This is a genomic window from Rhizobium sp. P1_E1 (assembly GCF_056406015.1).
Genome location: NZ_JBFUAY010000001.1, coordinates 220,937 through 274,540, shown reverse-complemented (window position 1 = coordinate 274,540; position 53,604 = coordinate 220,937). Strand labels below are relative to the sequence as shown.

Annotated in this window: 56 protein-coding genes and 1 tRNA gene (1 of these 57 running past the window's edge); 24 read left to right on the top strand and 33 right to left on the bottom strand. The window is 61.5% G+C overall.

Going from position 1 to position 53,604, the window contains the following annotated elements; genetic code table 11:
- Nucleotides 1-14: 14 nt before the first annotated feature.
- Entirely contained in the window at nt 15-431 is a 417-nt protein-coding gene (locus AC1D1Z_RS01415) for a MarR family winged helix-turn-helix transcriptional regulator (RefSeq protein WP_003544385.1), read from the bottom strand.
- 545 nt (nt 432-976) lie between these two features.
- On the opposite strand from AC1D1Z_RS01415, the gene polA reads away from it, so the two are divergent.
- Nucleotides 977-3,976: a DNA polymerase I gene (gene polA, locus AC1D1Z_RS01410; RefSeq protein WP_131605395.1), complete on the top strand. Its 3,000-nt coding sequence runs from the start codon at nt 977-979 to the stop codon at nt 3,974-3,976.
- Between the two features lie 275 nt (nt 3,977-4,251).
- On the top strand, nt 4,252-6,594 hold the full coding sequence (locus AC1D1Z_RS01405) for a DNA translocase FtsK (protein ID WP_131605396.1): 2,343 nt from the start codon (nt 4,252-4,254) through the stop codon (nt 6,592-6,594).
- A 35-nt stretch (nt 6,595-6,629) separates the two neighbouring features.
- On the opposite strand, the gene AC1D1Z_RS01400 is transcribed toward AC1D1Z_RS01405, so the two are convergent.
- The 15 genes from AC1D1Z_RS01400 to phnG form a co-directional block, all read right to left on the bottom strand.
- Entirely contained in the window at nt 6,630-7,133 is a 504-nt protein-coding gene (locus AC1D1Z_RS01400; RefSeq protein ID WP_131605397.1) for a GrpB family protein, read from the bottom strand.
- Nucleotides 7,134-7,153: 20 nt separating this feature from the next.
- Entirely contained in the window at nt 7,154-7,750 is a 597-nt protein-coding gene (gene phnN, locus AC1D1Z_RS01395; RefSeq protein WP_018244296.1) for a phosphonate metabolism protein/1,5-bisphosphokinase (PRPP-forming) PhnN, read from the bottom strand.
- Nucleotides 7,747-8,886, bottom strand: coding sequence for an alpha-D-ribose 1-methylphosphonate 5-triphosphate diphosphatase (locus AC1D1Z_RS01390; protein WP_131605398.1), 1,140 nt, complete (start codon nt 8,884-8,886; stop codon nt 7,747-7,749). Before AC1D1Z_RS01390 ends, phnN begins: the two co-directional genes overlap by 4 nt.
- A 13-nt stretch (nt 8,887-8,899) precedes the next feature.
- Nucleotides 8,900-9,595: a DUF1045 domain-containing protein gene (locus AC1D1Z_RS01385; protein WP_131605399.1), complete on the bottom strand. Its 696-nt coding sequence runs from the start codon at nt 9,593-9,595 to the stop codon at nt 8,900-8,902.
- A gap of 140 nt (nt 9,596-9,735) precedes the next feature.
- Nucleotides 9,736-11,079, bottom strand: a complete 1,344-nt coding sequence (gene phnE / locus AC1D1Z_RS01380; RefSeq protein WP_131702075.1) for a phosphonate ABC transporter, permease protein PhnE — start codon at nt 11,077-11,079, stop codon at nt 9,736-9,738.
- A gap of 7 nt (nt 11,080-11,086) precedes the next feature.
- Complete coding sequence (gene phnE / locus AC1D1Z_RS01375) at nt 11,087-12,046, bottom strand: phosphonate ABC transporter, permease protein PhnE (protein WP_131605401.1); 960 nt, start codon at nt 12,044-12,046, stop codon at nt 11,087-11,089.
- Nucleotides 12,047-12,217: 171 nt separating this feature from the next.
- Nucleotides 12,218-13,123 (bottom strand): phosphonate ABC transporter substrate-binding protein, encoded by a 906-nt coding sequence (phnD, locus tag AC1D1Z_RS01370; RefSeq protein ID WP_131605402.1) that lies wholly within the window; start codon nt 13,121-13,123, stop codon nt 12,218-12,220.
- Between the two features lie 86 nt (nt 13,124-13,209).
- A complete protein-coding gene (gene phnC / locus AC1D1Z_RS01365) occupies nt 13,210-14,055 on the bottom strand; it encodes a phosphonate ABC transporter ATP-binding protein (RefSeq protein WP_131605403.1) in 846 nt (281 codons plus the stop codon).
- 117 nt (nt 14,056-14,172) lie between these two features.
- Complete coding sequence (locus AC1D1Z_RS01360) at nt 14,173-14,790, bottom strand: DapH/DapD/GlmU-related protein (RefSeq protein WP_065277018.1); 618 nt, start codon at nt 14,788-14,790, stop codon at nt 14,173-14,175.
- Complete coding sequence (gene phnL, locus AC1D1Z_RS01355; RefSeq protein WP_131647421.1) at nt 14,787-15,494, bottom strand: phosphonate C-P lyase system protein PhnL; 708 nt, start codon at nt 15,492-15,494, stop codon at nt 14,787-14,789. The genes AC1D1Z_RS01360 and phnL overlap by 4 nt, the downstream gene beginning before the upstream one ends.
- A gap of 26 nt (nt 15,495-15,520) precedes the next feature.
- Nucleotides 15,521-16,297 (bottom strand): phosphonate C-P lyase system protein PhnK, encoded by a 777-nt coding sequence (gene phnK / locus AC1D1Z_RS01350; RefSeq protein WP_003544413.1) that lies wholly within the window; start codon nt 16,295-16,297, stop codon nt 15,521-15,523.
- Nucleotides 16,294-17,169 (bottom strand): alpha-D-ribose 1-methylphosphonate 5-phosphate C-P-lyase PhnJ, encoded by an 876-nt coding sequence (locus AC1D1Z_RS01345; RefSeq protein ID WP_131605405.1) that lies wholly within the window; start codon nt 17,167-17,169, stop codon nt 16,294-16,296. Before AC1D1Z_RS01345 ends, phnK begins: the two co-directional genes overlap by 4 nt.
- The gene (locus tag AC1D1Z_RS01340) at nt 17,166-18,272 is read right to left on the bottom strand and encodes a carbon-phosphorus lyase complex subunit (protein ID WP_477849237.1); all 1,107 of its coding nucleotides are present in this window, start codon (nt 18,270-18,272) and stop codon (nt 17,166-17,168) included. Before AC1D1Z_RS01340 ends, AC1D1Z_RS01345 begins: the two co-directional genes overlap by 4 nt.
- A 4-nt stretch (nt 18,273-18,276) precedes the next feature.
- The gene (gene phnH, locus AC1D1Z_RS01335) at nt 18,277-18,885 is read right to left on the bottom strand and encodes a phosphonate C-P lyase system protein PhnH (protein WP_131605407.1); all 609 of its coding nucleotides are present in this window, start codon (nt 18,883-18,885) and stop codon (nt 18,277-18,279) included.
- Nucleotides 18,885-19,361 (bottom strand): phosphonate C-P lyase system protein PhnG, encoded by a 477-nt coding sequence (gene phnG / locus AC1D1Z_RS01330; protein WP_131605408.1) that lies wholly within the window; start codon nt 19,359-19,361, stop codon nt 18,885-18,887. The genes phnH and phnG overlap by 1 nt, the downstream gene beginning before the upstream one ends.
- A 224-nt stretch (nt 19,362-19,585) precedes the next feature.
- Here phnG and phnF point away from each other — a divergent pair, with 224 nt between their 5' ends.
- Complete coding sequence (phnF, locus tag AC1D1Z_RS01325; protein WP_131605507.1) at nt 19,586-20,323, top strand: phosphonate metabolism transcriptional regulator PhnF; 738 nt, start codon at nt 19,586-19,588, stop codon at nt 20,321-20,323.
- Nucleotides 20,324-20,362: 39 nt separating this feature from the next.
- Here the strand turns inward: phnF and AC1D1Z_RS01320 are convergent, their stop codons facing one another.
- The 6 genes from AC1D1Z_RS01320 to mepA form a co-directional block, all read right to left on the bottom strand.
- The gene (locus AC1D1Z_RS01320) at nt 20,363-20,998 is read right to left on the bottom strand and encodes a 2,3-bisphosphoglycerate-dependent phosphoglycerate mutase (protein ID WP_028731826.1); all 636 of its coding nucleotides are present in this window, start codon (nt 20,996-20,998) and stop codon (nt 20,363-20,365) included.
- A 21-nt stretch (nt 20,999-21,019) separates the two neighbouring features.
- The gene (gene dapB / locus AC1D1Z_RS01315; protein ID WP_018244311.1) at nt 21,020-21,844 is read right to left on the bottom strand and encodes a 4-hydroxy-tetrahydrodipicolinate reductase; all 825 of its coding nucleotides are present in this window, start codon (nt 21,842-21,844) and stop codon (nt 21,020-21,022) included.
- 15 nt (nt 21,845-21,859) lie between these two features.
- Nucleotides 21,860-23,647: an ABC transporter ATP-binding protein gene (locus AC1D1Z_RS01310; RefSeq protein ID WP_047617563.1), complete on the bottom strand. Its 1,788-nt coding sequence runs from the start codon at nt 23,645-23,647 to the stop codon at nt 21,860-21,862.
- Nucleotides 23,648-23,794: 147 nt separating this feature from the next.
- The gene (locus AC1D1Z_RS01305; protein ID WP_047617561.1) at nt 23,795-24,820 is read right to left on the bottom strand and encodes a glucokinase; all 1,026 of its coding nucleotides are present in this window, start codon (nt 24,818-24,820) and stop codon (nt 23,795-23,797) included.
- A 17-nt stretch (nt 24,821-24,837) separates the two neighbouring features.
- Nucleotides 24,838-25,218 (bottom strand): methylglyoxal synthase, encoded by a 381-nt coding sequence (locus AC1D1Z_RS01300; RefSeq protein ID WP_003583482.1) that lies wholly within the window; start codon nt 25,216-25,218, stop codon nt 24,838-24,840.
- Between the two features lie 88 nt (nt 25,219-25,306).
- Complete coding sequence (gene mepA, locus AC1D1Z_RS01295) at nt 25,307-26,383, bottom strand: penicillin-insensitive murein endopeptidase (protein ID WP_477849232.1); 1,077 nt, start codon at nt 26,381-26,383, stop codon at nt 25,307-25,309.
- 47 nt (nt 26,384-26,430) lie between these two features.
- On the opposite strand from mepA, the gene AC1D1Z_RS01290 reads away from it, so the two are divergent.
- The 8 genes from AC1D1Z_RS01290 (at nt 26,431) to pncB (ending at nt 35,395) form a co-directional block, all read left to right on the top strand.
- Nucleotides 26,431-26,646, top strand: a complete 216-nt coding sequence (locus AC1D1Z_RS01290; RefSeq protein WP_047617556.1) for a hypothetical protein — start codon at nt 26,431-26,433, stop codon at nt 26,644-26,646.
- The gene (locus AC1D1Z_RS01285) at nt 26,647-28,479 is read left to right on the top strand and encodes an extracellular solute-binding protein (RefSeq protein WP_477849229.1); all 1,833 of its coding nucleotides are present in this window, start codon (nt 26,647-26,649) and stop codon (nt 28,477-28,479) included.
- Nucleotides 28,480-28,629: 150 nt separating this feature from the next.
- The gene (locus AC1D1Z_RS01280) at nt 28,630-29,718 is read left to right on the top strand and encodes a microcin C ABC transporter permease YejB (RefSeq protein ID WP_018244316.1); all 1,089 of its coding nucleotides are present in this window, start codon (nt 28,630-28,632) and stop codon (nt 29,716-29,718) included.
- The gene (locus AC1D1Z_RS01275) at nt 29,718-30,866 is read left to right on the top strand and encodes an ABC transporter permease (RefSeq protein ID WP_018244317.1); all 1,149 of its coding nucleotides are present in this window, start codon (nt 29,718-29,720) and stop codon (nt 30,864-30,866) included. The genes AC1D1Z_RS01280 and AC1D1Z_RS01275 overlap by 1 nt, the downstream gene beginning before the upstream one ends.
- Complete coding sequence (locus AC1D1Z_RS01270) at nt 30,863-32,500, top strand: ABC transporter ATP-binding protein (protein WP_113541792.1); 1,638 nt, start codon at nt 30,863-30,865, stop codon at nt 32,498-32,500. Before AC1D1Z_RS01275 ends, AC1D1Z_RS01270 begins: the two co-directional genes overlap by 4 nt.
- Before the next feature lie 8 nt (nt 32,501-32,508).
- Nucleotides 32,509-33,468: a 2-hydroxyacid dehydrogenase gene (locus AC1D1Z_RS01265; RefSeq protein WP_131605409.1), complete on the top strand. Its 960-nt coding sequence runs from the start codon at nt 32,509-32,511 to the stop codon at nt 33,466-33,468.
- A gap of 87 nt (nt 33,469-33,555) precedes the next feature.
- Entirely contained in the window at nt 33,556-33,903 is a 348-nt protein-coding gene (locus AC1D1Z_RS01260) for a hypothetical protein (protein ID WP_026230918.1), read from the top strand.
- Between the two features lie 187 nt (nt 33,904-34,090).
- Entirely contained in the window at nt 34,091-35,395 is a 1,305-nt protein-coding gene (gene pncB, locus AC1D1Z_RS01255; RefSeq protein WP_011650004.1) for a nicotinate phosphoribosyltransferase, read from the top strand.
- On the opposite strand, the gene AC1D1Z_RS01250 is transcribed toward pncB, so the two are convergent.
- From AC1D1Z_RS01250 to AC1D1Z_RS01240, 3 genes are all read right to left on the bottom strand, one after another.
- A complete protein-coding gene (locus AC1D1Z_RS01250) occupies nt 35,377-35,616 on the bottom strand; it encodes a CrpP-related protein (RefSeq protein WP_018244322.1) in 240 nt (79 codons plus the stop codon). The two genes, pncB and AC1D1Z_RS01250, sit on opposite strands and share 19 nt — an antisense overlap.
- A 437-nt stretch (nt 35,617-36,053) precedes the next feature.
- Nucleotides 36,054-36,263, bottom strand: a complete 210-nt coding sequence (locus tag AC1D1Z_RS01245; protein WP_003589248.1) for a KTSC domain-containing protein — start codon at nt 36,261-36,263, stop codon at nt 36,054-36,056.
- A 245-nt stretch (nt 36,264-36,508) separates the two neighbouring features.
- Complete coding sequence (locus tag AC1D1Z_RS01240; protein ID WP_026230916.1) at nt 36,509-37,129, bottom strand: RBBP9/YdeN family alpha/beta hydrolase; 621 nt, start codon at nt 37,127-37,129, stop codon at nt 36,509-36,511.
- Nucleotides 37,130-37,170: 41 nt separating this feature from the next.
- Here AC1D1Z_RS01240 and AC1D1Z_RS01235 point away from each other — a divergent pair, with 41 nt between their 5' ends.
- Nucleotides 37,171-37,647, top strand: a complete 477-nt coding sequence (locus tag AC1D1Z_RS01235) for an Lrp/AsnC family transcriptional regulator (RefSeq protein ID WP_018447980.1) — start codon at nt 37,171-37,173, stop codon at nt 37,645-37,647.
- A 101-nt stretch (nt 37,648-37,748) separates the two neighbouring features.
- On the opposite strand, the gene AC1D1Z_RS01230 is transcribed toward AC1D1Z_RS01235, so the two are convergent.
- Nucleotides 37,749-37,838: transfer RNA gene (locus AC1D1Z_RS01230), tRNA-Ser, on the bottom strand.
- Between the two features lie 228 nt (nt 37,839-38,066).
- Between AC1D1Z_RS01230 and AC1D1Z_RS01225 the strand changes: the two genes are divergently transcribed.
- From AC1D1Z_RS01225 to deoA, 9 genes are all read left to right on the top strand, one after another.
- On the top strand, nt 38,067-38,384 hold the full coding sequence (locus tag AC1D1Z_RS01225) for a hypothetical protein (RefSeq protein WP_003544459.1): 318 nt from the start codon (nt 38,067-38,069) through the stop codon (nt 38,382-38,384).
- A gap of 317 nt (nt 38,385-38,701) precedes the next feature.
- Nucleotides 38,702-39,694, top strand: a complete 993-nt coding sequence (locus AC1D1Z_RS01220) for a BMP family lipoprotein (RefSeq protein WP_018070332.1) — start codon at nt 38,702-38,704, stop codon at nt 39,692-39,694.
- A gap of 88 nt (nt 39,695-39,782) precedes the next feature.
- A complete protein-coding gene (locus tag AC1D1Z_RS01215; RefSeq protein ID WP_020493415.1) occupies nt 39,783-41,294 on the top strand; it encodes an ABC transporter ATP-binding protein in 1,512 nt (503 codons plus the stop codon).
- Between the two features lie 7 nt (nt 41,295-41,301).
- Nucleotides 41,302-42,405 carry an ABC transporter permease gene (locus AC1D1Z_RS01210; RefSeq protein WP_131605410.1) on the top strand — a complete coding sequence of 368 codons (1,104 nt, stop codon included), beginning with the start codon at nt 41,302-41,304 and terminating at the stop codon, nt 42,403-42,405.
- Between the two features lie 10 nt (nt 42,406-42,415).
- Nucleotides 42,416-43,387, top strand: a complete 972-nt coding sequence (locus AC1D1Z_RS01205) for an ABC transporter permease (RefSeq protein ID WP_018244329.1) — start codon at nt 42,416-42,418, stop codon at nt 43,385-43,387.
- 1 nt (nt 43,388) lies between these two features.
- Nucleotides 43,389-43,778: a cytidine deaminase gene (locus AC1D1Z_RS01200; RefSeq protein WP_018244330.1), complete on the top strand. Its 390-nt coding sequence runs from the start codon at nt 43,389-43,391 to the stop codon at nt 43,776-43,778.
- Complete coding sequence (locus AC1D1Z_RS01195) at nt 43,775-44,575, top strand: purine-nucleoside phosphorylase (RefSeq protein WP_018244331.1); 801 nt, start codon at nt 43,775-43,777, stop codon at nt 44,573-44,575. Before AC1D1Z_RS01200 ends, AC1D1Z_RS01195 begins: the two co-directional genes overlap by 4 nt.
- Nucleotides 44,576-44,689: 114 nt before the next feature.
- A complete protein-coding gene (gene deoC, locus AC1D1Z_RS01190) occupies nt 44,690-45,466 on the top strand; it encodes a deoxyribose-phosphate aldolase (protein WP_018447978.1) in 777 nt (258 codons plus the stop codon).
- A 1-nt stretch (nt 45,467) separates the two neighbouring features.
- Nucleotides 45,468-46,775 carry a thymidine phosphorylase gene (deoA, locus tag AC1D1Z_RS01185; protein WP_047617534.1) on the top strand — a complete coding sequence of 436 codons (1,308 nt, stop codon included), beginning with the start codon at nt 45,468-45,470 and terminating at the stop codon, nt 46,773-46,775.
- 6 nt (nt 46,776-46,781) lie between these two features.
- Here deoA and AC1D1Z_RS01180 read toward each other — a convergent pair whose 3' ends face one another.
- The 7 genes from AC1D1Z_RS01180 to AC1D1Z_RS01150 all read right to left on the bottom strand — a co-directional run bounded on the left by AC1D1Z_RS01180 (nt 46,782) and on the right by AC1D1Z_RS01150 (nt 52,246).
- On the bottom strand, nt 46,782-47,351 hold the full coding sequence (locus AC1D1Z_RS01180) for a TIGR02281 family clan AA aspartic protease (protein ID WP_047617532.1): 570 nt from the start codon (nt 47,349-47,351) through the stop codon (nt 46,782-46,784).
- Between the two features lie 125 nt (nt 47,352-47,476).
- A complete protein-coding gene (upp, locus tag AC1D1Z_RS01175; protein ID WP_477849250.1) occupies nt 47,477-48,106 on the bottom strand; it encodes a uracil phosphoribosyltransferase in 630 nt (209 codons plus the stop codon).
- Nucleotides 48,107-48,208: 102 nt separating this feature from the next.
- Nucleotides 48,209-49,177, bottom strand: coding sequence for an adenosine deaminase (locus tag AC1D1Z_RS01170; RefSeq protein ID WP_131605411.1), 969 nt, complete (start codon nt 49,175-49,177; stop codon nt 48,209-48,211).
- Complete coding sequence (locus AC1D1Z_RS01165) at nt 49,174-50,394, bottom strand: phosphopentomutase (protein ID WP_047617527.1); 1,221 nt, start codon at nt 50,392-50,394, stop codon at nt 49,174-49,176. The genes AC1D1Z_RS01170 and AC1D1Z_RS01165 overlap by 4 nt, the downstream gene beginning before the upstream one ends.
- Nucleotides 50,395-50,503: 109 nt before the next feature.
- Nucleotides 50,504-51,085: a TadE/TadG family type IV pilus assembly protein gene (locus tag AC1D1Z_RS01160; protein ID WP_047617525.1), complete on the bottom strand. Its 582-nt coding sequence runs from the start codon at nt 51,083-51,085 to the stop codon at nt 50,504-50,506.
- Nucleotides 51,085-51,720, bottom strand: a complete 636-nt coding sequence (locus AC1D1Z_RS01155) for a TadE/TadG family type IV pilus assembly protein (RefSeq protein ID WP_047617523.1) — start codon at nt 51,718-51,720, stop codon at nt 51,085-51,087. The genes AC1D1Z_RS01160 and AC1D1Z_RS01155 overlap by 1 nt, the downstream gene beginning before the upstream one ends.
- 115 nt (nt 51,721-51,835) lie before the next feature.
- Entirely contained in the window at nt 51,836-52,246 is a 411-nt protein-coding gene (locus AC1D1Z_RS01150; RefSeq protein WP_027682168.1) for a pilus assembly protein N-terminal domain-containing protein, read from the bottom strand.
- A 380-nt stretch (nt 52,247-52,626) separates the two neighbouring features.
- Between AC1D1Z_RS01150 and AC1D1Z_RS01145 the strand changes: the two genes are divergently transcribed.
- The 3 genes from AC1D1Z_RS01145 to cpaB form a co-directional block, all read left to right on the top strand.
- A complete protein-coding gene (locus AC1D1Z_RS01145) occupies nt 52,627-52,815 on the top strand; it encodes a Flp family type IVb pilin (protein WP_003555874.1) in 189 nt (62 codons plus the stop codon).
- A 125-nt stretch (nt 52,816-52,940) separates the two neighbouring features.
- Nucleotides 52,941-53,453: an A24 family peptidase gene (locus AC1D1Z_RS01140; RefSeq protein ID WP_047617518.1), complete on the top strand. Its 513-nt coding sequence runs from the start codon at nt 52,941-52,943 to the stop codon at nt 53,451-53,453.
- Nucleotides 53,454-53,563: 110 nt separating this feature from the next.
- Nucleotides 53,564-53,604, top strand: the 5' end (the start) of a protein-coding gene (gene cpaB / locus AC1D1Z_RS01135; protein ID WP_047617516.1) for a Flp pilus assembly protein CpaB. The gene runs 775 nt beyond the window's last position; the window shows 41 of its 816 coding nt (coding positions 1-41); the start codon lies at nt 53,564-53,566; its stop codon lies beyond the right edge, outside the window.

Genomic DNA, 53,604 nt, shown 5'->3' with positions numbered 1-53,604 from the left:
GAATTATGCAGCGGTCAGAGCGCCTTGGCGTTTTCCAGCAGCCGGCGGATATATTCGAGCGTCAGCTCGCGCTCGAAAACCCGGAAACCTTTAAACAGCGCAAGGTCGGCCTCACGCGCGGTCTCGATCGCCTCGGCCTCCATGGCGCGCGCCCTCGGCGTCAGGAAGAGCAGTTGCGCCCGCTTGTCGGACGGATGCGGCCGGCGCTCGATCAGCCCGTCGCGGACCATGCGCGAAAGCGTATTGGCCATGGTCGCCTGCTCGATATCGACCCGCTCGAGAAGCTGTTTCTGGGTCAGCCCGTCCTCGGCCCAGAGTTCCAGCAGGATGGGGAACTGGCCCGGAGAAAAACCAAGCCCGACCGCGCGCTGGTGCAGCGAGCGGGCAAAACCCTTCGCCAGCTGGCTGGCAAGGTAGGCTCCCGAATCCATGCGGTTAAATCCCATGATTGCAAGTTAGGCTCAAAACCATGCCGGAGACAATGCAGCAAATCGCATACGATGCTCCTTAACATGCAAGCCGTGATGATAATTTCGAGTGCCTCGAAAAAACAAAAGTCGCCATGGCCTGGAGGTTGGCCATGGCGACTTTAAAGTGGGGACAAAGGCCCGGAGAGGGGGATAAGGCCTTTGTCCAAGCCTGACGCGGCGGGGGACAAGCCGGTAATCAGACCCGCGACGCAATCAAGCGCCGGTGACATGGATTTGTGGCTCAGAATGTGGTTTTTCAAGGGAGGGCGATCGTTACAAATCGGTAACAGTTTGGTGAGCTGGAATCGCTGCCGCACAATTCCTGAGATCGGAATCGATGGAAGGATAAAATTATGCAGCAACGCCAAGTGCTCAGCGTCCTTTGCGCGTCCGAAAAGACGCGCGGCGCTGTGTGACGCTCCGAACGCCATAATCCTTTTCGCGCGCCGAACTTTATGCCGAACTCTATATGGACCTCGTCCGATGCCCGCGCTATCCATGCACGCATGAAAAAAGGCGATCACCTCTTCCTAGTCGATGGTTCCGGATTCATCTTCCGGGCGTTTCATGCATTGCCGCCGCTGACCCGCAAGACCGACGGCCTGCCGATCGGCGCCGTGTCCGGTTTCTGCAACATGCTGTGGAAGCTGCTGAGGGATGCGCGCAATACCGATGTCGGTGTGACGCCGACACATCTTGCGGTCATCTTCGATTATTCCGCCAAGACGTTTCGCAAGGATCTCTACGACGCCTATAAGGCGAACCGCTCCGCCCCGCCGGAAGAGCTCATCCCGCAATTCGGCCTTATAAGAGAGGCGACCCGCGCCTTCAATCTGCCCTGCATCGAGACCGAAGGCTTCGAAGCCGACGACATTATCGCCACCTATGCCCGCCAGGCCGAGGCAACCGGCGCCGATGTCACCATCGTCTCCTCCGACAAGGATCTGATGCAGCTCGTCAGCCCCAATGTCCATATGTATGACAGCATGAAGGACAAGCAGATCGGCATTCCCGATGTCATCGAGAAATGGGGTGTGCCGCCGGAAAAGATGATCGACCTGCAGGCCATGACCGGTGATTCCGTCGACAACGTTCCGGGCATTCCGGGCATCGGCCCGAAAACCGCTGCCCAGTTGCTCGAAGAATACGGCGATCTCGACACGCTGCTCGAACGTGTCACCGAGATTAAGCAGGTCAAACGCCGCGAGACGATCCTCGCCAATATCGACATGGCCAGGCTCTCGCGCGACCTGGTGCGCTTGCGCACCGATGTGCCGCTCGATCTCGATCTCGACGCGCTGGTGTTGGAACCGCAGAACGGCCCGAAGCTGATCGGCTTCCTGAAGACGATGGAATTCACCACGCTGACGCGCCGCGTCGCCGAGGCCTGCGATTGCGATGCGAGCGCCATCGAACCGGCGACCGTCCGCATCGAATGGGGCGAGACGGCCCGCGGCCCGGATCTCGATGCCGCGGAGCCCGAGCCTGTTGCCGGCGGCATCCCCGATGTTTCGGGCGAATCCGTGCCGGTGACGCCGCGCGCGAAGGCGAAGAGCGCGGTCGAAGGCGCCTTTTCGCCCGCCGATCTTGCCAAGGCGCGGGCCGAGGCCTTTGCAACGCTGCCCTTCGATCATTCGGCCTATGTCACGATCCGCGACCTGGCGACGCTCGACCGATGGATTGCCGATGCGCGCGCTACCGGCCTCGTTGCTTTCGATACCGAGACCACGTCGCTGGATGCGATGCAGGCCGAACTTGTCGGCTTTTCGCTGGCGATCGCCGACAATACGGCCGATCCCACCGGTACGAAGATCCGCGCCGCCTATGTGCCGCTTGTCCATAAGAACGGCGTCGGCGATCTGCTCGGCGGCGGCCTTGCCGACAACCAGATCCCGATTGGCGATGCCCTGCCGCGGCTGAAGGCATTGCTGGAGGACGAATCGGTTCTCAAGGTCGCCCAGAACCTGAAATACGACTACCTGCTGTTGAAGCGCTACGGCATCGAGACCAGGAGTTTCGACGACACAATGCTGATCTCCTACGTGCTCGACGCCGGCACCGGCGCGCATGGCATGGATCCGCTGTCGGAAAAATTCCTCGGCCATACACCGATCCCGTACAAGGACGTGGCGGGCAGCGGCAAGGCGAATGTCACCTTCGATCTGGTCGACATCGACCGCGCCACCCACTATGCCGCCGAAGATGCCGACGTGACGCTGCGCCTCTGGCTGGTACTGAAGCCCCGGCTGGCGGCAGCAGGGCTGACCAGCGTCTATGAACGGCTGGAGCGGCCGCTATTGCCCGTGCTTGCGCGTATGGAAGCGCGCGGCATCACCGTCGACCGGCAGATCCTGTCGCGGCTCTCCGGCGAGCTGGCCCAGGGTGCAGCAAGGCTGGAGGACGAGATCTACGTGCTGGCCGGCGAACGTTTCAACATCGGCTCGCCGAAGCAGCTGGGCGATATCCTGTTCGGCAAGATGGGCCTTTCCGGCGGCAGCAAGACGAAGACAGGCCAATGGTCCACCTCCGCGCAGGTGCTCGAGGATCTGGCCGCCGCCGGTTTCGAACTGCCGCGCAAGATCGTCGACTGGCGCCAGGTCACCAAGCTGAAATCCACCTATACCGACGCGCTTCCCGGCTATGTCCATCCGGAGACCAAGCGGGTCCACACCTCCTATTCGCTGGCATCGACGACCACGGGGCGTCTGTCCTCCTCCGAGCCGAACCTGCAGAATATTCCGGTGCGCACCGCAGAAGGCCGCAAGATCCGCACCGCCTTCATCTCGACGCCTGGCCACAAGCTGATCTCCGCCGACTACAGCCAGATCGAACTGCGCGTGCTTGCCCATGTGGCCGAGATCCCGCAGCTGACCAAGGCGTTCGAAGATGGCGTCGACATCCACGCCATGACGGCTTCGGAAATGTTCGGCGTGCCGGTGGAAGGCATGCCGGGCGAGGTGCGCCGCCGCGCCAAGGCAATCAATTTCGGCATCATCTACGGCATTTCGGCCTTCGGGCTTGCCAATCAGCTTTCGATCGAGCGTTCGGAAGCCGGCGACTATATCAAGAAATATTTCGAGCGTTTCCCCGGCATCCGCGACTATATGGAAAGCCGAAAGGCCATGGCGCGCGACAAGGGTTATGTCGAAACGATCTTCGGTCGCCGCATCAACTATCCCGACATCCGCTCGTCCAATCCATCCGTGCGCGCCTTCAACGAGCGTGCGGCGATCAATGCGCCGATCCAGGGTTCGGCTGCCGACGTCATCCGCCGGGCGATGATCAAGATAGAGCCGGCGCTTGTTGAAGTCGGCCTTGCCGATCGCGTCCGCATGCTGCTGCAGGTGCACGACGAACTCATCTTCGAGGTTGAGGACGAGGATGTCGAAAGGGCGATGCCGGTCATCGTCTCGGTGATGGAAAACGCCACCATGCCGGCGCTGGAAATGCGTGTGCCGCTGAGGGTCGATGCACGCGCCGCCACCAATTGGGACGAGGCGCACTAAGGCATGTCGCGCAAAACTGTGCAGCGGTTTTGCGACAACGACATGCGTGGAAATAAAGCCTAAAGCGCCAGGAGCGAATCCAAAAGATTGCGACGCGCTTTAGAGCGGCTCCCCAAAATTGGCAAAGATTTTTCTCACTGCCAGAACTCATTGAAAGTGCAGCGATTTATCCCAGGGGATCGTATCGGAACGATACGGCAGGAAGGAACTTATTAACCTTCCTTTTCTATCCCGGTAGGGTCGTAATTTGCAAAGCATGAGTGAGTAGCGGACGCATGCGTTTTCCCAGAACCAATTTGACGGATGCCGGAGATTTTTCCAGCGAGATTGAAACGGACCTTCCGGCGGAAAACCCAGGGGAGAAGCCGGCGGCACCCATCTGGCAGAGTAACTTTTCCCTCGCGCCGAATGTCCGTTTCACCCGTACGCCGGAAACGCTGATCAGCAGGCGGCGCGCGCCGAATGAGCCCGTTCGCGATGATTCGCAGATTGGACAGCAGGCGATACGGATAGAGCCGGTAGCCGTCGACGTGCCCTTCGATATCTATCTGCCGGGGCCGGACGAAATTTCCGCAGCACCGCACAGGGTCGAACTGCAGCAGTCACCGCTCGCTGACGAGACCATCGTGCCGGCCTTCCGTGCCACAGCCGAGCTTTCCTCCATTTCCGATTTCGCCTTCTGGGAAGTCATGGCCTTCGAAGAGGTGCCGGTTCGCGCGCCCGCCTTGGTGTTGTTCCCGAAGACCGAGACCTCGCCCGAGTCGATCACGTCGCTGTTCCGGGTCATGGAATGGCGTCCTGGCCGGTCGGCCCCTGCTCCCGTCACCTCCCGCCCGCTCCCGCAGCCCGCTGCGATCTCCGCAAAGGTCGCCGTGCGCCCTCCGGCCGCCCCGTCCCTGGAAAGGCCCAGCCGCATCGCTGTCGAGGCACCGGTCGCGCCCGTACCTCAGGCGGCGCCAACCTCTCAGGTCGCGCCAGCCCCTCAAATCGCATCAGCCCCTCAGGCAGCACCAGCGCCGCAGCGCACGCCGCCTGTCGCCGCGGTCCTGCCGTCGCCGCGCCTGGCCGCGCGGCCCGAAAGGATCGACGCATCCGGCTATCAATTCCCGCCGCGTGCCCTGCTGCAGGAACCGCCGGAACGCCTCGGCGAGATCATGTCGCAGGAGACGCTGGAACAGAATGCCGGGCTTCTGGAAAGCGTGCTGGAAGATTTCGGCATCAAGGGCGAAATCATCCATGTTCGTCCCGGTCCTGTCGTCACCCTCTATGAATTCGAGCCGGCGCCGGGCGTGAAATCGTCGCGGGTCATCGGCCTTGCCGATGATATCGCCCGCTCGATGTCGGCGCTTTCGGCCCGCGTGGCCGTCGTCCCCGGCCGCAACGTCATCGGCATCGAATTGCCGAATGTGACACGTGAAACCGTCTATTTCCGCGAGATGATCGAGAGCCAGGATTTCGAGAAGAGCGGTTACAAGCTGGCGCTCGGCCTCGGCAAAACCATCGGCGGCGAGCCTGTCATCGCCGAGCTCGCCAAGATGCCGCATCTGCTCGTGGCCGGCACCACCGGCTCCGGCAAGTCGGTCGCCATCAACACGATGATCCTGTCGCTGCTCTACCGCATGACGCCGGAACAGTGCCGCCTGATCATGGTCGACCCGAAGATGCTCGAACTGTCAGTCTATGACGGCATCCCGCATCTGCTGACGCCCGTCGTCACCGATCCGAAGAAGGCGGTCATGGCGCTGAAATGGGCCGTGCGCGAAATGGAGGAGCGCTATCGCAAGATGTCGCGCCTCGGCGTGCGCAATATCGATGGCTATAACGACCGCATGGCACAGGCCCGCGAAAAGGGCGAGACCATCCATGTCATGGTCCAGGTCGGCTTCGATAAGGGCACCGGTGTTCCGATCGAGGAAAGCCAGGCGCTGGACCTGACGCCGATGCCCTATATCGTCGTCATCGTCGACGAGATGGCCGACCTGATGATGGTCGCCGGCAAGGACATCGAAGGGGCAATCCAGCGCCTCGCCCAGATGGCCCGCGCCGCCGGCATCCATTTGATCATGGCGACACAGCGTCCGTCGGTCGACGTCATCACCGGCACGATCAAGGCAAACTTCCCGACCCGTATCTCCTTCCAGGTGACCTCGAAGATCGACAGCCGCACCATTCTCGGCGAACAGGGCGCCGAGCAGCTGCTCGGTCAGGGAGATATGCTGCATATGCAGGGCGGCGGGCGGATTTCCCGCGTCCACGGTCCTTTCGTCTCGGATGTCGAAGTGGAAAAGGTTGTCGCCCATCTGAAGACCCAGGGCCGCCCGGAATATCTCGACACCGTCACCGCCGACGAGGAGGAAGAGACGGAAGAGGAAGAAGCCGGCGCCGTCTTCGACAAGAGCGCCATGGCCTCGGAAGATGGCAACGAACTCTACGAGCAGGCGGTCAAGGTCGTCATGCGCGACAAGAAGTGCTCGACGTCCTACATCCAACGCCGCCTCGGCATCGGCTACAACCGCGCCGCCTCACTGGTGGAGCGCATGGAAAAGGAAGGTCTCGTCGGCCCGGCCAACCATGTCGGCAAGCGCGAGATCGTCTCGGGACGGGGTGACGGCGATTAATCGGCAATGGCATGGAGTGCACTGCGCACTCCATTTCATGTCCTCAAGGCAGCCAGCCGAAGCGTCTCGCTGACAAATGCGGTCTTTCCGCCGGTGTAAAAATCCCAATCGCCGCCTGCCTCTGCGGCCAACCGGCGTTTCAGATCGGCATAGGCCGTGGCTCTCTCGGGGTGATCCCTGAGATAATCGCGAAACAGAATGCGCTCCCGATGTCCGCGATTGTCGGGTCCGCAAAGGTAGAGCTTGAAGCCGTAAGCTTTATGATCGCGGGTGAAAGCCCATCGTTGCTCTCCGGTATCGCCGTGGAAGACGAAATCGGCAGCGCGCACCACCTCGATCGCCGTCGGCAGGAACTCGTCGGATATCATCACGGCATTAAGGTCGATCTTCGGCTTGGCTGCCAGCCCAGGCACTGATGTGCTGCCGATATGATCGATGGAAAGCAGGCGGTCACCGAGCAAGGCGGAAACCTCCGCGCTGATCTCGTCAAACAGCAGTGGCCAAGAGGGATCGTAGTCGGCCACTTTGATGGCGCGCATGCCTTTTCCCTCGAGCCTGGTCAATGCGCCTTGGTCAGCAATCCGTCCAGGATCTCGATCATCTTCTGCTCGGCCTCTTCGAGCGAGCCGCTATTGTCGAGCTCCACCACGTCATATTCGCCGCGCACCGTCAGCGGTCCGCGGGCGAGCCGGGCCATGATATCTTCATGCGTCTCGCGTCCGCGAGCCTCCAGCCGGCCGGCAAGCACTTCGGGGCGGGCGGTGACGTTGATGACCTTCAGCCGCGGGAAGGCCGCCTGGAAGCGGTGAAGCGCCGAGCGCGAGCCGTTGGCGACAACGACATGGCCTCTGGACAGCGCCACCGAGACCTCGGCGGGAATACCGTATTTCAGGCCGTGCGCTTCCCACCAGACGGCGAAGGAGCCTGATTGCTCCATGGCGGCAAACCCTTGGAGGGAGACGGAAAGATGGTCCTCGCCGCCGGCATCGCGGTGGCGGGTGATGACGCGGCGGACGAAATGCACGTTCTCACGGCCGGCAAAACGCCGGGCGGCGAGGTTCATCAGCGTGTCCTTGCCAGCACCGCTCGGACCGACGACAACGACCATGATGCCGCGCTCGGCACCGGCTCCTGCGTGGGGTTCGTGCGGCATCATGCGACACGGCGTCCCTGGCGCCAGACGGAGCGTGTCACCGGCACGCCGTGCGAACGATGGACGCGGACAAGATCGGCGCGCAGCCCGGTTGCGATCCGGCCGCGATCGTCGAGGCTGACGGTGCGGGCGGGCGTCGACGTCACCATGGCGATCGCCTTCGGCAGGCTGATGCTCTCCACCTCATCGGCGAGAATGAAGGGCGCATGCAGCAGGCTGAGCGGCACGTAGTCGGAGGAAAGCACGTCGAGCACGCCCATCTCGGCAAGGTCGCGGGCGGCGATGTTGCCGGAATGGGATTTGCCGCGCACGATGTTCGGCGCGCCCATCAGCACGCTCATGCCGTGCTCGTGCGACGCCCGGGCGGCGTCGAAACTGGTCGGGAACTCGGCCAGGCGCACACCGTTGTCGATCGCCTCGTCGACATGCGAGAGCGTCGCGTCATCGTGGCTAGCCACGGTGATGCCGCGCTCGGCGCAGACCTTGGCGATGGCATTGCGATGCGGCGTCGAATTGCGCGCCGATTCTGCCTGACGCTTGGCAACGAAACGGGCGAAAGCCTCGTCGCTCAGGCCCCGCTTCTTCTGGTAGTAGAAGATATATTGGTCCATCGTCTGGAACTGACGCTGGCCGGGCGCATGATCCATCAGCGAGACGAGCCGCACATGCCGGTCGTTTTCGAAATCGCCGAAGTGTTCGAGCACGTTGTCGGCCGAGACCTCGCAGCGAAGGTGGATGAGGTGCTCGGCGCGCAGCCTGCCTTCCTTCTCCGCCGATTGGATGGCGTCCGCCATCTCGCGCATCTCGCCATGTTCGAAGCCGCCGTCCTCGTCCGCACCCATGCGCAGGCAGTCGAACACCGTCGTGATGCCTGACGTGACGATCTGGGCGTCATGCGCTTGAACTGCGGCGGTCTTGTTCCAGCGAATGCCGGGACGCGGTTGATAATGGCCTTCGAGATGATCGGTGTGCAGCTCGACAAGGCCTGGAATGACGTAGTCGCCTTCGAAATCTTCGCCGGCTACCGAGTTGCCCTCGGAGATGTCGGCAATCTTCCCGTCGCGGATGAGGATCGAGCCTAAGAGGATGTCATCCTCGAGAACGATGCGGGCGTTGGAAAACACGGTCTCTTTGCTCATGTCGTCAGGTCTTTCAGCTTTTGGCGCCGGCAAGCGGCAGCCAGGAATGAACTTTGAACGGGGCATCGCGCGTCTCCTCGATGAAGACGGCAAGGCCGGAAATCGAAAGCGGCCGGCCGATGAAATCGGCAAAACGCTCTGTCAGGATCGCTTTCATCACCTGAGCACGTGTCTCGGGCACTTGGCCGCTCAGCGTCATGTGAAAGCCGAAATCCTCCATGACGTAAGGATAACCCCAGCGCTGCAGATGGGCGCGCTGGCTGTCGCTGAGCTTCTCCGGATTGCGCCGCGCCATATCGGCCTCGGAAAGCGCTGCCCGGAACGGTTCGAAGGACCTTACCACCTTCGCGGCGAAATCCTGAAGAGGTTGATGAAGTGAACCGGGAACGAGGGCAAAAAAACGGCCGAGCTGGCCGAGCACGAGCTCAGGAATCTCGAAGGCTTGCGTGCGCTGGGCAAAATCCTCGGCAACGGTCATGAGATCCTCCTCGGTGACCGAGGAGGCGAGGGAAAAGGGCGCCTTGATCGTGGCGTGAAAGCCGTAACGGCGCGGGTCGGCGGTCAGCTCGAACTGTTCTGCCGCCCCCAGTTGCTCATATTCCGGTGCAGGGTAGGTCTCGCCGGTGAAAGCATGGCGGCCGAGCCAGAGCGAGGCCGCGCCGGTCAGGGGATCATCCTTCGGCGGCGAGAAATAGAGAGCGTAGCGCAAGGCTTTTATCCTGGAGATCGTCCAAACGGGGAGGGCACTGTGCAGTGATTTGGCGGCGAACCGCAAGCAGGCTCCCGGCTAAAAGATTTCCGTGACAGAATGATGATGGCGGCAGCGGCGCCACTGCTTTGATGGATGGATCAGTGGGCTTTCGTGCCCATCAGCCGGTGGCGCAACGCGTTCGAGGCGGCGTCGAAAATGAAGACGACAATCAGGATCAGAATGACCATGTAGGCGACGTTTTCCCAGTTGGCGTTGGTGCGCATGGCCTCCCACAGCTTGAGGCCGATGCCGCCGGCGCCGACAGCGCCGATAATGGTCGCGCCGCGCACGTTCGATTCCCATTGGTAGAGCGTCTGGCTGACGAAGACGGGAACGATCTGCGGCATAATGCCATAACGATGAACGAGCACGGTCTGAGCGCCTGTTGATTTGATGCCTTCCCGCGGCTTGTTGTCGATATTCTCGAGGCCTTCGGAATAGAGCTTGCCGAGCGTGCCGGTCTCGGTGAGGAAGATCGCACCGCTGCCGGCGAGCGGGCCGGGCCCGAAGGCGCGCGTCAGGAACAGCGCCCAGATCAGCATATCGACCGAGCGCAGGAAATCGAAGAAGCGCTTCAGGACCTGGTTCAGCAAGCGGTTCGGCGTGATATTGCGCGCTGCCAGGAAGGCGAGCGGAAAGGCGGTAAGCGAGCCGAGCAGCGTTCCGAGGAACGCCATGACGATCGTCTGGAAAAGCTTGGTCCAGACGTCGCCGTGCTGCCATTCGCTGTTGTTCCAGATATCGTCGAAGGCGAGCGACAGGTTGGATTGGTCGGGCTTGATGCGCGGACCGGAGACGATGAGGCCGACGACCTCGCCGACCGGCTTGTCGAAGAAGGATGATTGCGTGTCGAAGATGAAATTCGCCCAGCCGATGAAACGTTTGCGGATCTTCACCCGGTCGACTGAGATGCTGACATTGCCGGCAAAGCCGAGATCCGCCAGCACGTTGTCATCATAGACTGTCATCCAGCCGGGTACCGGTCCGACGACTTTCGGCGCGCCGCTCGAAACTTCCACCGGGACGCTGACGCCATGCGCGGTGACGATAGTCTCGCTCTTCGAAACGGTGACGCTGCCGCCGGTGCCGCTGATCGAAACGGTGATGCTGCCGTCGGGATTGTTGACCAGCCAGTCCGGGTGCGGATTGTCGCCGAGCGGCGAGAAACGCGGATAACGGATGTCGATCGAGCCGTCATCCCCAATGCGGAATTCCGGCTGAACGTCGTAGCTCACCCATTGGCTGAGATAGATGCCGACGCGCTCCCAATGGGCTTCGGCAAAAAGCTTGGGCAGGTCGAAGAACCAGACGGCATAGAGGCTGTAGAGCAGCGTTGCGATGAGGATCATCAGCCCGCCGAAACGCTGGCGGAACGACCGGTGGAAATATTCCGGATAGCGCGTTTCTATCTCATGCATGCGGTTTGCGTCGATCACCGTCATGGCGGCCTCAATGTTGCAGGAGGAAGGCGTGCTCGCCGACGAGGCGGCGGCGCAGCCATGCGGAGAACTGGTCGACGGCGACGATCGTCACGAACAGCAGCAGAACGAGCGCTACCGTCTTGGCGCCGAAGCCGCGCGAAATCGAGAGCTTCAGTTCCTCGCCGATCCCGCCACCGCCGACGGCGCCGATGATGGTCGAGGCGCGCACGTTGATCTCAAGGCGCAGCAGCGCATAGGAGGTGAAATTCGGCAGCACTTGCGGCAGGGCGGCAAAGCGCACGCGTTCCCACCAGTTGGCGCCGACGGCTTTCATACCCTCGTGAGGCTTCATGTCGATATTTTCGGCCACTTCGTAGAAGAGCTTGCCGAGCGCGCCGATCGTGTGCAGGGTGATGGCGATGATGGCGGCGACCGGCCCGATCGACAGGATCGCCGAAAACAGCCCGGCAATGACGATTTCAGGGAAGGCCCGCAGGAACTCCATCAGCCGCTTGGTGAAGATGCGCAACGGCCATGAATTCGTCAGGTTGCGCGCAGCAAAGAAGCTCAATGGGACGGCAAAGACGAAGGCGACGATCGTCGAGATCAGCGCGACGTTGATGGTGACGATCATCAGCTCGAAATATTCGGGAATGTAGAAGGCGCCCCAGACGTAGACACGGCCCCTGTCGAAGTTGAATTCCTCGCCGCCCTTGTCGTTGACGCTCGCTATGTCAAACAGCGCGCGCCAGACGTCGTGCCAATCCCTGGGGATGAGCCAGCTCAGAAAGTCGAAGAGATGCGGCAGACGGTCGAAGAAATGGCCGGCATTGCTCTCGTCGGCGAAGCGGACGGAGCTGACGAAAGCCGCAATCAGGATAACCAGGCCGAGGACGGTATAGAAGCGGCGCTTGGCGACCATCCGGTCCCAGGCGGTGCCGATCTCCTTGGTGCTCTGCATGTGCGGGTGTGTATCGGCAATAGTCATCAACGCCTCGCCTACTTCATAATTCTATCCCCAAATCGGAATCGATTTGAGGATAGAATTATGCAGCAATTCGAAGTGCTACGGCGTCCTTTGCGCGTCTAAGACGCGCGGCGCCGTAGACAAAAGATAGAGGGCGGCCGTCGCCGGCCGCCCCCATTCGAAACGGCTCGATCAGCCGCCGATGGCAGCTTTACGGACGTCGACGACGGCATTGTAGAAGTCGTGCTTGACAGGCGCGTAGCCCTTGTAATCGCCGCCTTCGACAGCGGCGAAGCACTTGTGATCCTTCTCCGGCAGAGCCGTGAAGAAGGCTGCAAGCTTCGTCTGCCACTCTTCGCCGAGAGCGTTGCGAACGACGAGCGGGCCGTTCGGGATCAGCGGCGAACGCCATACTTCGACCAGCTTGTTCGGATCGACGGCGCCCTTGTCGACTTCCTTGCGGAAGGTACCGGAGGTGTAGCCGTCCTTGAAGTCGCCGATGCCCGAGCTATCGTCGACGGCAATGTCGACCTTGCCGTCATAGGCAGCGAGAAGGTTGTTCTCGTGACCGCCGTTGAACTGGGTCGAGGCGAAGAACTTGTCGTTCGGCATGCCCGTGTCCTTCGGGATCTGCGTCAGCGGAACGAGGTAGCCGGAGGTGGAATCCGGATCGGCGTAGCCGAGCTTCTTGCCCTTGGCGTCCTTGATGGACTTGATGCCGGAGGACTTCAGAGCAAGGCCGATCGAGTAATAACCCGTCGAGCCGTCCTTCTGCTGCGTCGTCAGGATCGGCGTGACAGCCTTCGAATCCTTGATGTAGACGGCGGCGTAGCCGGAGGCGCCGAGTTCGGCGAAGTCGAGCGTGCCACCGAGCAGGCCCTGGATCACGCCGTCATAGTCGGCGGCCGGGAAGAGCGAAACCTTCTCGAAGCCGAATTCCTGCTTCAGATGGTCGGCAAGGCAGGCATAGTTGCGCAGGCGGTCGGTTTCGTTTTCGCCGCCGAGGATGCCGATGCGGAATTCCTTGAGGTCTGCAGTGTGGGCAGCGCCGGCGAGCGCGAAGAGCGCCGTTGCCGCAAAGAGTGCTTTCTTCAACATGTTCTCTCCTATTGACCGGTGTCCCCGGCCTTCCCGTTACGAAGAAGTGTGCCCTTGACGCGGGCGCTCGATCGCGGCTGCCTCTCTCAGAGGCCGGCCAGCGCCAGCGGCTGTGTGCCGGCGGATTGATGGTCTGCCCGCTCGGGGGCGATATTGATCGATGTGGAGGTCACCGTTTCGTCGATGCCGGCGCCGTCCTTGTCCGTCCCGTAGATTTCCTTCACCGCTTCGGCGGTCAGCTCCGAGGGCTTGCCGTCGAAGACGACGCGGCCGCCGGCCATGCCGACGATGCGCTCACAATAGTTGCGGGCGGTGTCGAGCGTGTGAAGGTTGGTGACGACGGTGATGCCCTCGCGCTCGTTGATATCGCGCAGCGCATCCATGACGATCTTGGCGTTCAGCGGATCGAGCGAGGCGATCGGCTCGTCGGCGAGAACCATCTTCGGGTTCTGCATCAGCGCGCGGGCGATCGCCACGCGCTGCTGCTGGCCGCCGGAAAGCGTGCCGGCTGCCTGCAGCGCCGTCTGCTCGATGCCGAGGCGTTCGAGAGCCGCGATGGCACGCACGCGTTCCTCGCGAGTGAAGATGTTGAGCAGGCTCATAAGCGTCGAGCGATGATTGAGGCGGCCAAGCATGACATTGGTGAGGACGTCGAGGCGCGGCACCAGGTTGAACTGCTGGAAGATCATCGCGCAGTCGCGCTGCCAATTGCGCAACGCGTGGCCGCGAAGCCCGGAGACCTCGACGCCGGCGAAATGAATGGAGCCGGAGCTCGGCTCCTGAAGGCGGTTGATCATGCGCAGCAGCGTCGACTTGCCGGCGCCGGAGCGGCCGATGATGCCGACCATCTGGCCCTGAGGAATGGCGAGCGTGACGGAATCGACGGCGAGCTTTTTTCCGAAACGACGTGTGACATTCTTCAGCTCGAACATCATGCTCTTCCCTTGCGATCCAGGCCTTGGTCAGCATCGCATTAGTCCCGCTTGATGAACCTCACATGTCATATTTGTGTAAGTCCTGTCACAATTCTCCGCCCCTATATCGGGGGTTTAAACGCCGTAACGGGACAGAAAATCTTCCGCGCTCAGGTTGCGGAAATCCGGGAGCGCCTGGCGCAGCCGGTCATGCTCCCAGTCCCACCAGGAAAGCCTGTCCATCCGTTCGCCGACCTCTCCTGGAAAGCGCTCGCGGATGAGCTTTGCCGGCACGCCGCCGACGATCGTATAGGGCGCGACGTCCTTCGAGACGACGGCGCCGGCTCCGATCACCGCGCCGTTGCCGACGTTGACGCCCGGCAGAATGGTCGCCCCGTGGCCGATCCAGACGTCGTTGCCGATCGTCACGCGGTTTGCGCGCCGCCAGGCGAAGAAGTCCGTCTCCATGTCGCCATCCGGCCAGTAGTCGGCGGCGCGATAGGTGAAATGATGCAGCGTCGCGCGCCAGGTCGGATGGTTGGTGGCGTTGATGCGCACGGCGGCGGCGATATTGACGAACTTGCCGATCGTCGCACACCAGACGGAGCCGTCCTGCATGATGTAGGAATAGTCGCCGAACGTGGCCTCGCTGATGCGGCAGCGTTCAGAGACCTCCGTATAGCGCCCGAAGGTGGAATCGCTGACGGACGCCGTCTCATGAAAATAGGGCTCGATACCCAGTTTGCGGCTCATGCAGCGATCTTTCTCGGTGAGAATTGCTGGACGTCGAGGATGCGGTCGGCGACGGCTTCGCGCACCTCTTCGTCGTGGAAGATGCCGAGAAGGGCCACCCCCGCCTTCTTCTTTTCCGCGATCATGCCGACGACGACGGCACGGTTCCTGGCATCGAGCGAGGCTGTGGGTTCGTCGAGAAGCAGGATCGTATGCTCGGTGATGAAGCCGCGCGCGATGTTGACGCGTTGCTGCTCGCCGCCGGAGAAGGTGGCGGGCGGAAGCTGCCAGAGCGTTTCCGGCAGATTGAGCCCGGCAAGCAGGGCGCCCGCCTTTTCCCGCGCCGTGACGGCGTCCTCGCCGCGTGCCACCAGCGGTTCGGCAACCACGTCGATCGCCGCGACGCGCGGCACGGTGCGCAGGAACTGGCTGACATAGCCGAGCGTATCGCGGCGGACGTTGAGCACGGTGCGCGGATCGGCGGAGGCGAGATCGACGATGCGGTCATTGTGACGGATGAGGATCTGGCCGGTGTCGACGGCATAATTGCCGTAGATCATCTTGAGCAGCGAGCTCTTGCCGATGCCCGATGGGCCACCGAGCACGACGCATTCGCCCGATGCGACCGAGAAGGCGACATCGGAGACGACAGGTAGCTTGATGCCGTCGCGCAGATGCATGGTGAAGCTCTTCGAGACTTCGGAAACGACGAGGGGCGTTGCCATGATTTCTTCTTCCTTGGTTTAGGACCTCAGACCTGCAGGATCGAGGAGACGAGCAACTGCGTGTAGGGTTCGCGCGGATCGTCGAGCACGCGGTCGGTAAGCCCGTGTTCGATGACGTAGCCGTCCTTCATCACCATCATCCGGTGCGAGAGCAGGCGGGCGACGGCGAGATCGTGGGTGACGATGATGGCCGAGAGACCGAGATCGTTGACGAGGCCGCGGACCAGATCGAGCAGGCGCGCCTGCACTGAGACGTCGAGGCCGCCGGTCGGCTCGTCCATGAAGACGAGCCGCGGCCCGGTGACGAGGTTGCGGGCGATCTGCAGGCGCTGGCGCATGCCGCCTGAAAAGGCGCGCGGCTGGTCGTCGATGCGGTCGGCGTCGATCTCGACGCGTTCGAGCCAGTCGATCGCCGAAGCGCGGATCTTGCCGTAGTGCCGGTCGCCGATCGCCATCAGCCGTTCGCCAACATTGGCGCCGGCTGAGACGGTCATGCGCAGGCCATCGGCCGGATTCTGGTGCACGAAGCCCCAATCGGTGCGCATCAGGAAGCGCCGCTCGGCCTCGTTCATGCGGTAGAGGTCGCGGTAGCTGCCGTCGCGCATGTGATATTCGACGCTGCCGGTGCTCGGCAGCAACCGGGTGGAGAGGCAGTTGAGCAGCGTCGTCTTGCCGGAGCCGGACTCGCCGACGATGGCCAGCACTTCGCCGGGCCAGAGCTCGAAGGAGACGTCGCGGCAGCCGATGCGGTTGCCGTAGAATTTCGAAACGTCATGGACTTTGAGGAGGGGCGTATCGCTCATTCTGCAGCCTCCCGGGCCAGCATCTCGCCGGCATGTCCGTGCGCGCGGCGGTCTTCGCAATGATCGGTGTCGGAGCAGACGAACATCCGCCCGCCCTTGTCGTCGAGAACCACTTCGTCGAGATAGACATCCTCCGCACCGCAAAGGGCGCAGGGTTTATCGAAACGTTGGATATCGAAGGGATAGTCCTCGAAATCCAGGCTGACGACGTCGGTATAGGGCGGAACCGCATAGATGCGCTTCTCGCGTCCGGCGCCGAAGAGCTGCAGCGCGTCCGACATGTGCATCTTCGGATTGTCGAATTTCGGCGTCGGCGACGGGTCCATGACATAGCGGCCGTGGACCTTCACCGGATAGGCGTAAGTCCGCGAGATGCGGCCGTTATGGGCGATATCCTCGTAGAGCTTCACATGCATGAGACCGTATTCTTCGAGCGCGTGCATCTTGCGCGTCTCGGTCTCGCGCGGCTCGAGGAAGCGCAGCGGCTCGGGGATCGGCACCTGGTAGACGAGCACCTGCCCGACCCCGAGCTTTTCTTCGGGAATGCGGTGGCGCGTCTGGATGATCGTCGCATCCTTGGTATGCGTCGTCACCGCGACATTGGCGACCTTCTCGAAGAAGGCGCGGATGGAAACGGCGTTGGTCGTATCGTCGGCGCCCTGGTCGATGACCTTCAGCACGTCATCAGGTCCGATGATCGAGGCCGTCACCTGCACCCCGCCGGTGCCCCAGCCGTAGGGCATCGGCATTTCGCGCGAGGCGAAGGGCACCTGGTAGCCGGGAATGGCGATCGCCTTCAGGATGGCCCGGCGGATCATCCGCTTCGTCTGTTCGTCGAGATAGGCGAAGTTGTAGCTGGCCAGATCGGTCATTCGGCGGGTTCCTTCATGTCTTCGCCACCGTTGCGGGCGGCTTCGAATTCGCGGCGCATGCGGCGGACGAGATCGAGTTCGGCCTGGAAATCCACATAATGCGGAAGCTTCAGGTGCTCGACGAAGCCCGTCGCCTGGACATTGTCGGAGTGCGAGATGACAAATTCCTCGTCCTGTGCCGGCGCGGTGATATCCTCGCCGAGCTCTTCGGCGCGAAGCGCCCGGTCGACCAGCGACATCGCCATCGCCTTGCGCTCGCTCTGGCCGAAGACCAGGCCATAGCCACGGGTGAATTGCGGCGGCGCCTTGGCCGAACCCTTGAACTGGTTGACCATCTGGCATTCGGTGATCTGGATCGTGCCGAGCGAGACGGCGAAACCGAGTTCCGGCACGTCGAATTCCACCTCGACGTCGCCGATGCGGATTTCACCGGTGAAGGGGTGGTTGCGGCCGTAGCCGCGCTGGGTGGAATAACCGAGCGCCAGCAGGAAGCCCTCGTCGCCACGGGCAAGCGCCTGCAGGCGCAGATCGCGGGTCATCGGGAATTCCATCGGCTCGCGGGTCAGATCGCCGATCTCATGATCTTCAGGCATGTCGCCGTCGGCCTCGATCAGGCCCTCTTCGCCGAGGATTTCGGAGACGCGCATGACGCGGCCGGTCTCGGCTGCACGCTGAGCGGGTGTCTCGACCGCCTCGTCCGAAAGCAGTGTGGGATCGAGCAGGCGGTGGGTATAGTCAAAGGTCGGGCCGAGGAGCTGGCCGCCCGGCAGATCCTTGTAGGTCGCCGAGATGCGGCGTTCGATCGTCATATCAGCCGTGTCGAGCGGCCTGGAATAGCCGAAACGCGGCAGCGTCGTGCGGTAGGCGCGCAGCAGGAAGATCGCCTCGATCATGTCGCCGCGTGATTGGCGGATGGCAAGTGCAGCGAGCGTGCGGTCGAAAAGCGAGGCCTCGGCCATGACGCGATCGACGGCGAGCGCCAGCTGCGCGACGATCTGTTCGATGCCGATCGCCGGCAGCGAACGGTCGCCGCGGCGGCGGTCGGCGAGCAGGCGGTGTGCATTGGCGATGGCGGCCTCGCCACCCTTGACGGCAACATACATGCGCTCAGATCTCCGTTGCTGTGATCTTGGTGGTGCGCGGCAGGCAGAGGAAACGCCTGCCCGCCGTCAGCACGATGTCGACGCCGCGCGGAAAGAGCGCACGGTTCTCGGTCCAGAGCCGCAGGAAGGTCTCCGGCAGGCCGATGGGCGCGATCTCCGTCACGCTCTGGATGCCCGGACCCATCAGGGCCAGCCTGCGGCCGCCCTCGAGTTCGGCGAGTTCGATGACAACAGTCGTCGAGCGGTCGGGATATTCCTGCGTGCCTGATGCGAAGAGGCCGAAGGAGGAAAGTGCGGTGCCGGCCTCGGTGAAGGCAAAACGCGCCTCGGCCTTTTCGCTGGTCAACGGCGCGCCGGTATGGAAGCCGAGCCATTCCGGCACGGCGGATTTCACCAGTCCATGGGAAAGCCAGAGGGGCGTGTCGTGGTCGCAAAGCGTCAGCGCGATCGTGCCGGCGGCGATGCCGAGCGGTGCCGGCGGAGCGACATCGGGCTGAACGGTCTGGATCGTGCCGGGGCGGGCCATGCCGTCCATCAGCATCTTGAAGACGCTCTGGGCATGGAAGACCGGCTCGGCAAAGCCGCCGGTCAGAGCTTCTGTCTTCAGGCCCATCAGTTGTCTCCCCGCACCATGGTGAAGAAATCGACGCGTGTCGCCGCCGTCTCGTTCGTCTTGCGGCGTTCGGCATCGGCGATCCGTTCGGCGATCGGCAAAAGCAGTGCCTGTTCGACAAAATCCTTCGTCGCGTCCTCCTGCCAGAGCGCGTCGAAGATCGCCGCAAGCCTGGCCTTCTCGCGGTCGGTGCCGAGCGCCTGCGCATGGCCGACCGAGCCCGTGTCGAGCCGGACGGTGGCCCGCGTCACGGTCACTTCGCCCAGATTGAAGGGAGCGCCGCCGCCGCCGATGCGTCCGCGCACCATCACCAGCCCGGTCTCCGGTCCGCGCACCTGATGGGCCACAGGCTTTTGCGGCAGCGCATCGAAGACCGCCGTGAGTTCGCTGCGTTCCGCACGCGCCAGCAGATCGGCGGCGCGTTTGCGCCCGGATGCCGTCTGTGACGCAGCGTCTTTCCTGTCCGCTGGTATCATCGCCGCTTCCCTTAAAATGTCTATTGATATAGACAACCATACAAGATACATTTAGCTCTAAATCGATGTCGTGACAAGCGTGTGACATCTACAGTGCCGCGCGTCTTTGCAGACGCGCAAAGGACGCTGTAGCACTTTGAATTGCTGCATAATTCGATCCTGAAATCGGGATCGTTTTCAGGATCGAATTGTGCAGAAGGCGAGAAATGGCGGGCAGGGGTGGAATGGCGGGATTGAAGCAGGTGCAAAGGCAAACCGGCGTGGCGCTCTGGCGCCAGATCGCCGATCGGATTCGCGAGGCGATCAGCAACGGAGCCTATGACGAAACGGGCATGGTACCGCCGGAAACCATGTTGGCGGTGCAATTCGGCGTCAACCGGCATACGGTGCGCAGTGCGCTGGCGGCGCTGGCGCAGGAGGGGATCGTCCGTGCGGTACAAGGTCGCGGCACGCTGATCGAACGCAAGGAGCGGCTGAATTTCCCGATCACAAGGCGCACGCGCTTTACCGCCGGCATCGGCGATCAGGCGCGTGAAATGCGCGGCCTTCTGCTCGATGAGGCGAAAGAGGAAGCGAATGCCGAGGTCGCCCGCTGGCTGGGCCTGAAGCAGGGTGAGCCAGTGATCCGCCTGGAAACATTGCGCCAGGCGGACAAGCGGCCGGTTTCAAGGGCGACGAGCTGGTTTCCAGCCGAACGCTTTGCCGGTATCGGCGAGGCCTACCGGGCGGGGGAATCGATCACCAAGGCTTTCGCCGAACTCGGCCTGCCGGATTATGTCCGGGCGACGACCGAGGTGACGGCCGCTCATGCGAGCGCAGCCGATATGGCCGATCTCGAACTCACCCCCGGTGCGATCCTTCTGATCGCCAAGGCAATGAATACCGATCTTGACGGTGCGCCGGTGCAATATTCGATCAGCCGTTTCGCGGCCGACCGGGTGCAGTTCACCATCGAGAACTGAGCGTCTTTCCCCGCCGAAGCGGGGAAAGATCAGCTGAGATCAATGCGCGCCCGACATGTCGCCGAGCACTTCCTTTGAAGCGACCGTGGAATCCGCCTTCAGCTTGTAGACCATCGGCACGCCGGTCGCGAGGTTGAGGGCGAGCACGCCTTCTTTGTTCAGCTTGTCGAGCACCATCACCAGCGAGCGCAGCGAATTGCCGTGTGCGGCCACCAGCACCTTCTCGCCCCTGAGCACGCGCGGCAGGATCTCGGTGAGGTAGTAGGGCCAGACGCGGGCGCCGGTGTCGCGCAGGCTTTCGCCGCCGGGAGGCGGCACGTCATAAGAACGGCGCCAGATGTGCACCTGTTCCTCGCCCCATTTGGCGCGGGCATCGTCCTTGTTGAGGCCGGAGAGGTCGCCATAGTCGCGCTCGTTCAGCGCCTGGTCGCGGATCGTCTGGAGATCGGGCTGGCCGACCTTGTCGAGGATGAGCTTCAGCGTGTGCTGCGCACGCACCAGCACCGAGGTGTAGGCGACGTCGAATTTGATCCCGTATTCGGCAAGCGCCGTACCGCCGGCATTGGCTTCCTGGATGCCGAGCTCCGTCAGATCGGGATCCTTCCAGCCGGTGAAGAGATTCTTCAGGTTCCAGTCACTCTGGCCGTGGCGAACGAGGACGAGGGTACCGCTCATGAATATGCCTCCGTAGTATCGTTATGAGGAAGAAAGCCCGAGCACGTCGAGCATGGAATAGAGACCCGGCTTCTTGTCGCGCGCCCAGAGCGCCGCCTTGATGGCGCCGCGCGCAAAGATCGAGCGGTCGGCCGCGCTGTGCGACAAGGTGACGATTTCGCCTTCTCCGGCGAAAAGCACGGAATGCTCGCCGATGACGGAGCCGCCGCGCAGCGTCGCAAAACCGATGGTGCCGGCTTCACGGGCGCCGGTATGGCCGTCGCGCACCCGGACCGACTTCGAGGCCAGATCGATGCCGCGCCCCTTTGCCGCGGCCTCGCCGAAGAGAAGGGCGGTGCCGGAAGGCGCATCCACCTTGTGCTTGTGGTGCATTTCCAGGATCTCGATATCCCAGTCATCAGGATCGAGCGCACGCGCCGCCTGCTCTGCCAGCACGCTGAGCAGATTGACCCCGAGGCTCATATTGCCTGACTTGACGATGCGGGCATGGCGGGCTGCAGCGGCGATCTTGGCATTGTCATCGGGTAAACAGCCCGTCGTTCCAACGACATGGACGATGCGGGCCTGCGCGGCGAGGCCTGAGAATTCCACCGTTGCGGCAGGCGAGGTGAAGTCGAGCACGCCTTCGGCATCGAGAAAAGCGTTGAGCGGATCGTCGCCGATAATGACGCCTGTCGGGCCGAGACCGGCGATCTCGCCGGCATCCTTGCCGACGAAGGGCGAACCGGCGCGCTCGACCGCGGCATGCACCGTCACGCCCTCGATGGAATGGATGAGCCGGATCAGCGTCTGCCCCATGCGTCCTGCTGCGCCAACCACCACCAGTTTCATCGCAGCATCGCTCATGTCAGTCTCACCAGGTCAGTATGAATCGGAGGCCGAGGGCCTCTGCAGGTTGTTGAGGCGAGCGTAAAGACCGTCGCTGACCTTCGCAAGCGTCTCATGATTGCCTTCCTCGACGACGCGGCCCTGCTGCATGACGACGATCTTGTCGGCGCGCACCACGGTCGAGAGCCGATGGGCGATGACGACGACGGTGCGTCCGGTCATCGCTTCGTCGAGCGCCTTCTGCACGGCGGCTTCGGATTCGGTGTCGAGGGCGGAGGTCGCCTCGTCGAGAAGCAGGATCGGCGCGTTGCGCACCAGGGCGCGTGCGATCGACAGGCGCTGGCGCTGGCCGCCCGAAAGCGTCACGCCGTTTTCGCCGACCGGCGTCTCGTAACCCTGCGGCTGTGCCGAGATGAAATCATGCGCATAGGCAAGCCTGGCCGCCTCTTCCACTTCGGCATCGGTCGCCTCCGGCCGGCCATAGCGGATATTGTCGCGGATCGTGCCCTCGAACAGGTAGGGTTGCTGCGAGACATAGGCGAGTTGCTGGCGCAGCGACTTCTTGGTGATGTGGGCGATGTCCTGCCCGTCGATCAGAATTTCGCCTTCGCGCGGATCGTAGAAACGCGGAATGAGGCTGATGACGGTGGATTTGCCGGCACCCGAGGGACCGACCAGTGCGGTGGTCGACCCGCCCTCGGCGATGAAGCTCACGCCGCTGAGGACGCTTTCGTTGCCATAGGCGAAGGAAACGTTGCGGAATTCGATCCTCGCCTGCGTCACCGTCAGCGGCCGGGCATCCGGCAGGTCGCGCTGACGCGGCTCCATGTCGAGCAACTCGTAGATCATCCGCGCATTGACGACGGCGCGCTCCATCTGCACCTGCAGGCGGGCAAGCCGTCGAGCCGGGTCATAGGCAAGCAGCAGCGCCGTGACGAAGGAGAAAAAGGCGCCGGGTGGCACATTAAAGTAGATCGAGCGGTAGGCGGCATAGGCAAGCACGCTGGCGACGGCAAAGCCCGCGAAACTCTCCGTCAGCGGAGACGTGCGTTCGGAAAGCCGGGCAATCCGGTTCGCCCGGCTTTCGGCGCCCTTGATGAGTTTGTTGACCTTGCGCTCCAGTTCTTCTTCCATCGTGAAGGCTTTCACGATGGCGATGCCCTGGATCGTCTCCTGCATCGCGCCGAGGACATGGCTGTTCAGATGCACGGCCTCGCGGGTCGCCGAGCGCAGCCGCTTCGAAACATAGCGCAGCGCGTAAAGCAGCGGCGGCGCCATGATGAACACGGCAAGGCTGAGCAGCGGATCCTGCAGGATCATCACGGCGAGCAGCGAAACGAAGGTCAGCAGATCGCGTACCGTCGAGGTGATCGTCAGGTTGAGCACGTCGCGGATGCCGCTGACGTTCTGGCTCACCTGCGCGGCGATATGGGCCGAGCGCGCCTCGCTGAAGAAGCCGACCGAAAGCGTCATCAGATGCGCATAGAGCCGGCGCTGGTAGCGGGCGACGATATCGTTGCCGACCCTGGAAAGCGCCACCGCCTGGCCGTAGCTCGCAAAACCGCGTAGCACGAAGGCGATGAAGATCGAAAGACAGATGATCCAGACGACGTCGGCGCGCCGATTGGCGAAGGCCTCGTCGATGATCGCCCGCATGATCCAGGCGGTAAACGCCGTCGAAAGCGCCACCACGATGAGGCAGGCAATCGCAAAGACATAGCCCCAGAGATGGTCTCGGCCGTTTTCAGCGATGATGCGCTTCAGGATACCGGTTACGGTATCGCTGCTAACGCTCTGCGTTTTGCTTTCCGCCGCTTCCAAATAGGATTTCCTGTCTCGGACCAAGCGCCTCGCGAGGGCGACACGCACTTTTGCCGGGGTCTATAAAGAGTTGGGACCGGTTTGGCTAGAGCGCCGCGCGTCCGGATAGGACGCGCCAGGGACGCTCCATTTACTTTGCGCGCCGGGCTAGCGCCGCCAGCGGCGGCCTTCCGTCGAGACGCCGAAATTCGCCGGCATGCGCGCATAGGAGGAAAGCCCGGCAAGCGCTGCTAAGGGATGCGTCACCACATAGGTCGGGATAGTCCGAAGCAATGCCGTATGCGGCGCCTTGTCCTCGAAGGCGATGCGGAATTCCGGCTTTTTCAGCGCCGGGATGATTTTCTGCGAGATGCCGCCGGAGAGATAGACGCCGCCGCGCGCCATGAACACCATCGCCATGTCGCCCGCCACGCGGCCGAGATAGGTGGCAAACAGCGAGACGGTCTCTATGGCCGCCTTGTCGCTGCCGGCAAGCGCGTGAGAGGTGATATCGGCGGGATCCTTCATCGTCGGCTGGATGCCGTCGACAATGCAAATGGCATGGTAGAGGTTGACGAGGCCGCGGCCGCAGAGGATCTGCTCGGCCGAAACGCGGCCTTCAATCGTCTCTATATGCGGAAAGATATCATAGTCGCGCTTGCTGCGCGGTCCGAGATCGACATGGCCGCCTTCGCCGGGAACCGGGATCCAGCTCTGCTGGGCATGCACGAGCCCGCCGACGCCGAGGCCGGTGCCGGGTCCGAGCACGACGCGGGAGGCGATCATGTCGCCGGTAGCGTCGCCGATGCGTTCGCGGTTTTCATCCGACAGGGCGGCGATTGCCAGCGCCTGCGCCTCGAAATCGTTGACGACGAGCACGTCCTCCATGCCGAGGCCCTCGATCATCGTCTTTGGCCGCACCACCCAGTCGCAATTGGTCAGCGGGATCTCGTCGTCGTTGATCGGACCGGCGACGGCGAGGATCGCCGAACGCGGCTGCACGGCCGTCTTGTCGAGCACGCCTTTCTGGATCGCTTCGTCGATCGTGGCGAAATCCGCCGTGCGCACGTTCGGAAACTGCTTCGGCTCGGCATAGGCATCGGTCAGGATGGAGAAGCGGGCATTGGTGCCGCCGATATCGCCGATCAGGATCGGGAAAGGCAGCGGAGCGGTGCTGTTGTTCGGTTTTGGCATGGCCGGTTCCGTGCTGATCAGGCTTCGAGTGTGGGAAGAAGTTTTATAGCGGTCGCGTGGTTGAGCGCCATCGGAATATCATAGACGATCGCCAGCCGCATCAATGCCTTCACGTCGACATCGTGCGGCATTGGCGTCAAGGGGTCGACGAAGAAGATCAGGGCGTCGACCTCGCCGGTCGAAATCAGCGCGCCGATCTGCTGGTCGCCGCCGAGCGGCCCGCTTTTCAGCCTGGTGACGTCGAGATCGGGGGCGGCGTCGAGCACGCGTCCACCTGTCGTGCCGGTGGCGACGATCTTCCAGCGGGAGAGAATGTCCCTGTTGGCGCGGGCGAAATCCGCCATGTCGTCCTTCTTCTGGTCATGCGCAATCAATGCAAGGCATTTGCCGCCGGCCATCAACCCCTCCGCCCGAGCAATTCAATCGATTTGATGGCTTCTATACCAAGAGTTTGCGATTTGAAAGACAACGCACCTCGGGCCTTACTCATTGTATCGCCGGCTTGTCGTTCGGAACCGGGCCGACATCGGGCAAAGCGTCGTCGGCGTCGGCGGCAGGTGCTGCTGCCGGCGCGGTGGTGAGCGCGCTGGCGGCGGAAGGTCCGCCATAGGTGGCAGCCTGCATCGAGGCGACGGAAGCAGCATCGAGCACGGCGGCACACGCCTTGGGCAGATCGGAAACCATCATCTCGCGCGGCGGTTTTGGCGGCTTGGCGCCGGGCTTCGGCGGCTTCGGCGGTGCCCAGGGCGCCGGCGTGAACCACCAGGCGAGCGACTTGTCACAGCCGTCGCCGGCGGCGACAGAGGCCTGCGGTGTGCAGCCCGCAGCACCGGGCGGGCACTTGATGCGGATGTGGAAATGCGAGTCATGGCCGTATTCCGGCCGGAGCTTGCCGAGATTGGTGCGGTCGCCCGTCCAGGTGTCGCACATCTTCTTCTTGATCGCCGGATTGACGAAGATGCGCTCCACCTCGGGATAGCTTGCCGCCAGCATCAGCAGCCGCGCCCGCGATTGCGTCCACACCTTCGGGTCTACGGTCAGAAACTTGTCCTTTTGCAGCATGGTGGTGAAGGGCAGATTCTCGCGCTCCTCGGCCGTCATGCGGCGCGCGGGCATCGGCGTAAACCAGACGTCGGCATCGAGACCGATCTGATGCGAGGCATGACCGTTGAACATCGGCCCGCCGCGTGGCTGCGCAATGTCGCCGACGAGAATGCCCGGCCAGCCGGCATATTTGACCCCATCCTGCGAAAGACGTTCGAGCAGCGCGATCATCGCCGGATTGYCCCAGCGGCGATTGCGCGAAAGCCGCATCGCCTCCCAGGTCGGCCCGTCGGTCGGCAGCGCCACCGCACCCGTCATGCAGCCCTTCGCGTAAAAACCGATCGGCTGCGCCGGTCCTTGCGTCGGCAGGCTGACGGCGCCGAACTGCCCCTTGGCGCTGCCCGGGCTTGGCGTCTTCTGCTCCGCGCCGACGTCGCCAGCGGCAAGGCTTGCGCCGATTGCGCCGGCAAGCGTCAGTTTGCTGATTGTCCTGAAAGCCTGAGCGAAGCCGAAAGCCATACTGTTCCCTTGAGCCGCTGCCGAAGTGATTTGCGATCGAATCTATCGTGAAAAGCGATTTTGGTGAATCGATGTTTTGGCCAGCCGCCATCGAGGGAAGCGGTGACGGATCGCCGCATGCTGCCAAGGCGCCCGAAGAGGCGACACCCCGACACCAGCCGATGCTCAAAATTTCGCGCGCCCGGCAAAAACCAAACTCTCTCCTGTTTTTCGCCCGTATTTTTCGTATTGTCGAACCCATCAATAATCAGGGGAAAGCGTGAATGGCAGTTCTGTGGTCGAAGATCGGTTTGTTTCTGTCGCTTGCGGGCGCTCTGGCGCCGATGCCGGCAACGGGTCAGGACCAGTCCTTTCAGATCGGAAGCTCGGTCATCAGCGAGATGAAGTACAAGCCGGGCTTTACGCATTTCGACTACGTCAATCCCGATGCACCGAAAGGCGGAGGCCTGCGCCTCTCCGCAAGCGGCGCCTTCGACACCTTCAACCCATTGCTTGCCAAAGGTCAGGCGGCGGTGGGCTTGACGCTCGTTTACGACACGCTGATGAAGCCCGCCGACGACGAGCTCCTCGTCTCCTACGGTCTGCTTGCCGAGGGACTGTCTTTTCCCGCAGACGTATCGAGCGCGACTTTCCGCCTGCGCAAGGAAGCGAAATGGGCGGATGGTCAGCCGGTAATACCCGAAGACGTCATCTTCAGTCTGGATAAGACGAAGGAATTAAACCCCCTCACGGCGAACTATTACCGCCACGTGGTGAAAGCCGAAAAGACCGGCGATCGCGACGTCACCTTCACCTTCGACGAAAAGAACAACCGGGAGCTCCCGAATATTCTCGGCCAGTTGGTGGTCGTGCCGAAACATTGGTGGGAGGGGCAGGGACCGGACGGCAAGCCACGCGATATCTCAAAGACGACGCTCGAGCCCGTGATGGGTTCGGGACCTTACAAGATTGCTTCCTTCTCGCCCGGCGCGACAATCCGCTATGAATTACGTGACGACTATTGGGGCAAGGATCTCAATGTAAATGTCGGCCAGAACAATTTCCGCAACATCATCTACACCTATTTCGGTGATCGGGATGTCGAGTTCGAAGCGTTTCGCGCTGGTAATAGTGACTACTGGCAGGAGACAACGGCTGCCCGGTGGGCGACAGGGTATGATTTTCCCGCGGTGAAGGAAGGACGCGTCAAGAAGGAAGAGGTTGCTAACCCGTTACGCGCCACCGGTATCCTACAAGCGCTGGTGCCCAACATGCGTCGTGACCTGTTTAAGGACGAGCGAGTTCGCGAGGCCCTGAACTACGGCTTCGATTTCGAAGAGTTGAATCGCACCGTTGCCTTTAACAGTTACAAACGCATCGACAGTTATTTCTGGAATACCGAGCTCGCCTCCTCCGGTCTTCCACAGGGTAGAGAACTGGAAATTCTGCTGGGCATGAAGGATAAGGTTCCGCCCGAAGTCTTCACGACGCCCTATACCAACCCTGTCGGCGGCGATCCGCAGAAGAGTCGCGACAACCTCCGCAAGGCGATTGCACTTCTGAAAGAAGCCGGCTGGGAGCTCAAGGGCAACCGGATGGTCAATACCAAGACTGGCCAGCCGATGAGTTTCGAGATCCTGTTGTCGAGCCCCATGCTGGAGCGCTGGGCGGTGCCATATGCAAACAATCTCAGGAAAATCGGTATCGATGCGCGGGTGCGAACAGTCGACGCCTCGCAAGCTGTCAATCGCGAGCGCAGCTTCGACTTCGATATGATCTGGAATGTCTGGGCGGAGACCATGAATCCGGGCAACGAACAAGCCGACTATTGGGGATCCGGTTCCGTCAACCAACAGGGTTCTCGCAATTATGCCGGCATAGCCAACCCCGCCGTTGATGAGCTCATTCGCATGATCATCTTCGCGCCGAACCGCGATGAACAGGTCGCAGCGATCAAGGCGATGGACCGGGTCTTGCTTGCAAATCACTACGTCATCCCGCTGTTCTACCGTGATACCTATAACATCACCTATTGGAACACGGTCACGCATCCGGCCGAGTTTCCGGCGTACAGCCTTGGCTTCCCTGATGCCTGGTGGTCCACCTCGGCAAAATGAGCGGGCTTGCAATGCAGGGGCCCTCGGCTCCAAATGGCGCGAGCGAATCACGACAAGCCGGCAGGGCCGGCAAGGGAAGGCTGGCGGATTGAGCGGCATGAGACTGGACGGCAGGCAGACAAGAAGAACATTCCCGGAGGCTGAAGGCTGATGGGCGCCTATATCCTTCGCCGCCTGCTTCTGATGATCCCGACCATCGTCGGCATTATGGCGATTTCCTTCACCGTCATTCAGTTCGCCCCCGGCGGTCCTGTCGAGCAGGTGATCGCCCAATTGACCGGTCAGGCCGACAGTGCCGACCAGCGCCTGTCCGGCGGCGGCGATCTCCTCAGCGGCGGCGGCAGCGACGAAGGCTCGAAATATCGCGGTGCCCAGGGGCTCGATCCGGAACTGATCGCCAAGCTTGAAAAGCAATTCGGCTTCGACAAGCCGCCACTGACGCGTTTCGGCGAGATGATGTGGAATTACATCCGCTTCGATTTCGGCGAGAGTTTCTTCCGCAACACCTCCGTGCTCGAACTCGTCAAAGAAAAGCTGCCGGTGTCGATCTCGCTCGGCATCTGGATCCTGATCTTCTCCTATGCCATCTCCATCCCGCTCGGCATCCGCAAAGCGATCAAGGATGGATCGACCTTCGATGTCTGGACGTCGGGCGTCATCGTCGTCGGCTATGCTGTCCCGAGCTTCCTCTTCGGCATTCTCCTGATCGTGCTGTTTGCTGGCGGCTCCTTCTACGACTGGTTTCCGCTGCGCGGCCTGGTCTCCGACAATTTCGACCAGCTGGCCTGGTGGCAGAAGCCGCTCGACTATTTCTGGCACCTCACCTTGCCGCTGATCTCGCTTTCCCTGTCGGCCTTTGCGACGACGACGCTTTTGACCAAGAATTCCTTCATCGAGGAGATCAAGAAGCAATATGTCGTCACCGCCCGCGCCAAGGGCCTGAACCAGCGGCAGGTGCTCTATGGCCATGTCTTTCGCAACGCCATGCTGATCATCATTGCCGGTTTTCCCGGCGCCTTTATTTCCGCTTTCTTCACCGGCTCGCTGCTGATCGAAAACATCTTCTCGCTGGATGGCCTCGGCCGTCTCGGCTATCTCTCGGTCATCAACCGGGATTACCCGATCGTCTTTGCCACGCTCTACATCTTCTCGCTGCTCGGCCTCGTCGTCAGCCTGGTTTCCGACCTGATCTACACCTGGATCGATCCGCGCATCGATTTCGAGCGGAGGGATGTCTGATGGACGCCGCCGCAAATCCCGCCGTTGCAACACCCGTCAAGCCGCCGCGCAAGGGCCTGCTCTCGCCGACCAATATCCGCCGCTGGCAGAATTTCCGGGCAAACGGCCGTGGATACTGGTCGCTGTGGCTGTTCATGCTGCTGTTCGTCCTCAGCCTGTTTGCCGAGTTCATCGCCAACGACCGGCCGATCATTGCCTCCTACAAGGGCGAGGTCCTGTTTCCGGTCCTCATCGACTATCCCGAGGAGAAATTCGGCGGCTTCCTGGCCGAAACCGACTATCGTTCCTCGGTCATTGCCGACGAGATCAATGCCAATGGCTGGATGATCTGGCCGCCGATCCGCTATTCCTACCGCTCGGTCAATTCCAACATTCCGCATTCGGCGCCCACGGCCCCCTTCTGGCTGATGACGAAGGAGGAGCGCTGCGCCGGCTACCCGCAAGGGGTGAACGATCCGGATTGCACCCTCGGCAATCTCAACTGGCTCGGCACTGACGACCAGGCGCGCGACGTGCTGGCGCGCGTCATCTACGGCTTCCGCATATCGGTGCTCTTCGGCCTGGTGCTGACCATTTGCTCGGCGATCATCGGCGTGACGGCAGGTGCTGTGCAGGGTTATTTTGGCGGCTGGACCGATCTGCTGTTACAGCGCTTTATCGAGATCTGGTCGTCGATGCCGGTGCTCTACATCCTGCTGATCATCGCCGCACTCCTGCCGCCCGGCTTCTTCGTGCTGCTCGGCATCATGCTGCTCTTCTCCTGGGTCGGCTTCGTCGGCATCGTGCGCGCCGAATTCCTGCGCGCCCGCAATTTCGAATATGTCCGCGCCGCCCGCGCGCTCGGCGTCAACAATCGCACCATCATGTGGCGCCATCTGCTGCCGAACGCCATGGTCGCGACGCTGACCTTCCTGCCCTTCATCCTCTCCGGCTCGATCACTACCCTGACGTCGCTCGATTTCCTTGGCTTCGGCATGCCGCCGGGCTCCCCCTCGCTCGGCGAGATGATCGCGCAGGGCAAGACCAATCTGCAGGCGCCATGGCTCGGGCTGACGGCCTTCTTTGCCATGTCGATCATGCTTTCCCTGCTGATCTTCATCGGCGAAGCCGTGCGCGATGCCTTTGATCCGAGGAAGACGTTTCAATGAGTGACATGTCAGAACCGCTGCTTTCCGTCCGCGATCTCTCGGTTGCCTTTCATCAGGGCGGCGAGACCTCGCTCGCCGTCGATCATATCTCCTTCGATATCGCCAAAGGCGAGGTCGTGGCGCTCGTCGGCGAGTCCGGCTCCGGCAAATCGGTCTCGGCCAATTCGATCCTGCGGCTTTTGCCTTATCCGTCCGCAAGCCATCCCTCGGGTGAAATCCTCTTCAAGGGCAAGGACCTCCTGAAGGCGTCGGAGCGGGCGCTGCGGGAAGTGCGCGGCAACGACATCACCATGATCTTCCAGGAGCCGATGACCTCGCTCAATCCGCTTCATACGATCGAGAAGCAGATCGCCGAGATCTTGGCCTTGCACCAGGGCCTCACCGGCCAGCCGGCGCGCCAGCGCGTCCTGGAATTGCTGAACCAGGTCGGTATCCGCGAGCCGGAGAAGCGGTTGAAGGCCTATCCGCACGAACTGTCAGGCGGCCAGCGCCAGCGCGTGATGATCGCCATGGCGCTCGCCAACCGGCCGGAATTGCTGATCGCCGACGAGCCGACCACCGCCCTCGACGTCACCGTGCAGGCGCAGATCCTCGAATTGCTCCGGCAGTTGAAGGCCGTCCACGGCATGTCGATGCTGTTCATCACCCATGATCTCGGCATCGTGCGCAAATTCGCCGATCGCGTCTGCGTCATGACCAAGGGCAGGATCGTCGAAACCGGCACGGTCGAAGACGTCTTCGCTAATCCGAAGCATGAATATACCCGGCACCTTCTCGCCTCCGAGCCGCGCGGCGAGCCGCCGCTTGCCGACCCGTCGAAACCGATGGTGATGGAAGGGTCGGATATCCGCGTCTGGTTCCCGATCAAATCAGGGCTGATGCGCCGTATCGTCGATCACGTTAAGGCGGTCGACGGCATCGACCTTTCGCTGCGCGCCGGCCAGACGCTCGGCGTCGTCGGCGAGTCCGGCTCCGGCAAGACCACGCTCGGCCTGGCGCTCACCCGGCTGATTTCCTCAGAAGGACGGATCGCCTTCGTCGGAAAGGACATAGCCGGCTATTCGTTCAGTGAGATGCGGCCGCTGCGCAACCAGCTGCAAGTCGTCTTCCAGGATCCCTACGGATCGCTCAGCCCGCGCATGTCGGTCGGCGATATCGTCGCCGAAGGGCTGAAGGTGCATGAGCGCTCCCTGACATCGGAAGAACGCGACCAGCGCGTCTGCTGGGCGCTGGAGGAGGTGGGTCTGGATCCCCTGACCCGCTGGCGTTATCCGCACGAATTCTCCGGCGGCCAGCGCCAGCGCATCGCCATCGCCCGGGCCATGGTGCTGAAACCGCGCTTCGTCATGCTCGACGAGCCGACCTCCGCGCTCGACATGAGCGTCCAGGCGCAGGTGGTCGATCTCCTTCGCGATCTGCAGAAGAAGCACGACCTCGCCTATCTCTTCATCAGCCACGATCTGAAGGTGGTGAAGGCGCTCGCCAACGACGTCATCGTCATGCGGTTCGGCAAGGTGGTGGAGCAGGGACCATCCTCGGAAATCTTCCGCGCGCCGAAGAATGATTACACCAGGGCGCTGATGGCGGCCGCTTTCAACATCGAGGCGGTGCCGACGCTCGCCGTGCAGCAGTAAAGAAGATCATGTCCGCCCGTCCTCCCGTTCTCGTCGATATCAAGTTCAATCCCGAAGGCGTCGCCCGCGTGCTGAAGACGGCGTTTGCCGACCGGGGCAGCATCAATCTCGCCGATCCGGGCCATCAGGCCCGCGATCTCCGCGCGGTCGAATACGCGCTTCTCTGGAAACCGGATGCCGACCTTTTCGCGCGGGCGCCGAACCTCAAGGTAATCTTTTCGGGAGGCGCCGGCGTCGACCACATCATCGGCATGGCCGGCCTGCCCGACATCCCGATCGTTCGCTTCGTCGATCGCAGCCTGACGACACGCATGAGTGAATGGGTTGTCATGCAATGCCTGATGCATCTGCGCGGGCAACACGCCCATGACAACCACCAGCGGCAACGTGAATGGGCCAAGCTGATCGCGCCGGAGGCGGCTGAGGTGACGGTCGGCGTCATGGGCCTCGGCATTCTCGGGCAGGACGCGGTCGCCAAGCTGAGGGTGATGGGTTTTAACGTTATCGGCTGGTCGCGCAGCCGCAAAAAGATCGACGGCGTCGAAACTTTCGATGCCAGCGAGTTGGACAACTTCCTCGCAAGGACCGACATCCTCGTCGGCCTGCTGCCGCTGACGCCTGAAACATCAGGCTTCTATGACGCCGGGCTGTTTGCCAAACTGCGCCGCAACGGCGCGCTCGGGCAAGCGGTTTTCATCAATGCCGGCCGCGGCAAGAGCCAGGTCGAGGCCGATATCGTTTCCGCCGTCCGCGACGGCACCCTCGGCGGCGCTTCCCTCGATGTCTTCGAGGCGGAGCCGCTTGCATCAGACAGCCCATTGTGGGACTTGCAGAACGTCTTCCTCACGCCGCACGACGCGGCGGTCTCCGAAGAAAACGCGCTGTTCCGTCATGTCGAGATGCAGATTGCCCGTTTCGAGCGCGGCGAGCCGCTGCAATTCGTGGTCGACCGCGCCGCCGGCTATTGAGCTTTCGGAACCTTCCAGACAGCCACCCGTTTCCTTTGCGGAAATTCTTGCGGCCGGCAAGGCCGGTTAAGACAGCGGAAGGAGACGATGATGGCGCATCAGACGGAAACACGCTGGGAAAAGTCCGATGGCAAGCTTCACAAGGAAGAGCTGATCCCGCCGGTGAAGGCAAGGCAGGGACGCACGGGTTATCGCATTCTGACCGTGTTGATCGTCGCGCTGGTGCTTGCCTTCGTGGTTTGGATACCGGTCGAGATTTGGGGCAAGCGCGAAGCGAACGAGGTGGCGCCGCAGCAGCCAGGCCAGCAGCTTCAGTCGCAGCAGCCTGCTCCGCCCGCCGCGCCGGCGCTACAGAACGGCACTGCCGTTCCAACCGAAACGCCGAACACCACGCCGGCCGCTCCGAATGTGGCGCCCGCAACGCCGGCCCGATAATCGTGAGCAAAACCATGTTCACGTCCCGCCGTGACACTGCGGCGGGACGTTTATTGTTTTGTCTGGACTTTAGCCGCCGATTTTTCGATAAGAAGGCACACGAGCCGGTTTCGTGCGCTGGCCCGGAACTTGGCAATACCCGGGAATTTGGCAGCACCTGACCGGAGTGGACAGGGGCAGGAATTTCATGGCCAGGACTGATATCGCAAGACGCGTCTACAATCACGCCTGGAAACTCGATCCGATCATCCGCAGCCTGATCGATACCGACTTCTATAAGCTCCTGATGCTGCAGATGATCTGGAAGCTCTATCCTGACGTGAACGCGTCCTTCACCCTCATTAACCGCACCAAACGGGTGCGTCTCGCCGAGGAGCTCGATGAAGGCGAATTGCGCGAGCAGCTCGATCATGCCCGCACGCTGAGACTCTCCAAGAAGGAGATGATCTGGCTTGCGGGTAACAGCTTCTATGGTCGCGCCCAGATTTTCGAACCGGAATTCCTCGCCTGGCTTTCCAATTTCCAGTTGCCCGAATACGAGCTGTCGAAGAAGGACGGCCAATATGTGCTGGATTTCCACGGATCGTGGAAGGAAACCACCATGTGGGAAATCCCGGCGCTTGCAATCGTCAACGAGCTGCGGTCGCGCTCGGCGATGAAGGCGCTCGGACCCTTCACCCTCGATGTGCTCTATGCCAGGGCCAAGGCGAAGATGTGGTCGAAGGTCGAGCGGCTGAAGGAATTGCCGGGCTTACGGATCTCCGATTTCGGCACCCGCCGCCGTCACAGTTTCCTCTGGCAGCGCTGGTGCGTCGAGGCACTGAAGGAAGGCATCGGGCCTGCTTTTGCCGGTACCAGCAACGTATTGCTGGCTATGGATTCCGATCTCGAGGCGGTCGGCACCAACGCTCACGAGCTGCCGATGGTGGCCGCCGCCCTTGCCGAAACCGACGAGCAGTTGCGCAACGCACCCTACAAGATCCTGCGCGACTGGAACAAGCTCTATGGCGGCAATCTCCTGATCGTGCTGCCCGATGCCTTTGGCACCGCCGCCTTCCTGCGCGATGCGCCGGAATGGGTCGCCGACTGGACCGGTTTCCGCCCGGACAGTGCCCCGCCGATCGAAGGCGGCGAGAAGATTATCGACTGGTGGAAGAAGATGGGCCGCGATCCGCGCCAGAAGCTGCTGATCTTCTCCGACGGCCTCGATGTCGACGCCATCATCGATACCTACCGGCATTTTGAAGGCCGCGTGCGCATGAGCTTCGGCTGGGGCACCAACCTGACGAACGATTTTTCCGGCTGCGCGCCGATCGAGATCTCCGGCCTCAACCCGATCTCCGTCGTTTGCAAGGTCAGCGACGCCAACGGCCGGCCGGCGGTGAAGCTCTCCGACAATCCGCAGAAGGCGACCGGCGAACCGGCCGAGGTCGAGCGCTACCTGAAATTCTTCGGCGCCGAGGACAGGATCGATCAGACCGTTCTGGTGTAGGTCTGGGCCAATGTGCCGCCATCCCGGGGCATATTGATGTGCCCCGCCATCGCATCCTCGATCGACCAACCGAAGCGCCAGGCGTCGAACATCGAGTACCATTCCTGAAAATCGGTGATCGGCAGGATATCCGGCTTCGACATCGGATTGTCGGCCAGACTGCGGCCACGCGCACGGTCCCGTGCGCCACGCTCCTGCATCTCAAGCAGATTCTCGAACATCATTACCCCCGTCTTTATCCCGATTTATGCAATCATGCTAATAAAGCATTGTCGAGTCCGGATGCGACAATTCGGGTTTTTCACAGGATTAGCCCCAATTCGTTAGTTCGGGGGACGATTAGGGTCGCAACCGGCCCGGGGTCATCTCAATCAGACAAGCAGAGCATGGCGGCGTCCGCGAGCCGCTCATGCGCTTCGTCATCACGCACACAACGAGCACCCGTGACGGGGAGGCTCGACTTCCTGGCTGGGGTCCGCCGCCGAGCCTCCCGGCTGGCCGACCTTGAACAGGCCGGCAGCGCCGACACGTTGGCGCTTTCCGGCAAGGGCGATCCAACTCAGATGATATCGAGGGCTAACAACCGGTTAATATCCACCGGCCTCGTCCCGATCTCGCGCAGCCCCGCAATGCGTACCGGGCGCTACCGCTCGAATTTTCAGGCTGCCAGTCTGCGAAACCGGGTTCTGATCCGGTCGAGATAATAATGGCCGGGAGACGGCGCCACCGTCATCGCATGCGCTTCCGAGGAGGGAACACCTTCGAACAGACGCTCCTCGCCATTCTTGAAACAAATCCTGAGCCGCCCGTCGTCCTGGCTGAAATAGACGGATTTGATGATCTTCGACTTTACCGAAAGTTCTTCCACCTGTTTTACCTCTGTTTTTTTAAATTTGGCAGAAGGTAAACCCAAACGTGCAAAGACGCGGTGAACTCGCATGGTAAAAAATCAGGAATCTTTCGACGCTTTGAACCTCGCCGCGCCGCCGGAGCGACGGGTTCGACGAGCCCCGAACGCACGCTTGCGAGCGGGGCATTTCGTTGCTCCGTCCCGACACGTCGAGCACATGCAAGGCCTGTTTGGGCCATTTGATCGTGAACTCGAAAACAAGATCAAGGCCGATCAGATTTTGCCAATCCGGCGGAAAACGCCGTCAGCAAGGCCTTTCCCTGGCCCCACTCCTCAAGGCCGCTTTGCCCGTTGATATGGCCGAAAGGACCGATCGCGACAAGACCGCTGCCCCACAGATCCGCTCGCGCATGGGCATGATCGAGCGTGCCGAAAGGATCATCGGCGCTTGCGATGATCAGAGTGGGGAAGCGCATCTTTTGCGGCGGCGGATCGGCGAATCCGGCAGCCTCCTCAGGGAATGACGCGGACTGCGGATCCGGGACCGCCACAAGAAATGCTCCGGCAACGGCAAGCGAAGAAGCCTGCTGCCAATGAGCGACCAGCAGACAGGCAAGGCTGTGGGCGACCAGCAGGGGAGGGGTTGCCGATGCGCCGACGGCGCGCTCCAGGGCTGAAATCCAGTCCGCCAGATCGGGTTTTTCCCAATCGGCTGGTTGAAAACGTCGCATTTCCGGGTTCGACTTTTCCCAGCGTGTTTGCCAATGAGCCTCGCCCGAACCGCCAATCCCCGGCAATATGATGATGTCCTTCATGTCTTTTCCTCTGATCGTCCGTGCAGGTGAAAATGATGCATTTTCATTTGCTTCGGAATGAATGATCATCGGAAAACCGCGTCTCTCTCCGATGATTTCAAGGTGATCCCATGGCTTTTCAGGAAAACAATCGGGTACTGCTCGATCCAACCGATATCGCCATTATCGAAGCGATGCAGGAAAATGGCCGCATTGCGATTTCCGAACTCGGTCGAAGGGTCGGGCTCTCTCAGCCGGCAGCATCAGAACGGGTCAAGCGGCTGGAAGACCGCGGCATCATTGTCGGTTACTCCGCCCGTATCGACCCCACCGCTTTGGGAATTGGAATGACGGCTGTGCTTCGCCTGCGCACGACGCATGAGCATATCAAAGCCTGCCTGAAACAGTTCGCGGAGATGCCGCAGGTCATGGAAGTATTGCGCCTCACCGGAGAGGACTGTTTCCTTTTGAAGGTGCTGGTTCCGTCGCCGGGAGAGCTGGAAACGATCGTTGACACGATCGCGCGTTTTGGGGCCGTGACGACATCTCTCGTGTTGCGCAGCGAGAATCCGAAGCCGATTGGACGCGCCCTGCTTCAGCGCCCTTGAGAATATGCGGACGACCGGCTTGTTCCAGCGAAGCGTGCCGCCACAACGCTTCCGCGTCCCGCTCTCGATACGGTTTGAATCAATATTGAAAATGAGGGATATGGCGGACAGGGTGGGATTCGAACCCACGGTACGCTTTCACGTACACACGCGTTCCAGGCGTGCGCCTTAAACCACTCGGCCACCTGTCCTTTTTTGGCGTTCGCGCCCGGATAGGAGCAAATCGTCGGAACGGCGCGATATATACCGATGAATTTTTGTCGATCAACCGAAATCTAACAGTTTTTTGACTTCTTCCGATAAAACTCGCCTCGGCCACTCCATTGTGCTTCACCTCATCGACGACTATGTAATTCTCTAAGGTGGAGAATGGCGCGGCCGGCCGGAATTGTCCGGCATATCGAGCGTCGGAGGAATTGATGCGTTTCCTGTTGCGTCTGGCGAGTCTTGTCGCGCTTGCGGCGGCGGTTATTGCCGGGACCATCGATTCGATCCAGTCGGTTGCGGCGTCCTCCGTGGTGATGACGCCGATCTCCGATGCCTGGCAGGATGTGAGTCCGACAACCCTTACGTCGCTGCAATCCTCCCTTTCCTATTATATCCACCCGCGTTTCTACACCTTGATCTTCCAGTGGCTGATGCTCCAGCCGGCCTTTGCCGTTTTCCTGGTGATCGCGCTGCTTCTGTGGATGATCGGCTACAAGAAGCCGCCGGTGGCCGGTCGCTTCACCGCATAGCAAGGTGGTTTTACCGACACGATCCGGCGGGAAATCCCGTTGGGCATCGCCAGCTCTTCGACCTCGGTATCTGCCGTTGGATTGGCTAGAAAATCCGCATTCTGATGCAAGGAATGTCCAAAAATCAGCCCCGAAGAGCTGATTTTCGGCAATCGCTGCAAATCTTTACCAGCTGAAAAATTTCTGGTGAATTTTTCCGTGAGCCATGCAAGGATGCGCGCAGCCAGGCCTCCGGGGGGAGGTCGGTGGTTCCGCAGACATGCCCGGAAAGGGCTTGCGGGAGGACCCCTAACGAATAGCAACAACAGGGCTGCACAATGAAAAAATCCCTTCTCACTCTCTTTGCCGTGGCTGCCATGTCGACGACGGCGCTTGCCGCCGATGTCAAGCCGGCGCTGGTTTACGGCACCGGCGGGAAGTTCGATAAGTCCTTTAACGAGGCGGCCTATAACGGTGCCGAGAAGTTCAAGGCCGAGACGGGCATTGCCTATCGCGACTTCGAGCCGACGGGCGATACCCAGGGTGAACAGGCCATCCGCAATTTCGCAAGCCGCGGTTTCAATCCGGTGGTTGCTGTTTCCTTCGCCTGGACTTCGGCCATCGAGAAGGTTGCAGCCGAATTCCCGGATACCAAGTTCATCATCGTTGACTCCGTCGTCGACAAGCCGAACGTCCGCTCGGTTGTCTACAAGGAAGAAGAAGGCTCCTACCTCGTCGGCGTTCTCGCCGGCATGGCGTCGAAGTCAGGCAAGGTCGGCTTCGTCGGCGGCATGGACATTCCGCTGATCCGCAAGTTCGAATGCGGCTACGAGCAGGGCGCACGCTCCGTCAAGGCCGATATCGAAGTCTTCCAGAACATGACCGGCACCACGGGCGCTGCCTGGAACGACCCGGTCCGCGGCGGTGAGCTCACCAAGAACCAGATCGACCAGGGCGCTGACGTCGTTTACGCGGCAGCTGGTGCCACCGGTCTCGGCGTTCTGCAGACGGCCGCCGACAACAAGAAGCTGTCGATCGGCGTCGACTCCAACCAGAACTACCTGCATCCGGGCTCGGTCCTGACCTCGATGGTCAAGCGCGTCGACCTCGCCGTCTACAATGCTTATAACGACACCAAGAACGACAAGTTCACCGGTGGCGTCCAGGCGCTCGGCGTCAAGGAAGACGGTGTTGGCGCGGCGATCGATGAGCACAACAAGTCGCTGATCACGCCGGAAATGCAGGCTGCCGTCGACAAGGCCAAGGCCGACATCATTGCGGGAACCATCAAGGTTCACGATTACACCTCGGACAACGCTTGCCCGAAGTGATCCTCGCCCGAATGTGATCGACGATTGAGATCGGGCGTATGGCGGAGGGGACTTTCGCCATACGCCCTTTTCTTATTTGGAGTCTGCAGTGACAGATAAGCCCGCTATCGAGCTTGTCGGCATCGACAAGAAATTCGGTGCCGTCCACGCCAACAAGGACATCAACCTCACCGTTGCCAAGGGGACGATCCACGGCATCATCGGCGAAAACGGCGCCGGCAAATCGACCTTGATGTCGATCATCTATGGTTTCTACCATGCCGACAGCGGCGAGATCCGCGTCAACGGCAATCCCGTCACCATCCGTGACAGCCAGGCGGCGATCGCCACCGGCATCGGCATGGTGCACCAGCATTTCATGCTGGTCGACAATTTCACGGTGCTCGAGAACATCATGCTTGGCGCCGAAGGCGGCATGTTGCTGGCCAAGGGTGTTGCCTCGGCCCGCGCCGAGCTCAAGCGGCTGGAAACGGAATATGGCCTGGAGGTCGATCCCGACACGCTGATCGAGGAACTCCCGGTCGGCCTGCAGCAGCGTGTCGAGATCCTGAAAGCCATGTATCGCGGCGCCGAGATCCTGATCCTCGACGAGCCCACAGGCGTGTTGACCCCGGCCGAGGCCGATCACCTTTTCCGCATCCTCAAGGTGCTGCGCGATCAGGGCAAGACCATCATCCTCATCACCCACAAGCTCCGCGAGATCATGGCAATCACCGATACGGTCTCGGTCATGCGCCGCGGCGAAATGGTCGCGACCCGCAAGACGTCGGAGACGACGGTGGAGGAACTGGCCGAGCTGATGGTCGGCCGCCGCGTGCTGCTGCGCGTGCAGAAGGGCGAGGCGAACCCGCAAGCCGCCGTGCTGTCCGTCCGCAACCTCACGGTCAAGGATAATCGCGGCGTCACCATGGTCGACAACGTCTCCTTCGACGTGCGCGCCGGTGAGATCGTCGGCATCGCCGGTGTCGCCGGTAATGGCCAGTCCGAATTGCTGGAGGCGATTGCCGGCATCCGCAAGCCGACCTCCGGTGAAATTCTTCTCGACGGTCAGACGATCGACAAGGCCGATCCCGCCCGCCTGCGTGATCTCGGCCTCGCTCATATTCCCGAGGATCGCCACCATATGGGCCTGGTGCTGAAATTCGAGGAATATGAAAATTCCGTGCTCGGCTACCATCGCCGCCCGGCTTACAGCAAAGGCCCGCTGCTCGATCTCGATGCGATCCGCAAGGATGCAATGGAAAAGATCGAAAAATACGATATCCGCCCGCCGAACCCGCGGCTGAAGACGGCGAATTTCTCCGGCGGCAACCAGCAGAAGATCGTCGTTGCCCGTGAGATCGAACGCGATCCGAAGATACTGATCATTGGCCAGCCGACACGCGGCGTCGATATCGGCGCCATCGAATTCATCCACCGCCGGATTATCGAAATGCGTGACGCGGGCAAGGCGATCCTGCTCGTCTCCGTCGAACTCGATGAAATCCGCTCCCTTTCAGACCGTATCCTTGTCATGTTTGCCGGCCATATCGTCGGCGAGAAGACGCCCGATGCCGGTGAACAGACCCTCGGCCTGATGATGGCCGGCATTGCCGCGTGAGGCCTTTATGAGCACTGCTTCCGTTCCACTACCAAACTGGATCAATTACGGCCTCATCCCGATTTTGAACCTCGTCGTCGCCTTCCTGATCTCCGGCTTCGTCGTCTGGATAATCGGGGAAAGCCCGCTCGATGCGCTGTCGCTGCTGATCCAGGGCGCGCTCGGCAATGGCGAAGGCATCGGCTTCACGCTGTATTACGCGACGAGCTTCATCTTCACCGGCCTCTCCGTCGCGGTGGCGATCCATTCCGGCCTCTTCAACATCGGCTCCGAAGGCCAGGCCTATGTCGGCGGCCTCGGCTGCGCGCTGGTGGCGCTGGCGCTCGATCGTTACGTGCCATGGTATGTGACGATGCCGATCGCCGTCATTGGCGCCGGCCTGTTTGGTGCGGCCTGGGCCTTCATCCCGGCCTTCCTGCAGGCAAAACGCGGCAGCCACATCGTCATTACGACGATCATGTTCAATTATATCGGCGCGACACTGATGGTGTATCTCCTGGTGCATGTGCTGATCGTGCCCGGCAAGATGGCGCCGGAAACCCGCACCTTCCTCGAAGGCGGCCAATTGCCGAAGCTCGGCTGGGTTATGCAGCTGTTCGGCGCCAAGCTGGGGGCTGCCCCGTTCAACGTCTCCTTCATCATTGCGCTCGTTGTCAGCTACCTCGTCTGGTTGCTCGTCTGGCGCACCAAGCTCGGTTTCGAGATGCGCACGCTGGGCGTCAGCCCGACGGCGGCGGCCTATGCCGGCATCCCCTATGCCCGCACCGTGATCATCGCCATGCTGCTCTCCGGAGCGCTTGCCGGCATGATGGCGCTGAACCCCGTCATGGGCTCGTCGGCCCGCCTGCAGGTGGAATTCGTCGGTGGTGCCGGCTTCGTCGGCATCGCCGTCTCGCTGATGGGACGCAACCATCCGCTCGGCATCATCGTGGCGGCGATCCTCTTCGGTATTCTCTACCAGGGCGGTGACTGGATTTCCTTCGAAATGCCGAACATCACCCGCGAGATGATCCTCGTCATCCAGGGTCTGGTGATCCTCTTTGCAGGCGCGCTGGAATACATGTTCCGGCCGGCAATGGTGCGCCTCTACCAACAGTTCAAGCGCGGTTAAGGAGCGGGCGATGGATTATTATGACATCTTCATCAGCGTTCTGAGCTCGACCATCCGCCTGTCGATCCCGCTGATCTTCACTGCCCTTGCCGGTCTGTTTTCGGAGCGCGCCGGCATCTTCGATATCGGCCTTGAGGGCAAGATGCTGGGCTCGGCCTTTGCCGCCGCCTGCGTTGCCTATCTCACCGATTCGGCCTGGCTCGGGCTCTGTGCCGGCATCCTCTGTTCGGTGGCGCTGAGCCTGGTGCATGGCTTTGCCTCGATCACCAACCGTGGCAACCAGATCGTCTCCGGTGTCGCGATCAACTTCTTCATCGCCGGCATCACCATCGTGCTTGGGCAGGCCTGGTTTGGCCAGGGCGGGCGCACGCCGCAGCTGTCGCCGGAGTCGCGCTTCGCACCGATCATCCTGCCGGGCGCCGATGCCGCCCGTGGCATACCGATCATCGGCCCGATCTATGCCAATGTCATATCGGGTAACAATGTCCTCACCTATCTCGCGTTCCTCGCCGTGCCGTTTTCCTGGTGGGTGCTTTACCGCACACGTTTCGGCCTGCGGCTGCGCGCCGTCGGCGAAAACCCGGGCGCGGTCGATACGGCCGGCATCTCGGTCGCCTGGCTGCGTTACCGCGCCGTCATGTGTGCCGGCATTCTCTGCGGCTTTGCCGGCACCTATCTGGCAATCGCCCAGTCCGCCGCCTTCATCAAGGACATGTCGGCCGGCAAGGGCTACATCGCGCTCGCAGCTCTCGTCTTCGCCAAGTGGAAGCCTGTACCCGTCATGTTTGCCTGCCTGCTCTTCGGCTTCCTCGATGCGCTGGCAAATTTCATGCAGGGAAAGCAGGTGCCGCTGATCGGCGAAGTGCCGGTTCAGGTTTTCCAGGCGCTGCCCTATGTCCTGACCTGCGTCCTGCTTGCTGGCTTCATCGGCGTCGCGACTCCGCCAAAGGCCGGTGGCGTGCCCTATACGAAGGAGCGTTGATATGTCTCACGATCTGTTCGAAGCCGCCCGCGGCGCCATGGCCTTTGCCCATGCGCCCTATTCGAAATTTCCGGTCGGCGCGGCGATCCGCGCCGAGGACGGCAAGGTCTATACCGGCGCCAACATCGAAAACCTCTCCTTTCCGCAAGGATGGTGCGCCGAGCCGACGGCGATCAGCGCCATGATCATGGGCGGCGCGAAGAAGATCATCGAAATGGCTGTCATTGCCGAGAAGCTGCCGCTCTGCCCGCCCTGCGGCGGCTGCCGCCAGAAGATCTCCGAATTCGCCTCCAAGGAGACGAAGATCTACCTCTGCGATGAAGCAGGCGTGAAGAAGACCATGACTATGGAAGAGCTTCTTCCCTTCAGCTTCGAGACTGAACTCGGATGAAGGCGACGGTCAGCCTGCTCGCCGCACTGCTCGGCGGCATCAAGCCGCGCCACGGCATCGTGCTCGGCTCCGGTCTCGGCTCCCTCGTCGGTGAGCTGGACGGCGCCGTTCGTGTTCCCTATCGCGATCTGCCGGGCTTTCCCGTCAGCGCTGTCTCCGGCCATGCAGGCGAAGTCGTCGCCGGCCGCCTCGGCGGCGTGCCTGTCGTCATGCTTTCCGGCCGCGTGCATTATTACGAGAAGGGCGATGCCAACGCCATGCGCCTGCCGATCGAGGTGCTGAAGGCGCTCGGCGTCGAAGCGCTGATCCTGACCAATTCCGCCGGATCGCTGCGCGACGACATGCCGCCCGGTTCGGTGATGCAGATCACCGACCATATCAACTATTCCGGCATGAACCCGCTGATCGGTGAGGAAAGCGATCATCGTTTCGTCGGCATGACCAATGCCTATGACGCCGGACTTGCCGCGGCGATGCAAAAGGCAGCGGCAAAGCTTAAAATCGAGCTGGCGCAGGGTGTCTATATGTGGTTCTCCGGTCCAAGCTTTGAAACGCCGGCAGAAATCCGCATGGCGCGCATCCTTGGCGCCGATGCCGTCGGCATGTCGACGGTGCCCGAGGTGATCATCGCAAGAATGCTGGGTCTGAGGGTTGCCGCCGCCTCCGTTATCACCAACTATGGGGCAGGCATGACCGGCAATGAGCTTAGCCATGAAGAAACCAAGGACATGGCGCCCATCGGCGGCGCCCGTCTCGCCGCGATACTGAAAGACATGATTGCGGCTAGAACAGGATGATTTTAGGCCGGGTCGGCCTAAAATCTGAATCCTGTTCTAAATTATATAGTTAGAGCATGATGTCGTCCGAAAACCGCGCACACTTTTCGGCCTCATGCTCTAGAGGAAGCGAAGATGAATAGCTATTCCAACCGGGAAACGGCGGCTGTCGCCCTTTCTCTTCTCGACCTCACCAATTTGAAGGATGATTGCACCGAGGCGCAGATCGACGCGCTCTGCGCCCGCGCGCAGACGCCCTACGGCAACAGTGCTGCGATCTGCATCTGGCCGCGGTTCGTCGCTCAGGCCCGCAATATCCTTGGCACCGGCCATGCCGTGCGTATCGCGACCGTCGTCAACCTCCCCTCTGGCGATATGGAAGTGGCCGATGTCGCTGCTGAAGCACGCGAGGCGATTGCCGATGGGGCCGATGAGATCGATCTGGTCATTCCCTACCGCAAGCTGCTCGCCGGCAACGAGAAGGCGGTGACCGACATGGTCAAGGCCGTGCGCGCCGAATGCGCCGGCCCCGTTCTTCTGAAGGTCATCATCGAGACTGGCGAGCTGAAGGATGCGGCATTGATCCGCCGTGCCGCCGAACTCGCCATCGAAGCCGGCGCCGATTTCATCAAGACCTCCACTGGCAAGGTCGCCGTCAACGCGACGCTCGAAGCCGCCGATATCATGATCCGCGCTATCCGCGAAAGCGGCCGCAAGGTCGGCTTCAAGCCGGCAGGCGGTATCGGCTCGGTGGCTGATGCCGCACTCTATCTGAGCCTTGCCGAAACCATCATGACACCGGACTGGGCGATGCCGTCGACGTTCCGTTTCGGCGCTTCCGACCTGCTCGACGATATCCTGGCGGTTCTAAGTGGAACACAGTCGGCACCGGCTGCGGCGTCGAGCTACTGAAATGATTCCGCAGGAGATCATTCGGCGTAAGCGCGATGGCGACGAACTCGACGCCGCCGATATCAGGTCCTTCATCGCGGCACTCGCTGCCGGTCGATTGTCGGAAGGCCAGATCGGCGCATTCGCCATGGCCGTCTGGTTCAAGGGCATGTCGCGGGCCGAAATCGTGGCCTTGACGCTGGCGATGGCCGATTCCGGTGACAGGCTGCAATGGGCCGATATCGACCGCCCGATCGCCGACAAACATTCGACCGGCGGCGTCGGCGACAATGTTTCGCTGATGCTGGCGCCGATCGCCGCCGCCTGCGGCCTCGCCGTTCCGATGATCTCCGGACGCGGTCTCGGCCATACCGGCGGCACACTGGATAAGCTCGAATCCATTCCCGGCTATAGGATCACTCCGGACGCCGACCTGTTCCACAAGGTCGTGAAGGAGGCGGGATGCGCCATCATCGGCCAGACCGGCACCTTGGCGCCCGCCGACGGCAGGCTCTATGCCGTGCGCGATGTGACCGCCACCGTCGATTCCATTCCCCTCATCACCGCCTCTATCCTCTCGAAGAAACTTGCGGCCGGGCTCGAGACGCTGGTGCTTGACGTCAAGGTTGGCAACGGCGCCTTCATGGCTGACCGCGGCCAGGCGGAGATCCTGGCGCAGTCGCTGGTCGAGGTGGCCAATGGCGCAGGCGTGAAAACCTCGGCCCTGATCACCGACATGAACCAGCCGCTTGCCGATAGTGCCGGCAATGCCGTCGAGATGCGCAACTGCCTGGATTTCCTGGCAGGCAGGAAAAGAGACACGCGGCTTGATATCGTCGTTCTCGCCTTCGCCGCCGAGATGCTGGTGAAATCAGGCATCGCCGCTTCGCCTGACGAAGCCGAGGGGATGGCGCGTCAGGCCTTGTCATCGGGAAAGGCGGCTGAAGTCTTCGCGCGTATGGTATCGATGCTCGGCGGCCCGTCCGACCTCATCGAAAATCCCGACCGACACCTGGCCAGGGCGCCTGTGGAAAAACCCGTTCCGGCCGCCCGTTCCGGCTGGCTTGCCGCCTGCGATGCGCGCGGTATCGGCGTTAGCGTCATCGATCTCGGCGGCGGAAGACGCCATCCGTCGGATCGGATCGACCATCGCGTCGGCTTTTCCGAACTCCTGCCGCTTGGCACCCATGTGACCGCGGGCGAACCGATCGCTCTCGTTCATGCCGCTGACGAAGCCGCGGCGGAGAGGGCGGCTGCGGCGCTTGCCATGCACTACCGCATTACTGACGACAAGCCGGAGACGACGCCGGTGATTGCAGGCCTTGTTTGACGCAGTTTACTGCTTGAGGCTGAGCGAACCGTCGGCGACGGAATAGGAGGCGAGCTTCTGCAGGAAACTAATGCCGACCAGCGTCGTCGTCAGCGCATCGTCCCTCAGGACGAAGGCTTCGACATCGCGGACGCGAATGCCGCCGATTTCGACCCGGTCGAGTGTCACATGCGCGGCCTTCGTCTGGCCGTTCGCAGTGTTCACCCCGTAGCGGAAATCGAGCTGGTTGGCGGTGAAGCCCAGTCGGCGGGCGAGCGTCTCGTTGAGCGCCACATAGGTGGCGCCGGTATCGATCAGACCTTGCACCGGCTTGCCGTTGATCTTGAAGCTGCCGGTATAGTGGCCCTGTGCATCGGCCTGCAGGCGGATCGCATTGCTGCCGTAGACGGGCTCCGGTGCGGCCGGTTGGTCGGTTTCGGTCGATACATAATTGGCGGAGAGAGCGTCAGCAGGCTGCTGGCTGGTGCCTCCGAAGAAGGAAGGCACCTGTGTGGCGAGCACCGCGGCGATGCTGGCGAATAGGACGGTACGCACGAGCATGAAACAGAAATCCTTCCTGTATAAACCCCGCTTCATGCGGGGCCTCATGCTTCAGACCTCCTAAACCTCAAGTGCTGATAAGTTGCTAATATCGACGCCGAAAGGCCCGGAGTGAACCACCGGGCCGTAAAGTCTTTCGATTTGGTAAAGGAAGGCTGAAATTACTTGGTGCCGTACATGCGGTCGCCGGCATCGCCGAGACCGGGCACGATATAGCCCTTCTCGTTGAGATGACTGTCGATCGATGCGGTGAAAACCGGAACATCGGGATGCGCCGCACGGAAGTTGCGGATGCCTTCCGGCGCGGCAAGCAGGCAGAGGAAGCGGATATTGTGGGCGCCGCGCTCCTTGAGCTTGTCGATTGCCGAGATCGAGGAATTGCCGGTTGCAAGCATCGGGTCGACGACGATGATCAGTCGCTCGGCCACGTCCTCCGGCGCCTTGAAGTAATATTCGACCGGCTGCAGCGTCTCGTGGTCGCGATAGACGCCGATATGCGAGACGCGCGCGGATGGCACGAGATCGAGCATGCCTTCGAGCAATCCGTTGCCGGCGCGCAGGATCGAGGCGAAGACCAGCTTCTTGCCTTCGAGGATCGGCGACTCCATCGTCTGCAACGGTGTCTCGATCGTTTCCATTGTCAGTTCGAGATCGCGGGTCACCTCGTAGCAGAGCAGTGTCGAGATTTCGCGCAGCAAACGCCGGAAACTTCCCGTCGATGTCTCCTTGCGCCGCATGATGGTGAGCTTGTGCTGCACAAGCGGATGATCGATGACCGTGACGCCGTCCATGGGGAAGCCTTTCATTCTTTCTATCGAATGTTTCTTTCACGGAAATCGGCCCGACCGCAAGAGTGGTGGTCAATTTGCGCCGATCTTCCCCAACCTCTACCCTCAAAGCCGGGCGAGCAAGACCTTGCGCGTCTGCTCGTCGACGAAGGCTGCCTCGATCGCAGTGCGTGTCATCGCGTCAATCTCGGCGTCGCTGAAACCGAAAACCCCTGCGGCAAATTCGTATTCCTGCTTAAGCGATGTATGGAAGAAAGGCGGATCGTCCGAGCTGATCGTCACCCCCACGCCTGCTTCCTTCAGCCGGCGCAGCGGATGGGAAGCAAAATCGGGAAACACCCCGAGCGCGATATTGGAGCCTGGGCAGATCTCGAGCACAGTTCCGAGATCGGCAAGCCGCTTCACCAAGTCAAGATCCTCGATGGCGCGCACGCCATGACCGATGCGCGAGGGGCGCACCGCATCGAGCGCGTCGGCGACGCTGAAGGCGCCGCAAACCTCACCGGCATGGATGGTTAGCCCGAGGCCGGCATCGCGGGCGATATCGAAGGCGCGGGCATAATCGGCGACGCGCCCCATGCGCTCCTCGCCGGCAAGGTTGAAGCCGGTAATCAGAGGATTGCCGGCCTTAACAGCATATTCGGCAGCACCAATCACGCTCTCCGGACCGAAATGCCGCTCGCCGGTGACGATCAGCCGGGCCTCGATGCCGCTCTTTTCCCTAGCCCGCCGGATGCCTTCGCAGATACCCGCAATATAGGCGTCGGCCCCCAGGCCGATGCGCTTGCCGTGATCGGGCGAAACGATGAGCTCGCTGTAGATGGTATGGATGCCGGCGAGTTCGTCGAGATAGGTTTCGGTCAGAAGCGCATAGTCCTCCTCGGTCCTGTAGACCTCGGAAACCTTGTCGTAACATTCGAGGAAGCTTGCGAAATCATGCCAGACATAGGCTCCGTCGCGAAGTTCAGCGCTGATGTCGACGCCATATTTCTGCGCCTGCGCCGCGGTCAGAGCTGGAGGGGCCGCACCCTCCAGATGGCAGTGCAGTTCGACCTTCTTCAAATGCGATGTCACAGAAAGCTCCTTCCGTGCGGCCCGGTCGGGATGCCGAGATGCCGAGCGATGCTCTCGCCGATATCGGCATAGCTGCGGCGCACGCCGATCGAACGCGACCGGATGCCCGGGCCATAGGCGATAACAGGCACGCGCTCGCGCGTATGGTCCGTGCCGCGCCAGGTCGGATCGCAGCCATGATCGGCGGTGAGTACGACGAGATCGCCGGGCTTCAGTTTCTTGTGGACTTCGGGCAAGCGCGCATCGAAGGCCTCGAGGGCTGCGGCATAACCCGGCACGTCGCGGCGATGGCCATAGATCATGTCGAAATCGACGAAATTGGTGAAGACGAGATCGCCGTCCTCAGCCTCGTCAATCGCCGAAAGCGACGCATCCATCAGCGCCTCGTTGCCGTTCGCCTTGATGACCCGCGAGATACCCTGATGCGCGAAGATATCGCCGATCTTTCCCACAGCATGCACGTGCCGGGCGTGCTCGATAAGCCGGTCGAGCAACGTCGGCTCCGGCGGCAGCACAGAAAAGTCGCGCCGGTTTCCTGTGCGCTGGAAGGTAGAGACGGACTGGCCGATGAAGGGCCGGGCGATGACGCGGCCGATATTGTAGGGATCGAGCAGCCCCCTGGCCAAACGGCAGAAGGCGAGCAGACGATCGAGGCCGAAATGCACCTCGTGCGCAGCGACCTGGAAGACCGAATCCGAGGAGGTATAGCAGATCGGCTTGCCGGTGCGGATATGTTCCTCGCCGAGTCGGGCGATGATCTCTGTTCCCGAGGCATGGCAGTTGCCGAGAATGCCGGACACCCCGACTTCCTTGCATAGCGCCTCGATGAATTCCTGAGGAAAGGCGTCGCCCTCGATCGGGAAATAACCCCAATCGAAATTGACAGGTGTTCCCGCGATCTCCCAATGGCCCGATGGCGTGTCCTTGCCGCGTGAGATTTCGGTGGCGGCGCCATAAATGCCGTAGACCTTCTCCGGGACGGGCATGCCGGCAGGAAACCGGCCGGAGGCCGACCGTGCAATGTGCATCAGCCCGAGTTCCGACATGTTGGGCAGGGAAAGCGGCCCTTCGCGCAATCCGGCGCGGTCCCCGGCGCCGGCTGCGCAGAACTCGGCGATATGGCCGAGCGTATCGGCGCCCTCGTCACCATAGGCCGACGCATCCGGCGCTCCGCCAACGCCGAAGGAATCCAGAACGAAAAGAAAGGCACGCGCCATTTTACACCCGAGAGAGCCGATCGCCGGCCTCTGGAATGTCGGAGGCGGCTGAAATCCAGCCATATAATGCTGCGGCCGGCTTGGCAAATTCGAGAAGTGGGAAAGGCCGTCAGCAGTCGCCGCAGGGGATCGAGTCGCCTTGCCGCTGGCGGTAGAAATAACTGCGGCTGATGGTGATCGTGCGCATGCCGTCCGGCATGAAGTTCGGCGCGAACAGGAACATCGTATAGGGGATGCTGAGCTCGGTCCGGACCAGGAAACTGTTCGCCGTCTTCATATCAGACGGCACGTTGCTCACCGTGGCGTTCTTGGCATAGGGCACCGTCCCGTCCTGCGCCCAGGACCAGAGCACCTTCGCATTGGCGCTGGCATCGATGGTAATGCCGGTGATCTTCAGCGTTAGCGACGTCGAGTTGTAGGGTACGAAGATCGCCGTTGCGACCGATGGCATCTGCGCGAGCGCGCTCTTCGTGACGGATTGCTGCTGGGTGACGAGATCGGCCACCGTTCCTGCGGCGCGTGTCGCGCGCTTGCTGACGCTGAGGCCGATCGTAATCTCGAAAGCGCCGATATAGAGCATGATCAATACGGGAAAGAGGATCGCGAATTCGATCGCTCCGGCGCCCTTGCGGTCTCGGGCCAGTCGCCGCGCCGTCAGGACCAATCTGGTGAACGGGTTGCGCAACGCCATTATGGATACTGCTCGTTCTGGAAGGCCGCGGTTGCGACGATCAGATATTGGCTCGGCATCGAACCGTCGGAGGGGCGTATCGTGGTGATATAGGGCCGGACCAGGTCCGTGATGATTTCCCAGCGGTAATAGGCGCGCATCATGTTGATCGTGCCGGCGCCGCCCGGCGCATATTTGAAGGCCGCCGTGTTGATATCGGCATATTTGTCGGTGGAAAGCTTGGGGATCGTCGTCGGAATGGCCGAGAAGGTACTGAACGTCTGTACGTCCAGGTAGAGCTTGCTCGGTGTGGCGACTTCGCTCGCCGAGCAGCGGACCAGGATCGAGATCTCATCGCAGAAAGCCTGGCGGAATTGCGCCTGGTTCATATCTGTCGTGCGGCCGAGATTATAGGTGATCTGCCCGGTTCGCATCCGGCGGCTCATCGTATCAACGCCGTTGGAGACGAGTTCTTCGGCGGCGAAGGCGACGAAAGTTTCGAGGATTGCGAAAATCACCAGGAAATAGGGAATGGCGAGCAGCGCGAATTCGATCGCCGCTGCGCCGTCGCGCGAACGGGCGAGAGCGCGAAACCGTGAGAAACGGAACGGGGCGAAGGCGCGCCGCTTATCCGTCTGCTGATCAATTGCCGTCATTGCCTGGACCCGAGCGATATTTTCCACTCGTCAGACTACGGTCTGTTCGTTGATTTTCCGTTTCAACCTGACACGACGATTTTAACGAATGGTCGAGGAAGCTCCCAGATAGTACTCAGGGTGAGGCGGTCGTGGTGGCCGCTTGCTGCGCATGCTGCTCGCAGTTCGGCGTGCAGGACAGCACGGAGCGCTCGGTCTGTCGGTAGACGCGCACCGTATTGCCCTCGTCGATCGACACCAGGATGCGCTCGTCGAGGATCGCATTGCCGTCGGCATCGAGAAGGACCAGATTGGTGGTGCCGAAGCTGCGTCCTGTCAGCACGATGGTCTTGGCGTCGGCGACGGTCGCATCGGCGACCTTGGCATTGCCGACGATCACCTTGCTGACGGGGCGGTCGAGCTTCAATACGCGCGCGTGATCCATATAGACGCGCAGCATGTCATCGTCTGCGGCCGCGGAAACTCCCGAAATACCGAAAACGGCGATCATGCCGGCAAAGAAAATGGTTTTGCCGCTCGATGACATTTGGTCCTCTTTCACGATCACAGCGCAATATGCACATAGAATGGAAAAAAATGGTGAACGAAGCCTTAAGTCTGCCGCGCTGTTCCAGGATGAAGCGTAACGCTCCGATCTGGCACGGTCTCCGGGCGACGCACGCTTCGGTTGGAGACGGAATTTGTGCTATTTCCGGATGAATGCAGCGATTATTCCCGGAATATTGTTAAATATTGAGGTAAGCGCGTAAGAAAATACTGACTCTACAAAGGCCTGTTGTCTCGTTCACATGTCGTTAACTCTTTTCCTTAAGCCGATGGAAACGGCCATTCGCTAGGTTGAAGTCATCCGATCAACGGCAAACAGTTGGCGGACGTGCTGAACATCAACTGGAGTTAGGAGTTACCATGACCAAGCTTTTTAGCCGTTTTCTGAAGGACGAATCCGGCGCGACCGCAATCGAATACGGCCTGATTGCCGCCCTCATTTCCGTAGCGCTCATCACCGGCGCAACGAGCCTCGGCGGCAAGATCGGCAATACGTTTAACGGCCTGAGCACCAAGATGGACAGCTCCGTCACCGCGAGTGGCGGCTGAGCCAGCGACCGCCTAGCGGCATCCGCACAATGCCGGCCGGATTTGCTCCGGCCGAACTATCCGAGCGGGCTCACAGGCTGAACGGCCGTGAGCCTTTTTGCATCTCGTTATGATCGGGTATACGCATGATCGCAGACGCTGTCTTCGTGATACTGCCACTCTGCCTCGCTATGGCGGCTTTCTCGGATCTGTTCACCATGACGATCCCGAACCGTATTTCCCTGATCCTGACCGCCTCTTTCCTCGTACTCGCGCCGCTCTCAGGCCTGGGCCTGGAGGCGATCGGCATGCATGTTGCCGCTGCCGCCATTGTCTTTAGCGCCTGTTTCGCCCTATTTGCCTTCAATGTGATGGGCGGCGGCGACGCCAAGCTGTTGAGCGCCACCGCGCTCTGGTTCGGTCTCAATCAATCCCTTGCGTTCCTGATGACCGACGTTGCCATGATCGGTGGCCTCGTCACCTTGTTGATCCTGCTGGTGCGAGCACAATCAGACAGCATCCTCGCAATCGGCCTACCCCTGCCGAACTCGGTCCTCCACGCCAAGAAGATCCCCTACGGCATCGCRATCGCGATCGGCGGCTTCATGGCCTTTCCTTCCTCGCCGCTGTTCCTCGCCGCGCTGGAAAGCCTGAAATAACGGCATTTTAAATGCCCGTTAACTTAAAATGTAAGCGTTCCATTAACCATAATTATACCAATTGCTGAGCATTCTACAGGGCGAACATATCGTGCCCTGAGGAATGATCGATGAAACCGGCTCGCCTTATAATCCTAGCTGTCGCCGTGGT

Bases quoted from the DNA above. Each gene is read 5' to 3' on its own strand.
- AC1D1Z_RS01320 (WP_028731826.1), bottom strand. From the start codon at position 20,998: ATGAGCGGTACCCTCGTCCTCGTTCGCCACGGCCAGAGTGACTGGAAC.
- phnC (WP_131605403.1), bottom strand. From the start codon at position 14,055: ATGTTCGAGCTGAAGAATGTCACACGTCGTTTCGGAAAAAAGCTCGCC.
- AC1D1Z_RS01250 (WP_018244322.1), bottom strand. From the start codon at position 35,616: ATGTTCGAGAATCTGCTTGAGATGCAGGAGCGTGGCGCACGGGACCGT.
- AC1D1Z_RS01225 (WP_003544459.1), top strand. From the start codon at position 38,067: ATGCGTTTCCTGTTGCGTCTGGCGAGTCTTGTCGCGCTTGCGGCGGCG.
- AC1D1Z_RS01345 (WP_131605405.1), bottom strand. From the start codon at position 17,169: ATGACCGATCTGGCCAGCTACAACTTCGCCTATCTCGACGAACAGACG.
- AC1D1Z_RS01205 (WP_018244329.1), top strand. From the start codon at position 42,416: ATGGATTATTATGACATCTTCATCAGCGTTCTGAGCTCGACCATCCGC.
- phnD (WP_131605402.1), bottom strand. From the start codon at position 13,123: ATGTTGAAGAAAGCACTCTTTGCGGCAACGGCGCTCTTCGCGCTCGCC.
- AC1D1Z_RS01200 (WP_018244330.1), top strand. From the start codon at position 43,389: ATGTCTCACGATCTGTTCGAAGCCGCCCGCGGCGCCATGGCCTTTGCC.
- AC1D1Z_RS01270 (WP_113541792.1), top strand. From the start codon at position 30,863: ATGAGTGACATGTCAGAACCGCTGCTTTCCGTCCGCGATCTCTCGGTT.
- AC1D1Z_RS01415 (WP_003544385.1), bottom strand. From the start codon at position 431: ATGGATTCGGGAGCCTACCTTGCCAGCCAGCTGGCGAAGGGTTTTGCC.
- phnK (WP_003544413.1), bottom strand. From the start codon at position 16,297: ATGAGCGATACGCCCCTCCTCAAAGTCCATGACGTTTCGAAATTCTAC.
- AC1D1Z_RS01165 (WP_047617527.1), bottom strand. From the start codon at position 50,394: ATGGCGCGTGCCTTTCTTTTCGTTCTGGATTCCTTCGGCGTTGGCGGA.
- AC1D1Z_RS01400 (WP_131605397.1), bottom strand. From the start codon at position 7,133: ATGCGCGCCATCAAAGTGGCCGACTACGATCCCTCTTGGCCACTGCTG.
- dapB (WP_018244311.1), bottom strand. From the start codon at position 21,844: ATGAGCGATGCTGCGATGAAACTGGTGGTGGTTGGCGCAGCAGGACGC.
- AC1D1Z_RS01275 (WP_018244317.1), top strand. From the start codon at position 29,718: ATGGACGCCGCCGCAAATCCCGCCGTTGCAACACCCGTCAAGCCGCCG.
- AC1D1Z_RS01210 (WP_131605410.1), top strand. From the start codon at position 41,302: ATGAGCACTGCTTCCGTTCCACTACCAAACTGGATCAATTACGGCCTC.
- AC1D1Z_RS01180 (WP_047617532.1), bottom strand. From the start codon at position 47,351: ATGAAGCGGGGTTTATACAGGAAGGATTTCTGTTTCATGCTCGTGCGT.
- phnE (WP_131605401.1), bottom strand. From the start codon at position 12,046: ATGACTATTGCCGATACACACCCGCACATGCAGAGCACCAAGGAGATC.
- AC1D1Z_RS01195 (WP_018244331.1), top strand. From the start codon at position 43,775: ATGAAGGCGACGGTCAGCCTGCTCGCCGCACTGCTCGGCGGCATCAAG.
- phnG (WP_131605408.1), bottom strand. From the start codon at position 19,361: ATGATACCAGCGGACAGGAAAGACGCTGCGTCACAGACGGCATCCGGG.
- AC1D1Z_RS01220 (WP_018070332.1), top strand. From the start codon at position 38,702: ATGAAAAAATCCCTTCTCACTCTCTTTGCCGTGGCTGCCATGTCGACG.
- AC1D1Z_RS01340 (WP_477849237.1), bottom strand. From the start codon at position 18,272: ATGTATGTTGCCGTCAAGGGTGGCGAGGCCGCCATCGCCAATGCACAC.
- AC1D1Z_RS01285 (WP_477849229.1), top strand. From the start codon at position 26,647: ATGGCAGTTCTGTGGTCGAAGATCGGTTTGTTTCTGTCGCTTGCGGGC.
- AC1D1Z_RS01150 (WP_027682168.1), bottom strand. From the start codon at position 52,246: ATGTCATCGAGCGGCAAAACCATTTTCTTTGCCGGCATGATCGCCGTT.
- phnL (WP_131647421.1), bottom strand. From the start codon at position 15,494: ATGGCAACGCCCCTCGTCGTTTCCGAAGTCTCGAAGAGCTTCACCATG.
- AC1D1Z_RS01235 (WP_018447980.1), top strand. From the start codon at position 37,171: ATGGCTTTTCAGGAAAACAATCGGGTACTGCTCGATCCAACCGATATC.
- AC1D1Z_RS01240 (WP_026230916.1), bottom strand. From the start codon at position 37,129: ATGATCATTCATTCCGAAGCAAATGAAAATGCATCATTTTCACCTGCA.
- polA (WP_131605395.1), top strand. From the start codon at position 977: ATGAAAAAAGGCGATCACCTCTTCCTAGTCGATGGTTCCGGATTCATC.
- AC1D1Z_RS01280 (WP_018244316.1), top strand. From the start codon at position 28,630: ATGGGCGCCTATATCCTTCGCCGCCTGCTTCTGATGATCCCGACCATC.
- AC1D1Z_RS01155 (WP_047617523.1), bottom strand. From the start codon at position 51,720: ATGACGGCAATTGATCAGCAGACGGATAAGCGGCGCGCCTTCGCCCCG.
- pncB (WP_011650004.1), top strand. From the start codon at position 34,091: ATGGCCAGGACTGATATCGCAAGACGCGTCTACAATCACGCCTGGAAA.
- AC1D1Z_RS01160 (WP_047617525.1), bottom strand. From the start codon at position 51,085: ATGGCGTTGCGCAACCCGTTCACCAGATTGGTCCTGACGGCGCGGCGA.
- AC1D1Z_RS01145 (WP_003555874.1), top strand. From the start codon at position 52,627: ATGACCAAGCTTTTTAGCCGTTTTCTGAAGGACGAATCCGGCGCGACC.
- AC1D1Z_RS01265 (WP_131605409.1), top strand. From the start codon at position 32,509: ATGTCCGCCCGTCCTCCCGTTCTCGTCGATATCAAGTTCAATCCCGAA.
- upp (WP_477849250.1), bottom strand. From the start codon at position 48,106: ATGGACGGCGTCACGGTCATCGATCATCCGCTTGTGCAGCACAAGCTC.
- AC1D1Z_RS01260 (WP_026230918.1), top strand. From the start codon at position 33,556: ATGATGGCGCATCAGACGGAAACACGCTGGGAAAAGTCCGATGGCAAG.
- AC1D1Z_RS01360 (WP_065277018.1), bottom strand. From the start codon at position 14,790: ATGAGCCGCAAACTGGGTATCGAGCCCTATTTTCATGAGACGGCGTCC.
- phnF (WP_131605507.1), top strand. From the start codon at position 19,586: ATGGCGGGATTGAAGCAGGTGCAAAGGCAAACCGGCGTGGCGCTCTGG.
- phnH (WP_131605407.1), bottom strand. From the start codon at position 18,885: ATGGGCCTGAAGACAGAAGCTCTGACCGGCGGCTTTGCCGAGCCGGTC.
- deoA (WP_047617534.1), top strand. From the start codon at position 45,468: ATGATTCCGCAGGAGATCATTCGGCGTAAGCGCGATGGCGACGAACTC.
- AC1D1Z_RS01405 (WP_131605396.1), top strand. From the start codon at position 4,252: ATGCGTTTTCCCAGAACCAATTTGACGGATGCCGGAGATTTTTCCAGC.
- deoC (WP_018447978.1), top strand. From the start codon at position 44,690: ATGAATAGCTATTCCAACCGGGAAACGGCGGCTGTCGCCCTTTCTCTT.
- phnE (WP_131702075.1), bottom strand. From the start codon at position 11,079: ATGACGGTGATCGACGCAAACCGCATGCATGAGATAGAAACGCGCTAT.
- AC1D1Z_RS01390 (WP_131605398.1), bottom strand. From the start codon at position 8,886: ATGAGCAAAGAGACCGTGTTTTCCAACGCCCGCATCGTTCTCGAGGAT.
- phnN (WP_018244296.1), bottom strand. From the start codon at position 7,750: ATGATGCCGCACGAACCCCACGCAGGAGCCGGTGCCGAGCGCGGCATC.
- AC1D1Z_RS01305 (WP_047617561.1), bottom strand. From the start codon at position 24,820: ATGCCAAAACCGAACAACAGCACCGCTCCGCTGCCTTTCCCGATCCTG.
- AC1D1Z_RS01300 (WP_003583482.1), bottom strand. From the start codon at position 25,218: ATGGCCGGCGGCAAATGCCTTGCATTGATTGCGCATGACCAGAAGAAG.